General features: G+C 61.7%; 45 protein-coding genes and 1 tRNA gene. 35 read left to right on the forward strand and 11 right to left on the reverse strand.

The genetic code is table 11. From position 1 onward, the window contains the following. The coding region (locus RDU24_RS11565) for a DUF1786 domain-containing protein (RefSeq protein ID WP_308735919.1) at positions 1-887 on the reverse strand (887 nt) is incomplete at its 3' end. Positions 888-898: 11 nt separating this feature from the next. Then, positions 899-1,285, reverse strand: coding sequence for a tRNA-binding protein (locus tag RDU24_RS11570; protein WP_308735920.1), 387 nt, complete (start codon positions 1,283-1,285; stop codon positions 899-901). A gap of 281 nt (positions 1,286-1,566) precedes the next feature. On the opposite strand from RDU24_RS11570, the gene RDU24_RS16025 reads away from it, so the two are divergent. Then, positions 1,567-2,211, forward strand: coding sequence for an esterase/lipase family protein (locus RDU24_RS16025; RefSeq protein WP_374989770.1), 645 nt, complete (start codon positions 1,567-1,569; stop codon positions 2,209-2,211). Here the strand turns inward: RDU24_RS16025 and RDU24_RS11575 are convergent. The 3 genes from RDU24_RS11575 to RDU24_RS11585 form a co-directional block, all read right to left on the reverse strand. Beyond that, on the reverse strand, positions 2,189-3,775 hold the full coding sequence (locus RDU24_RS11575) for a response regulator (RefSeq protein ID WP_308735921.1): 1,587 nt from the start codon (positions 3,773-3,775) through the stop codon (positions 2,189-2,191). The genes RDU24_RS16025 and RDU24_RS11575 overlap by 23 nt on opposite strands. A 49-nt stretch (positions 3,776-3,824) precedes the next feature. Next, entirely contained in the window at positions 3,825-4,286 is a 462-nt protein-coding gene (locus RDU24_RS11580; protein ID WP_308735922.1) for a chemotaxis protein CheX, read from the reverse strand. Between the two features lie 208 nt (positions 4,287-4,494). Then, positions 4,495-5,181 carry a DUF554 domain-containing protein gene (locus RDU24_RS11585; RefSeq protein ID WP_308735923.1) on the reverse strand — a complete coding sequence of 229 codons (687 nt, stop codon included), beginning with the start codon at positions 5,179-5,181 and terminating at the stop codon, positions 4,495-4,497. Between the two features lie 114 nt (positions 5,182-5,295). Here RDU24_RS11585 and RDU24_RS11590 point away from each other — a divergent pair. Beyond that, positions 5,296-5,382 (forward strand) — tRNA-Leu (locus tag RDU24_RS11590). Between the two features lie 129 nt (positions 5,383-5,511). Then, complete coding sequence (locus tag RDU24_RS11595) at positions 5,512-6,849, forward strand: replicative DNA helicase (RefSeq protein ID WP_308735924.1); 1,338 nt, start codon at positions 5,512-5,514, stop codon at positions 6,847-6,849. 478 nt (positions 6,850-7,327) lie between these two features. On the opposite strand, the gene RDU24_RS11600 is transcribed toward RDU24_RS11595, so the two are convergent. Next, a complete protein-coding gene (locus RDU24_RS11600) occupies positions 7,328-7,702 on the reverse strand; it encodes a hypothetical protein (RefSeq protein WP_308735925.1) in 375 nt (124 codons plus the stop codon). Positions 7,703-7,891: 189 nt separating this feature from the next. Here RDU24_RS11600 and RDU24_RS11605 point away from each other — a divergent pair, with 189 nt between their 5' ends. The 31 genes from RDU24_RS11605 (at position 7,892) to RDU24_RS11755 (ending at position 40,516) form a co-directional block, all read left to right on the forward strand. After that, positions 7,892-8,287 (forward strand): hypothetical protein, encoded by a 396-nt coding sequence (locus tag RDU24_RS11605; protein ID WP_308735926.1) that lies wholly within the window; start codon positions 7,892-7,894, stop codon positions 8,285-8,287. Between the two features lie 120 nt (positions 8,288-8,407). Beyond that, on the forward strand, positions 8,408-9,058 hold the full coding sequence (locus RDU24_RS11610) for a hypothetical protein (protein WP_308735927.1): 651 nt from the start codon (positions 8,408-8,410) through the stop codon (positions 9,056-9,058). Positions 9,059-9,188: 130 nt separating this feature from the next. Next, positions 9,189-9,797, forward strand: coding sequence for a recombinase family protein (locus tag RDU24_RS11615; protein WP_308735928.1), 609 nt, complete (start codon positions 9,189-9,191; stop codon positions 9,795-9,797). A gap of 34 nt (positions 9,798-9,831) precedes the next feature. Beyond that, entirely contained in the window at positions 9,832-11,322 is a 1,491-nt protein-coding gene (gene terL, locus RDU24_RS11620) for a phage terminase large subunit (RefSeq protein WP_308735929.1), read from the forward strand. A 10-nt stretch (positions 11,323-11,332) separates the two neighbouring features. Next, positions 11,333-12,007 carry a hypothetical protein gene (locus RDU24_RS11625; protein WP_308735930.1) on the forward strand — a complete coding sequence of 225 codons (675 nt, stop codon included), beginning with the start codon at positions 11,333-11,335 and terminating at the stop codon, positions 12,005-12,007. 1 nt (position 12,008) lies between these two features. Next, positions 12,009-12,239, forward strand: a complete 231-nt coding sequence (locus RDU24_RS11630; protein ID WP_308735931.1) for a hypothetical protein — start codon at positions 12,009-12,011, stop codon at positions 12,237-12,239. 320 nt (positions 12,240-12,559) lie between these two features. Further along, positions 12,560-12,856 carry a hypothetical protein gene (locus RDU24_RS11635; protein ID WP_308735932.1) on the forward strand — a complete coding sequence of 99 codons (297 nt, stop codon included), beginning with the start codon at positions 12,560-12,562 and terminating at the stop codon, positions 12,854-12,856. Then, positions 12,853-13,194 carry a hypothetical protein gene (locus tag RDU24_RS11640; protein ID WP_308735933.1) on the forward strand — a complete coding sequence of 114 codons (342 nt, stop codon included), beginning with the start codon at positions 12,853-12,855 and terminating at the stop codon, positions 13,192-13,194. The genes RDU24_RS11635 and RDU24_RS11640 overlap by 4 nt, the downstream gene beginning before the upstream one ends. Then, positions 13,191-13,856: a transglycosylase SLT domain-containing protein gene (locus RDU24_RS11645; RefSeq protein WP_308735934.1), complete on the forward strand. Its 666-nt coding sequence runs from the start codon at positions 13,191-13,193 to the stop codon at positions 13,854-13,856. The genes RDU24_RS11640 and RDU24_RS11645 overlap by 4 nt, the downstream gene beginning before the upstream one ends. After that, positions 13,853-14,470: a hypothetical protein gene (locus tag RDU24_RS11650; RefSeq protein WP_308735935.1), complete on the forward strand. Its 618-nt coding sequence runs from the start codon at positions 13,853-13,855 to the stop codon at positions 14,468-14,470. The genes RDU24_RS11645 and RDU24_RS11650 overlap by 4 nt, the downstream gene beginning before the upstream one ends. Beyond that, positions 14,467-16,431 (forward strand): hypothetical protein, encoded by a 1,965-nt coding sequence (locus RDU24_RS11655; RefSeq protein WP_308735936.1) that lies wholly within the window; start codon positions 14,467-14,469, stop codon positions 16,429-16,431. The genes RDU24_RS11650 and RDU24_RS11655 overlap by 4 nt, the downstream gene beginning before the upstream one ends. A 14-nt stretch (positions 16,432-16,445) precedes the next feature. Beyond that, a complete protein-coding gene (gene gp10, locus RDU24_RS11660; RefSeq protein ID WP_308735937.1) occupies positions 16,446-16,844 on the forward strand; it encodes a capsid staple protein in 399 nt (132 codons plus the stop codon). Then, positions 16,837-17,079: a hypothetical protein gene (locus RDU24_RS11665; protein WP_308735938.1), complete on the forward strand. Its 243-nt coding sequence runs from the start codon at positions 16,837-16,839 to the stop codon at positions 17,077-17,079. The genes gp10 and RDU24_RS11665 overlap by 8 nt, the downstream gene beginning before the upstream one ends. 48 nt (positions 17,080-17,127) lie before the next feature. Beyond that, positions 17,128-18,156, forward strand: coding sequence for a hypothetical protein (locus RDU24_RS11670; RefSeq protein WP_308735939.1), 1,029 nt, complete (start codon positions 17,128-17,130; stop codon positions 18,154-18,156). Positions 18,157-18,165: 9 nt separating this feature from the next. Beyond that, a complete protein-coding gene (locus tag RDU24_RS11675) occupies positions 18,166-19,152 on the forward strand; it encodes a N4-gp56 family major capsid protein (protein WP_308735940.1) in 987 nt (328 codons plus the stop codon). 36 nt (positions 19,153-19,188) lie between these two features. Further along, positions 19,189-19,677, forward strand: coding sequence for a hypothetical protein (locus tag RDU24_RS11680; protein WP_308735941.1), 489 nt, complete (start codon positions 19,189-19,191; stop codon positions 19,675-19,677). A gap of 9 nt (positions 19,678-19,686) precedes the next feature. Next, positions 19,687-20,355 carry a phage adaptor protein gene (locus RDU24_RS11685; protein ID WP_308735942.1) on the forward strand — a complete coding sequence of 223 codons (669 nt, stop codon included), beginning with the start codon at positions 19,687-19,689 and terminating at the stop codon, positions 20,353-20,355. Beyond that, positions 20,352-20,987 carry a hypothetical protein gene (locus tag RDU24_RS11690; RefSeq protein ID WP_308735943.1) on the forward strand — a complete coding sequence of 212 codons (636 nt, stop codon included), beginning with the start codon at positions 20,352-20,354 and terminating at the stop codon, positions 20,985-20,987. The genes RDU24_RS11685 and RDU24_RS11690 overlap by 4 nt, the downstream gene beginning before the upstream one ends. Positions 20,988-21,007: 20 nt before the next feature. Continuing rightward, complete coding sequence (locus RDU24_RS11695; RefSeq protein ID WP_308735944.1) at positions 21,008-21,424, forward strand: phage tail fiber protein; 417 nt, start codon at positions 21,008-21,010, stop codon at positions 21,422-21,424. Between the two features lie 30 nt (positions 21,425-21,454). Continuing rightward, the gene (locus RDU24_RS11700; RefSeq protein WP_308735945.1) at positions 21,455-22,093 is read left to right on the forward strand and encodes a hypothetical protein; all 639 of its coding nucleotides are present in this window, start codon (positions 21,455-21,457) and stop codon (positions 22,091-22,093) included. An 11-nt stretch (positions 22,094-22,104) separates the two neighbouring features. Continuing rightward, positions 22,105-23,556 (forward strand): glycine-rich domain-containing protein, encoded by a 1,452-nt coding sequence (locus tag RDU24_RS11705; protein ID WP_308735946.1) that lies wholly within the window; start codon positions 22,105-22,107, stop codon positions 23,554-23,556. Positions 23,557-23,574: 18 nt separating this feature from the next. Beyond that, positions 23,575-23,934: a hypothetical protein gene (locus RDU24_RS11710; protein WP_308735947.1), complete on the forward strand. Its 360-nt coding sequence runs from the start codon at positions 23,575-23,577 to the stop codon at positions 23,932-23,934. Further along, positions 23,934-24,608, forward strand: a complete 675-nt coding sequence (locus RDU24_RS11715; protein ID WP_308735948.1) for a hypothetical protein — start codon at positions 23,934-23,936, stop codon at positions 24,606-24,608. Before RDU24_RS11710 ends, RDU24_RS11715 begins: the two co-directional genes overlap by 1 nt. Positions 24,609-24,802: 194 nt before the next feature. After that, the gene (locus RDU24_RS11720; RefSeq protein ID WP_308735949.1) at positions 24,803-26,581 is read left to right on the forward strand and encodes a hypothetical protein; all 1,779 of its coding nucleotides are present in this window, start codon (positions 24,803-24,805) and stop codon (positions 26,579-26,581) included. After that, positions 26,581-26,784 carry a hypothetical protein gene (locus RDU24_RS11725; RefSeq protein ID WP_308735950.1) on the forward strand — a complete coding sequence of 68 codons (204 nt, stop codon included), beginning with the start codon at positions 26,581-26,583 and terminating at the stop codon, positions 26,782-26,784. Before RDU24_RS11720 ends, RDU24_RS11725 begins: the two co-directional genes overlap by 1 nt. Continuing rightward, on the forward strand, positions 26,781-27,311 hold the full coding sequence (locus RDU24_RS11730; protein ID WP_308735951.1) for a GNAT family N-acetyltransferase: 531 nt from the start codon (positions 26,781-26,783) through the stop codon (positions 27,309-27,311). The genes RDU24_RS11725 and RDU24_RS11730 overlap by 4 nt, the downstream gene beginning before the upstream one ends. Beyond that, positions 27,311-27,886, forward strand: a complete 576-nt coding sequence (locus RDU24_RS11735) for a hypothetical protein (RefSeq protein ID WP_308735952.1) — start codon at positions 27,311-27,313, stop codon at positions 27,884-27,886. The genes RDU24_RS11730 and RDU24_RS11735 overlap by 1 nt, the downstream gene beginning before the upstream one ends. Before the next feature lie 13 nt (positions 27,887-27,899). Next, complete coding sequence (locus RDU24_RS11740; protein ID WP_308735953.1) at positions 27,900-28,340, forward strand: hypothetical protein; 441 nt, start codon at positions 27,900-27,902, stop codon at positions 28,338-28,340. A 9-nt stretch (positions 28,341-28,349) separates the two neighbouring features. Then, positions 28,350-29,744, forward strand: a complete 1,395-nt coding sequence (locus tag RDU24_RS11745; RefSeq protein WP_308735954.1) for a hypothetical protein — start codon at positions 28,350-28,352, stop codon at positions 29,742-29,744. 9 nt (positions 29,745-29,753) lie between these two features. After that, a complete protein-coding gene (locus RDU24_RS11750; protein ID WP_308735955.1) occupies positions 29,754-40,283 on the forward strand; it encodes a strawberry notch-like NTP hydrolase domain-containing protein in 10,530 nt (3,509 codons plus the stop codon). Between the two features lie 26 nt (positions 40,284-40,309). Beyond that, positions 40,310-40,516, forward strand: a complete 207-nt coding sequence (locus tag RDU24_RS11755; protein WP_308735956.1) for an XRE family transcriptional regulator — start codon at positions 40,310-40,312, stop codon at positions 40,514-40,516. A 37-nt stretch (positions 40,517-40,553) separates the two neighbouring features. On the opposite strand, the gene RDU24_RS11760 is transcribed toward RDU24_RS11755, so the two are convergent. From RDU24_RS11760 to RDU24_RS11775, 5 genes are all read right to left on the reverse strand, one after another. Beyond that, positions 40,554-40,817 carry a hypothetical protein gene (locus RDU24_RS11760; RefSeq protein WP_308735957.1) on the reverse strand — a complete coding sequence of 88 codons (264 nt, stop codon included), beginning with the start codon at positions 40,815-40,817 and terminating at the stop codon, positions 40,554-40,556. Then, complete coding sequence (locus RDU24_RS11765) at positions 40,805-44,764, reverse strand: Eco57I restriction-modification methylase domain-containing protein (RefSeq protein ID WP_308735958.1); 3,960 nt, start codon at positions 44,762-44,764, stop codon at positions 40,805-40,807. Before RDU24_RS11765 ends, RDU24_RS11760 begins: the two co-directional genes overlap by 13 nt. Positions 44,765-45,143: 379 nt before the next feature. After that, positions 45,144-46,883, reverse strand: a complete 1,740-nt coding sequence (locus RDU24_RS11770; RefSeq protein ID WP_308735959.1) for an ABC-three component system protein — start codon at positions 46,881-46,883, stop codon at positions 45,144-45,146. Then, positions 46,880-47,104 carry an ABC-three component system middle component 6 gene (locus RDU24_RS16030; RefSeq protein ID WP_374989769.1) on the reverse strand — a complete coding sequence of 75 codons (225 nt, stop codon included), beginning with the start codon at positions 47,102-47,104 and terminating at the stop codon, positions 46,880-46,882. The genes RDU24_RS11770 and RDU24_RS16030 overlap by 4 nt, the downstream gene beginning before the upstream one ends. Then, positions 47,101-47,532: an ABC-three component system protein gene (locus RDU24_RS11775; protein ID WP_308735960.1), complete on the reverse strand. Its 432-nt coding sequence runs from the start codon at positions 47,530-47,532 to the stop codon at positions 47,101-47,103. The genes RDU24_RS16030 and RDU24_RS11775 overlap by 4 nt, the downstream gene beginning before the upstream one ends. A 393-nt stretch (positions 47,533-47,925) precedes the next feature. Between RDU24_RS11775 and RDU24_RS11780 the strand changes: the two genes are divergently transcribed. Then, positions 47,926-49,094, forward strand: a protein-coding gene (locus RDU24_RS11780) for an IS3 family transposase (protein ID WP_308735961.1) whose coding sequence is annotated in 2 segments (ribosomal slippage) — positions 47,926-48,187 and positions 48,187-49,094 — 1,170 coding nt in all. Because the reading frame shifts where the segments join, the coding sequence is not laid out codon by codon here. Positions 49,095-49,806 lie beyond the last annotated feature (712 nt).

Genomic DNA, 49,806 nt, shown 5'->3' on the forward strand with positions numbered 1-49,806 from the left:
TGCCCCTGGTCATCAAATATATACACGAAATCAAGGTTGCCCTTGCGAAATTGCTCAAGTTGACTCCATAGTTTTTGGGCGTCTAGGAGACCTGTGTGGTGTTCGTAAACACCCCAAATCCGCCCCTGAAAGATCAGGAAGGCCACCGTGTGACTGTTGCCGATGTTTACGAGGGTAATGCCGCGGGCATCGGACCTGGCTCGTACTGACGGCTCAAACAATGCGCCAAGAACCGCCGCAGCGCCCGTATCTGCCACAGGGCCGCCACCTATGGATTTTTGCAGATCAGCCAGCCGTGTGAACTCTTGCGGGACCGCCTCAAAAAGCAGGCTCTCGGGCTGTCCATGCGCCTCCTTGAGCAAACGTTCCCAGAGCACAAATCTACCACGTCGGTTGCTTTGGCCAGGGTGAAAACCATGGTCTTGAACGCACGCCGTAATGAGGCTTGGCCAGGGCAGTCCCAGAGACAACATGGCTCCACGCCAAAAGTCCTGGTCGAAATCTGCGCAAAGCAGTGCCACGGCTTCATCAGGGCAATCAGGGGTGATGCTGTATCCTCGGGAGCGCAAGGCTTCAAGGTCGTCCGCGAGGGAGTAAGCGGCAGACTCGGTCATGGATACCTGCAGCCCTGCGGCGAGATGAGCCCGCACTGCACCTCCGAAGCCGCCCCCCATGTTGAATCCATATAAGTGCAAAGCACGGCCTTGTTTCGTCAATTCGCGGATGCGGGATGCCAACACGCGTGCCGGCGCAGGAAGAACCAGTTTAGGGCAGTTCTCAATCTCGCGATCTGCTGAGTAGAGTAGTACATCCTGGGTGCCTGAACCAATGTCGAGGCAGAGGATCGGCGTGTTGGCAGAGTTGAGGTCTGAGCGATTCTCGTTCATCTTTGTGCTCATTAATGGATGCGTTCGCCGTCAGGTGCGTAAGCGTCCGGGGCGAGCAGGGTGATTGTGCCATCCTGAGTTGCTGCGCCAAGCACAAGGACTTCGGAGCGAAAGCCTGCGATTTTGCGCGGCGGGAAGTTCACAACGGCGACGATTTGTCTGCCGACAAGTTCCTCTGGTTGATAGAGTTGTGTGATCTGCGCACTGGATTGCCGGACACCAAGATCCCCAAAGTCGATCCAGAGCTTATAGGCAGGTTTTTTGGCCTCTGGGAATGTCTCCGCGCGCAACACCGTGCCGACGCGGATGTTTATGCGAAAGAAATCTTCGACTGAGACACAGTCCGGTGCCTGCGGAAGTTCCATATTTTCCTCATAATGACAGGTCGTTTTGAGCATGCTACACGCTTCCATACACTGTACGCAAGCTTTGGACGGAGCGACCAATGTCGATAGTGCTGATACTCTTCGCTGTTGTTGTGGGCGTACCGCTACTCTCCTACGCGATATACCTTGTCGAGAACGCACGCGCTGGACTATTGCCTCGCGTCCGCGAACTTTGCGGTGGCCATCTCGCACGTGCAGTCTTTTGGGCAATATGGAATTCCATGTGGAGCATCGGCCTCGTCATATTGGCATACCCACTTGGCTGGTTGCCAAGGGCGAAACATTGTACGTCCATGCCAAGTAAACTTCCCCCTGTGATTCTGACCCACGGCTTGTACCATAATTCCTCAGCCTGGTTCCTTTACAAGCGTAGATTGCGCTACGCCGGGTTCTACCATGTGATGACCTACTCCTATGCAAGCTTCTTTCGCTCCTTTGAGGCCATAGTGGAGGGGCTTGTGCAGGAAGCTTTGAAGGCAGCTCAGCGGGCACCAGAGGGCAGGGTGCTGCTTGTAGGGCACAGCCTCGGCGGAATGGTCACCCGAGCCGCCTTGGCGGATGAACGTTTAAGGGGAAGGGTAGGCGGTGTCTTGACCATTTGCGCTCCGCATGGGGGGAGCGTTCTCGCAAGCCGTTTAGCCATCGGCCGGTTGGCGCGGGGGCTGGCTTTGGATGGTCACATTGTTCGCACTGTGAATGGGCCAGAGTATGCCGATTGCCTTGGCCCTTCAATTCTTCGGCAAAGCTTGTTCACACCGCTAGACAACATGGTGCTTCCGCTCTCCGGCTGCTGGTTAGGCCCTGAGCTGAAAGACAAAGACTGGGAGGAGCTCTGCGCTCCCCCCGTCAGCCACGTCGGAGTGCTTTATGATCGAAGGGTGTGGAACATGAGCGTAGAATACTTGCTGCGCGCTGCTAACCGCCCAGCATCTCGATGAGCTTGGCCTTGAGGTCAGCCGGTTTGAAAGGCTTTGTCAAGAACGCGGTAACACCGGTCTTGCTGGCCATCTCGCGTTGTGAACCCTCAGATTCGGTGGTGACCATGAGGATGGGCACGTCTTCGTATCCCAGGGAGCCGCGCAATTTCCCCACAAGCTCCATACCGTCCATCACGGGCATGTTCATGTCCGTGATGACAACGTCTGCAAATTCGCCTGCCTCCACATAAGCATAGGCTTCCTGGCCGTTGACGGCCATGAGGGGCTCGATGCCCATGTCGGTAAGGATGCTGCGGTAAAGCGCAAGCATCGACTTTGAGTCATCCGCTGCCAAGGCCTTGCGCGTGGCGGTCTTGGGTTTTGGCAGACTTGCTGCGTCAGCCTTGGAGCGATCCGTGCCGATTTCTTCCAGGCGTGTCGCGAAATCAGACAGAATCTCGGGATCCTGTGATTTTTTCAGCTCCACAAGCAGCGCCGTTCCGACGGTTTCGTCCTTGTAGAGCTCCTGGAACAGGCGCAGCGCACGCGAGGCAATGACAGCGTGAGCGATGCGCGAAGAGCGCTCTCCACCTTCCGCGATGCGGTCGGAAATGGTCTTGAGGATACCTGGCGCAGCGTGGCGCTCAAGCCCAGTGACTACTGCCATCAGGATGAGTTCGTCAGTCTCCATGAGGCCATCCACAAGGCAAACCAAGCCCTTCAAGGTGCCGATTCGTCCCAGTGCCTCAAAGGCGGCATAACGCACGTTGGGCTCAGTGAAGTAGCCTTTGTCAAACCCCTGCACGAGTCCGTCTGCGCCTTTGCGCGACCCGATAAAGCCGATGATGTTGCAGGCAAGAATGCGCTGATCGACATCACCCTGGCCGTAGTGCGACTCAAGGTGTGCAATAGCCGGTTCGCCAACCCGTACCAGGGCGTCCGTGATGATTCGTCTGGCAGTGGGGTTTTTGTGGTGAACGTTGGCGGCAAGAAAGGCGATCGCTTCCGGAGTCGCCATGGTGGCAAGGGCGTCGATGGCCTTCCATGTTGTGATGTCGCACTGATCGTAGGAGTGAGTGGCGTCAGTGGCTTCCACAGCGGCTTTCAGGAAGATAACAGCCTGGCTGTCTGCATAGGCTCCAGCCATTTCCATGGCCAAGGAGGCGATCATGGGATCATCATGTCCAAGAAAAGCTCTGAAAATGCTCGCACCGTTTGCCGGGTGAATCTTTGCCAGCGCAGCTAGGATCTCGGCCAGTCTATCTGTATCTGTTTCATCTTCAGCCATTTCCGCAAGCGGTTCGGCGGCATCAGGAAAAGTGTATTCTCCTGCGGTCCTTATGCAAAGGGTACGAAAAGCGAGATTTTGGCTGTGCAAGCCTTGAATGACCGCGTCTTCGTTCGCACCGAGCACGGCATTCAGTGTGTTCACCACCATGTAGTCTACGCCAGTGTCGCCTGTGGGGTTTTCAAAAAGGTCCATCAGGCCGTTCAGGGTGGACGAGTCCCTGGAGCTGGCGATTTCGTTTAGAATGGTGACCTGCTCAAGAAAATCCTTATCGTGGAATCCGTCAAGCTTGCTCATACCCCCCCCAAGGGACGTGGTTCATGCTTCTGTAGAAATGTTTCCTTGATTATTCGAAGCAGAACTCGATTGTGAATCCGCCCTCGTCTGTTTCAAAGGGTATGGCCATGATTGGGGATTTCGCCATGTGCGAAATGCTGTGGTTGTCGCCCATGATGACCGTGGGCGTTGAGCCCTGGAAAACAAGGCCTTTTTCGGAAAGGCCGGCGCGCGCTTGACCGGAGATCATGTTTGTGATCTCGCCGACGGCGTCCTTAACGTCAGAGACGATGTCCTGGATGTCATCACCCAGCATGTTCTTGACCATGGCCACCGCGCATTGCTTGCTGAAAGAGATTGAAACGCTTCCGCGCTTGCCATCGCCCGTGAGACCGACAAGCCCTGTCACATCTCCTGTCGCAATGGAATTTTTCTTAACGAAAGGCTTGCTCGGCCTTGGAGTGATGAAAGCCATGGTGCCAATGACATCCATTGCGGCCTTGACAAAAGGTTTTGCCAGTTCAACGTCCATGAGCGGGGTCTCCTTAGTCGGGATCGTGGTCAGATTGTGATACCTATCAAGAAATCTGAAGCACGTCGGGTTCAAATCTTTAGGATATTTAAGTCAGGCAATATGTAAAAAGTATGAATTATTTAGTACGTTCTTCCAGGTCTTCGGTCAAGAACTTTGAAAATAATGACCAGGCCATTGCGGTAATTCTCCACCATGTTTCAAGAAATTATCCGAAGATCAAGGTCAGCGCAACAGCCATGACAAGTGAGGGAAGAAGGTTGGAAAGGTTGATGCGTTTGATGTCCAACAGTGTCAGGCCGATGCCCATGATAAGCAGACCTCCTGTCGCCGTTAGCTGGCTGATGACAAGCGGTGAAAACTGTTCCTGGAACAAGCCTGCGAACATTGTCAGAGAGGCTTGGTAAACGAGTACAGGGATGAAGGAAAAGAGCACGCCAGATCCATATGTTGCTGCCAACGCAATAGAGGCGAAGCCATCCAGTATGCTCTTGGTGTAGAGTACCGTCGTGTCACCGCGGATGCCCTCGTCAAAGGAACCAACGATAGCCATGGCGCCGACGCAAAAGATGAGCGAGCTGGTTATCAAGCCTTCAGTGAAATCGGGATTCCTTGAGCGAAGCTTTGCCTTGGTGAGATTGCCAACATGCTCGAACATGTTGTCGAGCCGCATGGCCTCACCAAGCAGACCACCCAGAAGGATGCTGAAGATAAGGATGAGTGGGTTCTTGCCTGTCAGTGCCATCTGAAGGCCGATGAGCAGAACGCAAAGGCCAAGCCCTTGAAAGACGATACGCCTGAAGCGCTCGGCAAAGCGACTATGCAGAGCCATGCCTATCCCACTGCCGAGAATAATGGCGCCTGCGTTCACCAACGCCCCCATAGGCACGACCATTGCTGACCTCGTTGTTAAGTATATTTTGGAAGCGATCTGCTAGCATGATGGGACATGACTGACAAGGGGAGCATATTGACACAAGCCTCAGGTTCTCTTAAGAATGCACCTCTTGCCGGGATGGCGGAATTGGTAGACGCAGTGGACTCAAAATCCACCGACCGCAAGGTTGTGGGGGTTCAATTCCCCCTCCCGGTACCACAGTAATACCAAGGCTTCGCAGGCGTACAGAGGGTACGGTAGCGAAGCCTTTATCTTTGCACTTTTTCAATTCTGCCCCCCATCTGCCCCCTGTTTATTGCGAACCTTGGCATTATGCCGGGGGTCGGCATGAAAGCCCCCCACCCCAATCGCGTCATGCCCCACGACCTGGACGCCGAGCAGGCTGTGCTGGGTGGGTGTCTGATGCGCCCAGCCGCAGCCGTCGACATCCTTGAAGGCGTTTCGCCCGACATCTTTTATTCCCCTGCGCACCGAGCCATTGCTCAGGCCATGCTGGCGATGTTCTCTGACGGGACGCCGCTTGACTTGGTGACGCTGTCTGACAGGCTCGCGGCCCTGGGCAGTTTGGTGCGAGCCGGTGGGCCGGTGTATCTGGCCGAGTTGGCCAGCTCTCCCATAAGCGTGGCCAACGCCCGCCACCATGTGGGCATCGTGCGCGGAGCTGCCCAGCGTCGGGCCATGATCGAGCTAGGCATGGGGCTTTGCGATGCGGCCTTTGACCCAACCGCCAGTCCGACTGAGTTTGCGGCACATGCCCAGAAGACCATAGACGCAGTCCTGGAGGATCGCGTCAACGTGCCCAGCCAGCGCCCCAGCCAAGTGGCTTTTGACGCCCTGGCCTACGTGGAACGCCTTAAGGGCGGTCATGGCGATCTGATCAAGTCCTCCATCTACGACCTGAACGCCCTCATCGGTGGCTACGCTCCGGGAGAAACATGCGTACTGGCCGGACGGCCTGGGGCCGGGAAGACCGCCTTTGCTCTGTGTGAGGCGGCACACGCCTTGGACAAGGGCGTGCCTGGCGGCATCTTCTCCTTGGAGATGAGATCCGTGCAGTTGGCCCTACGTTTATTTGCCAGGCAGGGCGGGGTTGACGCGCAGCGTTTCCGTGATGGTGATTTCACGGACGCAGACATGACCAAGGTAATGGGCGGGGTTCACTGGCTTGGGCAATTGGACCCGCGCCTGCGTCTTTGGGACAGGCCAGGCCTCACCATTCAGGAGTTTCGCTCCCAGGTCCGCAAGTGGAAGCGCGAGATCGGCATCCGCTGGGTCATCATCGACTACCTTCAGCTCATGCGCGCGGACCAACGGTGCAGTTCGCGCGAGCAGGAGGTGGCCGAGGTCTCGCGCGCCATCAAGAACACCGCCCTGGAATACGACGTGGCTGTGATCTGCCTGGCCCAGCTCAACCGCGATGCCGACAAGACCAAGCGCCCCCTTCTCTCGCAGCTCCGCGAATCCGGCGCGGTCGAAGCTGATGCGGACATCATACTCTTTCTTGTTCCCTGGGACACGCGAGGCAAGGGCGTGGTCAGGGAGATCGAAATTGACGTGGCCAAGGGTCGTAGCAACCGCACGGGCACGGTCAAGGTCGACTTCCAGCGATCGTTCCTGCGGTTCGTGAACCAGGACTATCTGCGGAAAAACGAGAGAGGGCTCTGATGCCGATGGCATCAAGAACTTCAAGCCATGCACAAGCGGCATGCACCTGCCACCGGTGCGCGATGCACAGCACATCTGAAATGCTGGACGTGTGCCCTTGGCGCAAGGAGTGCCGGGAGTGGTGGCGGACATCCAGGAGGACAAGGGGGTGAGCATGGACACGCGCCTCAAGTGCCGGGCCGAGCTGTGTTCCCAGGCCGCCACGTGCCTGCTGTGGCTTGAGCCAATTGAGCCTGGCCAGGTGGAGATCAACCCGGACCCATGGCTGCGCGAAACAGACAGGTGCGCGAGGTACGCGCCTGTTGCATCGCCCACGGGAAGTTCTGTGGAGACAGAAGGTTTGGTGTTCCGCATTCATAGGTAATGGGTAGGCAATGGGTCCGCATTAGTTGCGCATTGGGTAAGTGGTGGCGTCGTTCAGGAGGGCATGCGCCGCCGCCGCGCTGACAAAAGTTTAGGGATGTGGCTCGCGATAAATTCAATTGTGGCCGTGGCAAGAGCTGGGGGCAATGTGGCTAAGAAGCTGGGAAATTATGTTCAGGACCTGCGCCTGCCGAAGGGGTTCCATCGTGAGCTTCGTTTCATGCGCATGGTAAGGCGGTTTGGCGGTGACGGAGCTTACGCCGTATTCCTGCTTTGGAGCTGGGCTGCCGAAAATTGCCCGACCACGGGCCGCTTGGAGAGAATGGGCGTCGAGGATCTGCATGAGGTGTGCTGCGTAAGAAAGGACGCCGATGGATTCATTGAACTTTTGATTGAAGAGGAGTTCCTGGCGAGGGGCGAGGATGGGATATTCTACCTGCCCAATTGGCGCGAAGAACAACCCCATGTTGCTCAGGCCGAGGAACGCCAAGAGGCTAGCCGCGCCGCCGCAAATAAACGATGGGGCACAAGGGATTCCGTGGAACGTCCAGGGAAGCAAAGAGTGCCTAATGCGGGTGGTAATGGGTCGGCATTGGGTAAGCAATGCCCCAATACCAATTCCAAAACTCTAAAATCCCCCCCACCCCCCCCAAGGGGGGGAGAGAGCGAGCATGTGCCCGTGAGTGAAATCGTCGCCAGGTACCGCGAAGTGTTGCCCGAGCTGCCTGAGCCCCGCGAAGATGCCGAGAAGTTGGGCAAGGACATCGCCGCGAGGTGGAAGTCCAAGCCGGAGAGGCAGAGCCTGGAGTGGTGGGGCTGGTTCTTCGCCCTGGTGCGGGAGCACCCGTACCTGATGGGCGAGGTGGAGCAGTGGCGCGCCGGTTTGGCTTGGCTGGTCTGCCGGGCGAACATGGACAAGGTTCTGGGCGGGCACTACCTGACGCGCGACCAAATGGGAGACCCGAAGCGGGCGCAAGGTGAGGTGGTCCGGGAGACGAAGAGCTGGAGCCTGGAAGAGTACGAGCAGATGCGGGCGGAACGGGCCAGAGAGCAGGCCCAGGACAAGTCCGGTTAAGGTCTTGACCGTCAAAGCCGGGGAAAAAGTTAAGGTTGGGTTAAGAACCTGGGGCAAGAGTAAAGACAGGGGTAAATGAGAGTTAAGCCGGACTGTTAAGCCGGTCAAGCGGGGGGCAAGATGAACGAGCGGGAGAGGTTAATCGCGGAATTGCTGCCGCCCGAGTTGGCGCTCCATCCTTCGCGGGGCTCTGGTTTCATCGACCGCGAGGTCATGGTGGAACTGGTGGTCAACCGTGGCTGGACAAAGGCCGCTGCGGCAGAATTTTTCGAAGTCAGCGGCGCGGCGGTGACGAGGGCCTTCCAGCGCATGGAGATCGCCGTTGCCAAGAATATTCCTGCGCAGCAGGCCGGGCAGGCGCTTATGACGGCCCAACTTTCGGACAGCGGCGCGCGCCTGGCGTCCTTGGCCGAGCAGGCCCAGTACATCCTGGACCTGGTCAGCGTGGTCATCAAGACCGACGAGAACGCCGAGGCTGGCCGCGAGGCGCGCTACAAGCTGCGGCGGCTGGCCGGTCCCAAGGGCAGCCTGGGCGACCTAGCCGTGAAGCTCCTGGGCGAGTCCAGGAAACAGCTTGAGTTCATTTTCGCCATGCAGCGGGAGGCCTTCAACATGAAGCGCGTGGAGGAGTTCCAGGGGGTGGTCATGGACGAGATCAAGGCCGCAGCGCCCGAGGTGCAGCAGCGGATCATGGCGCGCCTTGTCCAGGTGCAGGCCTTTCGGTCCAGCCTGGACATTCCCGGCGGCAATGTGAATTTCGCGCAGGATTAGGCAAACTTAAAACGACCGTAAAGAGGCAGCATAATAATGCTTAAAAACGTTTGCTTTCGCGCCGTGAATCAGGCACAAAAAAGCCGTGGGAACGGTTTTGACGCAGCGGACCTGAAAAACGGGGGCGAACATGGCGACCATAGCCTATTTGCGGGTGAGCACGGACAAGCAGGACATTTCGAACCAGCGACTGGAAATTCTCTCCTGGGCCAACCGGGAAGGCGTGCAGATCACGGACTGGATGGAGCGCGAGATGTCCTCGCGGCGCTCGGCCAAGGAACGCGGCCTGGAGGAGCTTGCCGGTCAGCTTGCGGCTGGGGACACGCTTGTGGTGGCAGAGCTGTCGCGCCTGGGGCGCAGCTTGGGCGAAGTGGTGCAGACCGTGGACAAGCTGGCCGCCGCCGGGGTGGGGTTGGTGACGCTCAAGGAGAACATCCGCGTCAACGGCGGCAAGCGGGATGTGCAGGGCAAGATTCTGGTGGGGCTCTTTGGGCTTCTGGCCGAGATAGAGCGCGACCTCATAAGCGAACGGACCAAGGCGGGCTTGGCGCGGGCGCGGGCCGAGGGCAAGACCCTAGGGCGGCCCAAGGGCAGCACCGGCAAGTCGGTCCTGGACGGTCGGGAGTCGGAGATCAAGGATTTTCGCGCCAAGCGTGTGAGCAAGGCCAGCCTGGCGCGCATCCTCGACGTTTCGGACACCACGCTGATCCGCTTCATGCGCTCGCGCAAGCTGGAGTAGCCAGGCCCCGCCAGGCCACGGCCTGGGGGTGCGCATGAAGCGGCGGACCCTCGGGCCTGGCGGCGGGGGCAGCCTGCTGCAAAACTTCGTCCTGAACCTGCAAACCAGCCTGCCTGCCGCCAACGCCGAGCAGCTCGTCTTCAAGCCGGAGATGAGCTACCACGACTTCATCCTCCAGTCTTGGCACATCATCGAGCCTGCCCGGCCCTTTGTCGATGGTTGGCACATCGGGGCCATCTGCGAGCACATGGAGGCCGTGGCCACGTTCGAGATTCGTGAGCTGCTGGTCAACATGCCCCCGCGCCACATGAAGAGCATCGGCATCAGCGTGTGCTTTGTGCCCTGGGTGTGGACCTGGGCTCCGGGCAGGCGCTCTTTCAACTCCTCCTACGAATTGACCCTGGCCCGGCGCGACAACCAGAAGGCCCGCACCATCATCGAAAGCCCGTGGTACCAGGAACGCTGGGGCTCTAAGGTCAGCATCAAGAGCGACCAGAACGAAAAGAGCAAGTTCGAGAACACCCACGGCGGCTCGCGCTTCGTCTCCTCCTCCGGCGGCAAGGCGACCGGCGAGGGCGGCGACTACGTGTTCTGCGACGATCCGCACAACGTCAAGGACGTGAGCCAGGACCGGGAGACAAAGCGCCTGTCTGTGCTCGATTGGTGGGACAACTCCATGTCCAACCGCCTCGATGACCCGGAGCGGGGCGCGTTCGTGGTCGTGGGGCAGCGCGTCCACGAGAACGACCTGTCTGGGCACCTGCTCGAACAGGGCGGCTGGGTGCACCTGTGCCTGCCTGCCGAGTACGAGGGCAGGCGCTACGTCAAGACTCCGCTCGGCTTTGAGGACCCTCGCACCAAGGAAGGCGAGCTGCTCTGGCCGGAGCGGTTCACCGGCGAGGCCCTGGAGAAGATCAAGCGCAAGATGCACGAGGCGGAGTACGCCGGGCAGTTCCAGCAGGAGCCCACCCCGCCGGGCGGCGGAATCTTCAAGTGGGAGTGGTTCCAGTCCTACACTGAGCTTCCCCGGTTCGAGCGCATTGTGGACTTTTGGGACACCGCGCAGTCGGTCAAGGATGGGGCGGCTTATTCGGTGCGCGAGCGCTGGGGCGAGGCCCAAAACGGCTACTATCTGCTGCACGTGCTGCGCGAGCGCATGGACTACCCGACCCTCAAACAGCGCATCGTCGATGACTACGACGCCGGGGGCGTGGATGAGGTTGTGGTGGAGGACAAGAGCAGCGGCACCAGCGTGATCCAGGACCTGCAAAAGGACACCAAGGTGCCGGTGATCCCCTACGTGCTGGGCAAGGACGGCAAGGAGACCCGTGCCCGCGCCCAGGCGTCCACGGTCAAGGGCGGCAACGTGTGGGTGCCGGAGAGCGCCCCGTGGCTTCCCGCGTTCAAGAACGAGGTGATCATGTTCCCCAACGGCAAATTCAAGGACCAGGTCGACGTGATGGCCGAGGCCCTGGACTATCTCAAGAACGGTTCCGGGCTCACGCAAGACCGGGACATGAGCTAGGAGACCAAACGTGGAGACGCAAAGCATCGCAGACATCGGCATCAAGCAGAACCCTTTCAGCCCCGGCCTGATGCAGTACCAGAACAAGGCAACCAAGGCCTTGTACCGCCGCGTGGTGGGCGCTCTGGCCTGGCCGCGCGACATCCGGCCCGGAGCGCTCGTTGTGCTGGTGGAACACCAGGAGCCCATGAGCGGCCTGGACATGCGCAAGGTCGAGATCGCCGCCGAGTACACCCATGATGACCCGGACCAGCTGCTGCGCCGCGCCAGCCTGTGGAGCGAGGTGCTTTCCTGCCGAGCCTGGATGACCCCTGTCTCCGCGCCGGAGATGCGCCTGGTCACGGACTACAACGACGGGCGTCGCCGTCTGCGCCTGCACCAGCTTGACCTGGCCCTGCCCCCCAGCGTGAACGGCAGCCGTGACTGGGCGGCCTATGACCGCTTGTTCGAGCGGCGCACCCGTGGCGTCAAGACGCTGTTCTTTGGCGAGGGCTCCATGGTGGCCAGGGAATACAAGAGCAGGCAGCGTGCGGAACTCTCCCGCAGCCTGGAATTGTACCCGCTCTTGGCTGCGTTCCTCTGGGCGCTGGCCTCTATCGACCTGGACAGCCCCGTGACGGCTATGGGGCAGGGCATAACTCGCCAGACCTCAAACGGTCCGGCAGACGACATCGGGGGGTACTAGCATGGCCAATGAGACACAGAACGGCATGCTGCGCGGGCACAGGGCCATCCGGGAGTTCCTGGGAGTGCGTATGGGGGTTGTCTCCGTTTTGGTTGACTACGATGCCGAGCGGGGTGGCCGGGTGTTCACCCAGCATGGTCAGGCCAAGCGCAAAACCGTGCGGGCGGACAAAGTTGGTGTGCTCGGCCTGTACCGCGAATGGTGCGCCGAGTGCCACGGGGCCGAACCCTAGGTGTGATGCCGCTCCCGCCCATGCACGGGAAAACATACGCGAAGATACAACGCGCGTTTCCCGTCCAAGAACAGGAAGAGGCCCCGCCCAGGCGGGGTTTTTCTTTGTTCAAAATGTTGTCAATGGTTTTTTTTGTTACCCGACGTTACCCCATGTTACCCGACGTTACCCCACGTTACCGCCCCCGTCTGACTCAAAATCCCATGATACGACTTTGGCTGCGAGCCCCTTGCCACGGTTGAGCGATGCCCCGCCCAACGTCGGCCCCTGGTGCATGCCGGGGGCCGACACAGCGGGGGAAAGACAGGAGAGGACGGCGGATGGAATTCAACGCACTCACAGCCTCGCTGCTCGCCGCCCTGGTCGGGCTTATCAGCATCGTGGTCACTGTCTTTGCCATGAAGGGCAACAGCGACACGCGCTACGTGACCAAGGATGAATGCGACACGCAGCGCAAACTGCAATGCCAGGAGCGCGCCGTCTTGCGGGATCAGTTGGACAGCGTGAAGCGGACCCTGCGGGTGAATCTCAACATGAGCCGCGCGCTTGTCGTGCACTCGGACATCCCGGACGAGACAAAGGCGGCCATCCTCAATAACGACGGAGGTGTCCAATGAGCCTGATCTCCAAACTCAAGCTGCCCCGGCCCGGCCAGTTGCTGGCCATGCTGCTCGGCGCGCTGATCATCGGTCTTGTCGAAGCCCTGTTCGCCCCGGCTCCCGCCATCTACCCCGGCGGCGTGGTGGTTATCGACCCATGGGCGCTGTTGCTGCACAAGGCCTTCGTCATGTGGCTCGGCGCGACTCTGGGCCTGATCGTGGACATGATCGTGTTCCACTATGCGCGGCCTGGCAAGTTCAAGGACTTGGCCGACCGAACCATGCACCTGAACAGCATGCACCGCCGGGCGCTCTTTATGGCCGTGTTCGCCTTCGGCTTCGGGCTTGCGCTGTGAGCGCGCGGCGGCTCCCGACTGCCGCCGTTTCGACGCTCCTGGCCATTCTGATGGTCGGGGCCGTGCTGGCTGCTTTTGCGTCCATGGCCCATGCCGCGTCCACCCCGCCCCAGGCCGAGCGCTACCGCAGAGACCTCATCCGTTCCGCTCGCTACGTGTTCGGCATGACTGCGCCTGTGGCCCTGCTGGCTGGCCAGGTACACCAAGAGAGCGCCTGGAACCCCATGGCCAAGAGCGCCTACGCCTCGGGCCTGGCGCAGTTCACGCCGGGGACCGCGCGGGACATGGCCCGCCTGCATCCACAGGATCTGGGCAGGTCATCCCCGAGTGGTGCGCCAACGGACCCGCGTTGGGCGCTCCTGGCGCTTTGCATCTACGACAAGTCGCTCTACGACGCTGCGGCCTTCGCGGCCACGGACGGGGATCGTTGGCGCTTTGCCCTCTGGGGCTACAACGGCGGTTGGGGCTGGGTGCAAAAGGACCGCGCCAAGGCCAAGGCCCTGGGCCTGAACCCGAACAGCGCTGCCGATGTGGCGCAGGTCAATAATGGCCGGGCCGCAGAGTTCTTCAGGGAAAACCGGAACTACGACAAGGCCATTGACCGGCACCAGTGGCTCTACCTGCCCTGGGGTCCGGGCGTGGCCATGAGAGGGGTGCCGTGATGTTGCCCGGACTGTCCTTTCTCGACCCCTCCTCCGGCTACCGCAAGCTGGCCCTGATCCTGGGCCTGCTTTTGCTCGTTGTTGTGGTCGGTCTCGGGGCCTGCTGGTGGGGCTACGGCCAAGGCTACGACAAGGCCGAGGCCATGGGCAAGGCCGAGATCAAGACGCTTGAGGCTGGCTACGCCAAGGCCGGAGCCAACGCCACCGCAGAAGCCATGCAGGAGACCGTGCGCCTGGCCAAGCGCGGCAACGAGCTGGCCGGAGAACTCATCGCCGCGCGTAGCGAGTTGGCAACGGCTCGCGCGGACATCACCCGGAGGATCAACGATGTTGCGGAGACTGTTTCTCCTGACTGCGTGTTTGGGCCTGCTTTCGTGCGCTGGTGGAACGACACAGCCGGTATTCGTGCCGACGCCGACGCCAACACGACTGATCCCGGCGGAGTTGCGGCTCGACCCGGTGAAGCCCAAACCCCTGGTGCAAGACTACGACAAGACGCACCCGTAAGCCGCCAGGCCCTGATGGCCCACTTCCGCGATCTGGAGATGTACTCCCGTGAGCTGGAGCGCGTAAGCGCCGACCGGCTCAAGCTGCTGGAGGCGTGGGCACAATGAGTGAAGTTGCGGTCCAGGCGCTTGGGACAAAGCTGCGCGGCGAGTTCACGAACAACGCCGCGTTGCGCCGTCCCTATGAGGAGCGCTGGGCCATGGACCTGCGCCAGTACCTGGGCATCTATGAGCCCAAGGTGCTCAAGCGGATCAAGAAGAACCGCAGCAAGATATACCTGCGCAAGACCAAGACCAAGGTTGATGCCCTCACCGCGCGCCTGATTGATTTGCAATTTCCAGCCAAGGGCGAGAAGAATTGGACCCTTGAGCCTTCAACCACGCCCGAGGTTCACCCCGACCTGCTGCGCGAGGTTGTGCTCATGGAGGAGTACCGGCGGGCGGCCAAGCTCGGCTTCGAGCTTGGCCGCCCGCTGCGGCCAGGCGAAGTGCCCCATTTGAGCGAGCGGGAGCTGCGCGATCTGACGCTGTCCCTGGCCAATGACGCTGCCGAGAAGATGAGCACGGAGATGGAGGGGCAACTGGCCGAGGGGCCGGGCCGGGCCTCCTACCGCTCCATCTGCGAGCGCATGGTCTTCCAAGGCGTCCTCTATGGCTGTGGCGTCTTGAAAGGCCCCCTGGTCGAGCGCCGCAAGCGCGAGAAGTTCATGTACTCCGGCGAAGCCGGGTGGATTCTGGGCCAGGAGGAAGGCGAATACTGGCCCTTCCGCGAGTTCGTCAGCATCTGGGACATCTTCCCCGACATGACGGCCATGGAGCCCTCGGGCCTGCGTTTCGTCTGGCAAAGCCACCTCAAGACCCTGAAGGACTTAAAGGAGCTGGGAGCCTGGCCGGGTTTCGACACTGCCGCCATCAGCGAGCACATCAAGGATCATCCCGACGGAGACGCGGAGCTGGAAGAGTACGAGTCCAATCTGCGCGGCATGTCCCTTGAGGACTACAAGGCTAGCGCGACGGGCGTTCCGGGGCGCTACAGGCTGCTGGAGCGCTGGGGCTATCTTTCCGGCAAGGAGCTGGCCGACGCCGGGGTCAAGGTGGCCGATGAGACCGGGGCCTACGCGGCCAATGTCTGGCTCCTGGGCGAGCGCGTGGTCAAGGCCGTGCTGGCGCCCATAGAGGGCATCGACATCCCCTACTGTTTCTTCATGTTCGGACGCGACGAAACCGGGTTCTTCCCGGAGGGCGTGGCCAGCGTCATGCGCCATCCGCAAAGCGCGTTCAACACCGCCGTGCGCATGATCCTGGACAATGCGGCCGCCTGCGCCGGGCCGCAGGTCGCGGTGAACATGAGCGCCCTGCACGAGGGTACGGACCCAGACGACCACTACCCGTTCAAAACGTGGAAGTTCAAGAACGTCGAGGACATGAAAACGGCGCTCAACTTCTTCACTGTGCCCTCGAACGTCCAGGACCTTTTGATGGTGGCCAAGCTCATGGCCGACTGGAGCGACGAGCTGACCACGCCCCGGTTCATGGGCGGGGACAATGCCGTCGGCGGCGCTGCGGAGACGGCAAGCGGCCTGTCCATGCTTATGGGCGCGGCCAACATCGTCATCAAGGGCCTGGTGGCCCAGTTCGATATCTCCGTCACCCGCCCGCACATCACCTGGTCCTACTACTGGAACATGCGCTTCAACCCGCGCGAGGACATCAAGGGTGATTTCGTTATCAAGGCCATCGGCAGTAGCGCGCTCATCGCCCGCGAACTCCAGGCCGAGCAGATGCTGAAGGCTATTCAGATGACCGACAGCCCGCGCTTCCACCGCTACGTGAAGGACCGCGAGCTGCTGGTGGAAGGCCTGAAGCTCATGGACCTGAACATCCCCGTGCGCACCGAGGAAGAGGCCCAGCAGTATGAGCAGGAGCAGCTGGCCAAGGAGGCCCAGGCCCAGGCCATGGCCAACGTGCAGGCCTTGCTTGGCGCAGCGGATAAGCAAGGCGTGGCCCTGCCGGACGCCATCATGGGCATGTTGAACGGTGAAATGCAGAAGCTGGGCCTGGCGGCCTAGAGAAGGGGGCGAAAGTGGCGAAGCTGGTGAACATGGCTCTCCCCAAGCCGAAGAAAGGGGACAAGAGCACGGCGGGCAGTTGCGTGCCGACATGCTGCGGCAAGGAAGATGACGGCCCCAAGTATCCCTACGGGCTTGAGATTAGCCTCGACAGCGATGCGATCAAGGCGCTCGGCCTGAACATCAAGGACTTCGATGCGGGCGCGGTGGTGCAGATCCAGGCCAAGGCCCAGACCACCCGCGTGAGCGACGAGGACACGCAGCACGGCGGCAAGCGCCTGGGCCTCGGGTTCCAGATCACGGACATCGCCATCACCCGCGAGGGCGAGGACGGATTCCAGAAGGGCTGGGACGACGCCACCAAGGGCAAGGCAGCGGACAAGGATGCGAGCAAGGACAAGGGCAATGGCTAGCCTTGAGGCGCGCAAAGCGCAGGCCCTGCGGGTCTGCCGCGACAGCTACGGCACGCATAGCATTTTGGGCGTGCGTGAGTTGTGCGACTGCCTCATCGAGGAGAAACGCGACGAGCTTGAGAAGGTCAAGCCGGAGCGCTTCCAGGCGCTGCAAGGCAAGATTTTAGGTCTGCGTGAGCTGTTGGAGGAAATGACCCCCCGGCAAAACGCGCAGGCCGAAAGCGACGAGAACTAACCAAACGACCGTCGGCTACCGCGCAAGCGGCCCGAGGGGGAGGACACAATGAGCGAGCTTAACAAAGACCAGGGCCAAGAGGCACAGGGACCCGTCGACGCCGAGGCGTTGGCTGAAGCCGAGTTTGCCGCCGCCTTTTCCGAGGCTGCGGGTGCTGCCGATTCCGATGCGGAGCCGGGCACCGGCGATGGGGAAGACAAGGCCGGCACGGGCGACGAGGGGCAGGGCGCAAAACCCGTTTCCACAGGCAATGAGGCCTCTGGCGAAAACGGCGCGGGCGCAGGCGCAGAGCCCTCGGCTGAAGATGACGCGGAAGCCATGCGCCGCAAGGCGCAGCTCTATGACGCCGAACAGGGGCGCTTGCGCCAGACCCAGGACCGCCTGCGCCAGGCCCAGGAAGAACTGAAGAACCTGCGCGCCTCTGGCGCTGGTCAGGCCGACGCCGTGGGCAAACCCCTGGCCGAGGTGCCCGAGGACATCCGCGAGGATGTGGAGGCCTTTGCCAAGGCCAAGCCCAAGTACGCGGCCTTCATGGCCGAGGACTCCGGTGACGGCGAACGCCTGCGCAAGGCCCTGGCCGAGTACGGCCCGGACCATGTGATTGTGGAGGAAATGGCCGACCGCATCGCCGACAAGCGCGGGCGGTTGAACGGAACGGTGGCCGCAGTTGAGCAGGCCGCAGCCGACCTGCATGAGGCCCACTTCGCGGTCATTCACACCGCGCACCCGGACTACGGCGCGCTTCAAAGCGCCGACATGTCTGTGCCTGAGAACAAGGCCAAGCTGGATGCGTACAAGGCCCGCGTGGATGCCTGGGCCGAGGCCAAGCCCGGCAAGGACTACGTGGAGATCCAGCGCATCCGCACCGAGGGCACCGCGCAGGAAGTCTGTGCGCTGCTCTCGCGCTTCAAGGAAGAAATCGGCCCCAAGGCGCGCCAGGAAAAGACGCGCCAGGCCGCAGAGGCCGCACTGGCCCCTCCCTCGCGACCCAGCCCCACGCCTGTCGTCGGCGGTGGTCCTGACAAGGACGACTTCGAGGCCGGGTGGAAGGCGGGGGTCAAAATAACCAAGAAATAGGAGTTCGTCATGGACCCGACCACCTACGGAAATATCAGCCCGAACACCGCTGGATACCTGTGCCCGGTGCTTTTGGAGCACGCCACCCCCTTCCTGGTCTCCGAGCAGTTTGTGGACGGCAAGCCCCTGGAAAAGAACAAGACCGACACCATCAACTTCGGTCGCTACAACCCGCTCGACTTCACCCCCAACTACGTGGTCGAGGGCGTGACCCCGGCGGGCAAGAAGCCCACCCGCGAAACCATCACCGCCCAGTTGCGCCAGGTGGGCGACTGGCTCGGCCTCACCGACGTGGTCAAGGATCTGCACACCGACAACGTGCTCCAGGAGATGATCACCCTTTGCGGCGAGCAGTCTGGGGCCATGCTGGAAACCATTCGCCTGGGGACCATGAAGGGCGGCACCAGCGCGTTCTTCGCCAACGGCGTTGAGCGCGCCGCCGTGAATACCGTCATCTCGCGCGACCACGTGACGCGCGTTGTGCGCTTCTTGAGCCGCCAGCACGCGCGCCGCATCACCAAGCGCGTCAAGTCCGGCGCTGAGTTCAACTCAGAGTCCGTGGAGCCCGCCTATGTTTGCCTGTGCCACACCGACTGCGTGGGCGACGTGCGCAAGCTGGACGGCTTCGTGTCCGTGAAGGACTACGGCGGCGGCTTCATCTACCCGACCGAGATCGGTGCCTGCGATGATGTGCGCTTCGTGGCCTCGCCGCTGCTCTCCCCCTGGCCCGATGCTGGCGGGGACGCTGGCCTGATGCTCAGTACCACCGGCGTCAAGGCCGATGTGTACCCCTACATCTTCCTGGGCCAGCACGCCTTTGGCTCCGTGGTGTTCAAGGGGCCGAACGCCGTTACCCCCAAGGTGCTGAACCCCGGCGTTCCGCGCGAGGGCGACCCCATGGGTCAGCGCGGCAGCGTGGCCTGGATCACCTACGTGGCCAACGTGTTCCTGAACCAGTCTTGGGCGGCGCGGCTTGAGGCTGGCGTCAAGGCCTAGCCTGTAACCGGAAAGGTAAAAGAGAGGATACTCGCCATGGCTGAGACCAAACAAAACGATCAAAACTCCCCCCCCGCTGCGCCTGCGCCGGACGATGCCAAGCGCATCAAGGACCTGGAGACCCAGTTGGCCAAGGCCAACGCCAAGGCCGATGAAGTGGCAGACCTGAAAACCCAGTTGGCCGAGGCCAGCGCCAAGGCGGAGCAGGCCGATGCTCTGGCCGCGAAGCTGGAAGAGGTCCAGGGACAGGTTGCGGCTGCTGCGAAAAAGACCTCGAAGGCCGAAGCCACGGCCTTTCACGAGGTGCGCAACGACGCCAAGGTCAAGATCAAGATCATGAACGGCGAGGGGACCAGCGGGCGCAAGCCCGTGTTTACCTGCGTCAACGGCCTGGAGTTCATGGTCCCCCGCGACATTGAAGTCGAGGTGCCCAGGTGCGTCTACAAGAACCTGCTGAACTCTGTGGCCCCTGATCCGGGTGACGGCCACGACGTTCAGAGCCTCAACATCCAGGTCATCATCTAGGGGGCGCTCATGCAGGCTGCGGAGCTGGTGATCAAGGTCGCACGGGACCTGAACGACTACGAGGAAGGCCACGAGCATACCCGCTGGAAGGCGGATGCGCTTCTGGGGTACTTAAGCGACGCCATGTGCGCCGTGGTGCTCCTGCGGCCCGATGCGTACTCAGTGACGGCCCCGGTGCTCCTGACCACCGGCTCCACCAAGCAGAACCTGCCCCCCGGCGGTGCCCGGTTCTTAAGCATCGTGCGCAATATGGGGAGTGACGGCCAGACCCCCGGCCTGCCCGTCACTCCCGTTTCGCGTGACGATCTGGACGCCGCGAACCAGGAATGGCACATTGAGGGCTTTTCCAGCGTCATTGACCACTTCGTCTACGACGATACCGTGCCCACGGTCTTCTACGTCTCGCCCCCGCCAGCCGCAGGCGTGTACGTGGACGTGTCCTACGCCCGCATCCCCCCCGCAATTTCCAGCATGGAGGCGGAGCTGCCCGTCAACGCCATCTGGGCCGAACCCCTGCGCGAGTACATGATGTACCGGGCATACTCCCGCAACGACGCCAGCGGCGAGGACATGGCCAAGGGCGAGCGCCACCTCTCGCGCTACTACCTGGTGCTGGGTGAAGAGGCCAAGGCCAAGCTCGTGTTCTCGCCCAACTTCCAGCAGGAGCAAGGCCGATGATCTTCACCTCCTGGCGCAATTTCGTGCCGCTGGTGCGGCAGTCCACGGCCAAATGCCCGGTCTCGGGCATGGCGGCCCAGGTGCGCGAGGCCGCGCGTGAGTTCTGCGCCCGCGCCCGCATCTGGACAGACAAGTCCCTGGTTTCCGATGTGCTGGCCGGAGAAGGGGCCTACGGCCTGCGTCCGCCCGACCAGGCCGACATTCGCTGCGTTTTGTCCGTGCGCTTCCAGGGGGCACGCCTCACGCCGCTCACGCCTGATCAGTGGCGCAGCCTGCCGGAGCAAACGGCGTGCGCACTCACGCATTTCATCTTCACCGAGCCGAACGTGGTGCGCCTGTACCCGACCCCGCAGGAAGACGTGCCCGGCGCGCTCCTGGTCGAGGTGGTCCTCATCCCCGCAGTAAATAGCGCCCAAGGCCCGGAGTTCCTGCTTTCCAAGCACGGCACAACCATCGCCCACGGGGCCATATCCAAGCTCATGCTCATGCCCGACCGGCCCTGGAGTGATCCGGGCGGCGGAGCCTTTTACGAGAAGAAGTTTGAGGATGGCGTGGCCGGAGCCACCATCAATGTTGAGCAGGGCGGCGCGGGCGCGCCCGCAAGCTCGCAGTACAGACCATTTTTTGACTGACCTTTTGAGGAGGAACACTCATGGCCAAGAGCAAGTATCTCGCCAGGAAGCTGCTGGACCACTCCCTGGGCGTGGCCGCGTTCGCCAAGCCTACGGTTTATCTGGCGCTGTTCACCAGTGTCACAGGCCTGGAAAACGGCACGCTGACAAATGAGGTTTCCGGCGGCGGATACGCGCGGGAAGCCTTCACCATGCCTGCCGCCGTGGCCTTCGGCTCTGGCGGGAAATCGACCAGTGATGCTTCCGTGGACTTTGACGTTGCTACGGAAGACTGGGGCCAGATGCAGGCCTGGGCCGTCATGGACGCGGCCACGGGCGGCAATGTGCTGCATTACGGCGCGTTGCCTCAGTACGGCGACCCTGCTGAATACAAGAGGGTTTGGGCGGGCGACAGCTTCCGCGTCCGCGCCGGGGACATGAATTTGACTGAGGAGTAAGCACCTGTGCCGACCCTTGGAACATACCGCGTGGGCACCGTGCCCTTTGCCGGGGAGCATCTGGTGGAGGGTGAGATTGCCTCTACCGGGCAGACACAGGTCTCGGTTCTTCCATTGGTGCTGCGAACAGTTCCCTGCGTTGCTTCTGGCCAGGCGGAAGCCGCATTCGATCCCGCCCTGCTGGTGGGCGCGGGCGTCTTCGGCGTTGGGGCCGGGGGGAGCCAGGTCATTGGGGCAGTGCCGGTTTCGTTCTCGATTTCCGGTGTTGGCTGTGCCGAGTCTGAACTGTCGTCCGGAGTTGTTCTCGCAGCCCAAATGCAGGGTCAGGGTGATTCCTTGGGGCGGGTGTTGCCAGTTCTTGTGGCTTCCAGCCCCGTGGAAGGCGAAGGGCGGTCCCCGGATGCTGTCCTGCCTGGCGTTTCGCATGTGGCCGTGACGGAGACGGAGGGCCGAGCCAGTGGGGTTGTTTTGCCATCCGTCGAGTCGTGGACGGAGGTTTTCGCCAACGGCGCTGCGGACGTTGATGTGGCCGGGGCGATGCAGGTGGCGGGCGAGGTCTTTTCTGATGGGAAATCCACGGCCATGGCCAGAGGCTACCCACTGTTCAAGGGCGTTGGCGTACGGGTGGACTTTATCGCTGGGGGCGAGCTTCCCCAGATTCTATTCTAGGAGAGGTGCGCATGATCAGGTTGACAAACAACGCCGGTTCTTCGCTTGTGGTGGCAATTGCCGCCGCCGACACCGAGGTGCAGATCCAGACCGCCGATACGTCGAAGTTTCCGGTGCTGGAATACCCCGGAGACGTGTTTCCGGTGCGCATCAGGGATAATGCGGGCAACTACGAGTACGTCCTGGCCACGGCCAGGGAAGGCAATCGCATCACCATCCTGCGCGGGCGGGAGGGCACCACGGCCAAGGACTTCCCGGCTGGCGCGGGCTTTGAGCTGGTTGTCACCGGCGAGGCCTGGGCGCGCTTGGCAGAAGGGCGCTGGGTGCGCCCGATGGACGACTCCAGGAACCTGCTTTTGCCTACCCGTGTGGACGCCAGCACTTTCACCATCGCAGGCGACGTGACGGATATTTTCCGTCCGAACCGTGCGCTGCACCTCATCCAGACCACGGACGCCTTCGGCTATGTGGCGACCTCGTCCTATGCCGGGGGCGCAACCACGATAACCGTGCAGAGCTGCACCGTGGACGCGGGGCTGGCCTTGGTGGAACTGGGCCTGGAGGTGGAGTCCGCGCCAAAGTATGGCAACGCAGCCAACTCCGATACCCTGGGTGGAAAAACCAAGGCTGAGGTTATCGCCGAGGCGCAGGGCATTGTATCAACCTTCGGCAGGACCCTTATGGACGATGCCGATGCAGCGACGGCGAGGGCGACGTTGGGCCTGGGAAGTGCTGCACAACTCAACACTGGCACGGATGCCGAGAAGGTGCCCACAAACGCGAACCTTGGCTCAGCCGCATACGCCAACACCGGAACGGGGAGCGGAAATATCCCCGTGCTCGACTCCAACAGCAAAATCCCCCCCGCGCTGCTCCCGGCCATGGCGACCGATCGCACATGGGGCGTTTACAAGGCTGGCACTTACACCTTCACGGTTCCCGCTGGCGTCACGTCCATTGAGGTGTGGCTGGCTGGTGGAGGCGGTGGCGGTGGAAGAACCTGGACGTGCAACCAAGGAGGTGTGCGTGGCGGCGGTGGCGGCGGCTGTATTAAGACCCTCACGGTCACGCCGGGGGCCAAGTACACAATTGTCCTTGGTCTTGGTGGCTTGCAGAACACGGGACTTCAGAACGGCGGCACATCTGGCTACGCAGGATACCCCTCGACTTTCGCCGTTGAGGGGCAGGCCGCGATGATGACCGCCAATGGAGGTTCCGCTGGAACGGGCGGCACGGCCACCGGAGGAGACTACAACATGTCCGGGGGTGCTCCGTACGCCAGCACCGAGAGCGCTGCCGTTCAGTATGGAGGTAAGTCTGGGCTTGGTGATGAACAGCGCCATCCGCCGAATCCTAACTACCAGCCGAAGGACATTCGCGGCGTAGGCGGCGGCGGTGCCTCTGGAAACCACTACGTCCAGGCTGCTCATGGCGCTGACGGCTACTGCGAAATCTACTGGTGATTCAAGGAGGATGCCTCAATGAAATATGCCTACGTCATCCAAGGGGTAGTGCAGGGGACCATTGACCTCCCGGCACTGGAAGCCCTGCATGAAGGCTCGTGGACACTCTACGTTCCCTGCGGGGATGAAGTAACGCCCGGCTGGACATACGCCAACGGGGTTTTTAGCCCACCCCCCACCACGCCCCTCACCCCGTCGCTCCGCGACATCCTGAGCCAACTTGAGGTACTGGACGCCGCCCTTCCGCGCCACGTTGAGGACGTGATGGATGTTCTCAACACGAAGGGGCTTGTCGCTATGAGCGCGTGGCCTGAAATCATGTTGACCCGCAAAGCCATGAAGGATGGCCTGCGGCTCAAGCTCAAGGAGGTGCTGTAGTGTTCGTCTACCAACACAACCACCGAACTGCGGGAGGATCGTTCAACTCGGCCCTGCTCAAACAGTTCCCTGGCCAAGAGGTGTTCTTTGACCCGAACGAGCGTGCTGAGGACTTCATGCCCACCGACATCCCTGTTGGTACCAAGGCAGCCACGACCTTCCGCAGCATCGCCAAGCTGACCAAGGAGCCGGGTGATGTATGGATTACCTCCCTGCGTGACCCAGTGGTGCGGGTGGTGGATATGTTCAACTTCTTCTTGCTGCCCGACCCGGTGCGTGGTGGCGGGCATTCCACCCTGGAGTACGCTACGCCGTCGGAGGTTTACAGCAAGGCCCATTCCGTGGACATGCGGGAATACGACAATGGCATCGTCCGGCGTCTGGCTGGGGTCTATGTTCCCTTCGGCATGGTCACAGCCGAGCACCTGGAGCTTGCCAAGGCGAACCTTGCCAAGTTCGACGAGGTGTTGTTCCAGGAGTCCTTCGACATTGACTACGCCCGTGTTGCGTCCAAGTACGGCTGGAGTGTGGCCCCGGACCTCTGGAACGCCCCGTCAGCCGACATCCGCCCCGTGAGCTTCTACGCCAAGCACATCCCGCTTCTCGCGGAGGCGAACAAGTGGGATATTGCGCTGGTTGAACACGCACAAGCCCTATGGGGGCGGGGGGCGTAGCCGTGGCGGGTGAACCCCATACGCTGGAGCTTTCGCTCTGCACGCAGGCTCTGGACGCGGCCAAAGTTCGCCAGGAATCTGCTCCGCTATACGTCTGTAGGATCAAGGTCTGCCCGGTGTGCGAGAGACCCATTGTCGCAGTGGCGCTACGTGCTGGAGATCCCGACGCCTGCCAGTGTGAGCGGGGGTAGGCCATGCGCTTTGACATCCCCGTATTCTCCGGCATGCGGCCCTTGATTGACCCGCGTTTGCTTGAGCCCCACCAGGCGCAAGTCGCGGCAGACTGTGTCTTGTCTTCGGGCGCGCTCAAGGCCCTGCGCCGCATGCGCGTGGAGGCGCGGCTGGCCGTGCGCGGCGTTCAGGACATCCTGCGTTATGGTGGACAGTGGATGACCTTTTTCGAGCCGGTGAGCGTGTGCCAGTCCCTGGTGGCCTCGGACGAGCTGGACCGGGTATACTACACCGGGCTGGGCTCCGGGGCCATGATGTTCCGCCGGGCCGAGGGCGGCTGGGCGGGCGCACCCGTGCGCCTGGGCATCCCGGCCCCAACGGCCACGCCCACTTGTGTGGTCCAGGGCGAGGGCGATCCGAACGCCATCTACAGCACGTACTACCTCTTCACCCTCGTGAGTGATCTGGGCGAAGAAAGCGCTCCCAGTCCGGCCAGCGCGCTGATGGATGTGCAGACCGGTCAGCCTGTGCAGGTTTCGGGGCTTGTCTTGCCGGATATGACCAGGCGCAACACTGTGGCGCACAAGCGCCTGTACCGTGGCGTGAGCGGCACTCAGGCCACCCTGGAACAGCTCGTGGCCGAGATCGACGCGGACGAGGATTCGTATCTTGACAGCATCCCATCCTCGCATCTTGGCGAGGCACTGCCAACCGAGGGCTGGTTGCCCCCGCCTGATGGGCTCCAGGGTCTCACCGCCGTGCATGGCGGGTCGCTCGCCGGGTTTGTGGGGCACCGCCTTTATTTCTGTCAGCCCTTTGCCCCCTATGCCTGGCCGCGCGCCTTCTCGCACAGCCTGGAACACCCCATCGTGGCCTTGGCGGCCACGGGCGGCAATCTCGTGATCTTGACCGAGGCCTCAGCCTACGTGGTGAGCTGCGACGACGTGACAGCCACGGTGCCGAGAAAGCTGGAGGGCATTACGCCCTGTGTTGGGCCTCGCGGCGTGGTGTCCATGCGCCAGGGCGTGCTCTTTCCCGGCGTGGACGGCCTGTACCTGGTTGGCGGCGGCTCCAGTAGCCCGGAGAACCTGACGGCAGGCGTCATCTCCGAAGAGTTCTGGCAGGCCATGCGACCGGACACTTTCCGCGCCTGGGGCTTGGGCGAGCGCTACATCTGCTTCCACGAGGACGAGAGCGGCATGCGTCGCGGGTTCATCTTTGACCTGGCCGCACCTGGCATGCTTCTGGGCCTGTGGGCTTACTCCACATGCGGCTACTTGGAGCCTGAGGGCCGCAGGCTGCATCTGGGGTTTGAATCCGGCGGGCGCACCAGCGTGGCCCTTTGGGAGGGCGATGAGATCAAATGCAGCGCGCAGTGGATGAGCAAGGTCTTTCGCTTCCCGGCCCCGGTGAACATGGCCGCTGCGCGTGTGGAGGCCGAATTTCCGCCCATGCTGACAAAGGCGGAGTTTGAGGCGCGCCGGGCAGCGCTGGCCGAGAGCTACGCGGACGAGATCGCCGCAGGGGACCTGGGCGGCAGGCTGGGCACGGCCCTGTGCGGCAGCGTGATCTTCGGCGGAGACATCCTGGACAGCGTGAGCGCGGCCTACAGCGAGGAGCCGGTGCTGGCCTTCCAGCTCTATGTTGATGGTCGCGAGGTATACCGGCGCAACGTGACGAGCCCCGCCCCCTTCCCCTTGCCTGCCGCCTCTGGGCGTGAGGCCTGGGTGTGTATTTCTGGTGCCGTGGATGTGCGGCGCGTGAGCGTGGCCGGGAGCATGGCCGAGCTGAGGGCAAGCTGATGCGCACGCCGCTCTTGCCCGATGTGCGCGACGGCGTGCCCTCCTGGGTGCAAGCCTTTCTCCGGGCCGTACGTCAGGCGCTCATGGCCCTGGTGCATGGCGTGCCCGACCGCATGGGCCGGGCCGTGACGTTCAAGGATCTGGTGGAGATGGGGCTTGCTACCCAGGAAGCTGCGGAGCGTCAGGCGCAGGAGGGACGATGAACGAATTTCGCATGAGCCCTTATGTCGAGGTGGACGGTGTGCCCAGCTACAAGGACTCGGAGATACTGGAGCTGTATCGGCGCGTGGTGGCTGAGGGCTGCGCGCATGTGTTCCGAGACCGGAGCATTACAGGCGAGGGCGCATTCCTGCGCATGGCCAAGGCCCCGCACACGGCCTTTTACGTGGCCTACGTGCGCGGAGAAACGGCTGGCTGCGTTTGGCTGAACCGTTTCCAGGCGCGCTTTGCCCAGGCCAATTTCTTCACTTTTCGCCAGTTTTGGGGCCAGGACGCCCTTGATCTTGGCAGGCACTGCTTGCGCGAGCTGATCACAATGCGCGGAGACGACGGGGCATTTATCCTCGACATGCTGGTGGGCATCACTCCCGCAGACAACCCTTTGGCTGTGGCCTTCGCCCTGAAATGCGGCTGGAAGCGGCGCGGGCTGCTTCCCTTTGGCGCTTATGACGCTGAGGCGGGCGCGAGCTTGCCCGCTGTGTTGACCACTGTGACGCGGGAGGACGTGTGATGCGGGTCTACACCAGGATTGTCATCGACATGGCGAGCGGGGCCGTGCTGGAGGCCGAGGGCTTTGATTACGACGGCCCCGTGGCCTTGTGCAAGGGCGGCGGGGGTGGCAGCCAGACCACGAACACCCAGGACACCGAATACAACGCGCGCATGGCCACAATTGCCGAGTCCCAGCAGGGCATGGCCCAGGAGTATTTCGACTTCTGGAAGAGCGACTACAAGCCGCTTGAGCAGGAGCAGATCGCGGCCAACCGGGAAATGGTGGCTGCGGCCAAGCCCGTGCGCGACAAGTTTATTGAGGAGAGCTTAAGCGGCGTGAACGCCGAGGCTATTGCGGGCACGGCGCGGTCCGACGCCGAGCAGGCCATGACCACCGTGGACCAGGGCGTGACCCGGAACCTCTCACGCCTGGGCCTGAACCCCGACTCCGAGGCCTTTGCCGACACCCTGGGCCGCTCCCAGGCCCTGACCCGCGCCCGCACGGTGACGCAGTCTGCCAACACTGCCCGCGCCCTGGCCAGGAGCGAAAACTACGACCGGCTCCTGAAGGCCTCCAACCTCGGCATGGGCTAGGAGGATACCCGCCATGTTCGGACTCTATAAGGTGGACAACCCGGCGAACCGCGCCAGCCAGATGATGGACGGGGCCAAAAGCTCCTTTGCGGCCATGGGGCAGAACAGAAGCTCCACGACGGAAAGGACGCTGCCCGGCCCCACGGCGGGCGGCGCGGTGAGCGCAGGCATGGGCGGCGCACTGGCCGGTGCGGAGCTGACCAAGACCATCGGGGCCATGACCGCCAAGGGGGCCGTTGCTGGCGGCGGTGCCGTGGCTGGCGGTGTTGTCGCGCCAACTGTTGCCGCTGAGACCACTGCTGCTGTGGAGGGTGCCTCTGTCGCTGCGGCCACGCAGGCAGCCACTGCAACGGGAGCCGATGTCGCTGCGACCACGGCGGCGGGTTCGTCCATGGGGCCGTGGGGCGCGGGAATCGGTGCCCTGGTTGGCATCGGCGCATACCTGTTTTCATAAGGGGGCAGCATGCCGGACGAATACGGAAGACCGACGGGCGATGACTTTGTGAAGGTGGCCAGGGGCCTGCGTGATTACCGGGAGACTGCTAAGAAGGAAGACGAGGAGCGTGGCCTGGGCCTGGGCCTGGACGCTCTGGAGTCTAACCCGAACGCGGCCAGGCCCGAGGGCGTCTCTGGTGCTGTTTGGGCCAAGGCCCAGGAACAGCAGGGCAAGGCCAAGTCTGGCAGGCTGTTGGCCGACCAGGCCGGGCAGGCCTTGGAAGAGTCCAAACTGGCCAATGAGTATATGGAGCTGGCGAACAATGCCAAGACGCCGGAAGAGCGTTTGAGCGCCCTCGGTCAGGTCAACCCGAAGAGCCTGGCGGGCGCAAAGGCTCTGGCCAGCGTGCAGAAGCAGGTCCTGGGCACCCAGGAGAACCAGGTTGCCCTGCTCGGGTCGGTGCTCAAGAAGGGCACTGTCGAGTACGACAACGTGGTGCGCCCCGCGCTGGTGGCTGCAAATGACATGGCCGCCAAGGGCGACGAGGAAGGGGCTGGTCATACTCTGGCGCAGTTGAGCAAGACGCTGCCCCTGCGTGGCGAGTTCCGCTGGAACCCCGAAACAAGGACGCTCGACCACTACCATAACGAGCGCAACGCTGGGCTACAGCCGCAGGCCGAAGGCGATGCCACGCCCGGCGACGGCTACACGCCCACGGGCCGCTCCATGAGCGTGCGGGAGGCCCTTGATCTGGTGGGCAGCACGTCCAAGGAAGACTACGCCATGCAGATGGCGTCTCACCGGGTGACGAACATGGAGTTCAACGCCAAGGCCCTGGAGACTGGCGGGCATGTGGCCACCGGACCCAAAGGCGAGAAGCTGCGCGTCGTGCCGCTCATCAATCTGGACAACTCCACCCGGCAGTTCGCGGTGTTCGATGAGGCCGGAACGCACACGGCCACCCTCGGCAACGATGACTATCTCAAGTCCGGCATCATGGTTGTGAACAAGGAGCAGCGTGCCCTTGAGCATGAGCAGGCGAAGCTGGGCATGGAAGGGCGCAGACTTGCGCTCCAGGAGCAAGCCCTGGGCCTGCGCCAGGGCGCGGGCGAGGGTAAGACCAAGTCGCTTCTCGAAATGGCCCTGGCTGACCGCGAGAAGGCAGCGGCCCAGGCACAGAAGAACGACCCCTTCATTGATCCTGAAGAGGCCGAGCGGCAGGCCGATGCCACGGTGTTCCACAAGTACACCATCATGACGGGGAAAGAGGTTAAATCTTACGACGATCTGCGCGGGGTGATGCCGAAATCTGTGCGCCAGCCTGGCGTTGCGACTAGCCCCGATGATGGCGTGGCCCCGCCTCCCCGGTCCAGCGCGGCCAGCGCCCTGTACGACAAGATGCGTCCGCAGACCAAGAAATAGGAGCCCGCGATGCCCCAGACGCAGTTGGACAGCGACGTATTCGGGCTCTACGCCGACCCGAACTTTGCAAGCGAAAGCCCGGAGTTCAAGAGTGATTTCTTGAGCCAGTACTTTGACCAGCAGGTTGCGCCACGGCTTGAGCAGGTCGGCGGGGTGAACCTGGCGGATTCGCGTCAGCGCTTCGTCAAGGCCCATACCCTGGGGCCGGACTATGACCCCGAGGTGGCCTCGCTCTATGCAGAGAGGCCGGACTTTGCGACACAGAAGCCGGAGTTCCGGGAAAAGTTCCTGGGCAAGCTGTTCGACCAGAAGATGCGGGCAAGCGGCCAGTACGTGGAGCCGGGCACGCTCAGGGACGCGCGCGAGGCCTATGTCGCGCGCAACCTGACGGATGCCGACCGGGGCGACCTCTACGGCGTGCTCTCCTTTGCCAAGGACACGCTCAAGGCCCTGCCGCGCCAGGTGGGCACCACATTGCTCCAGGCTGGGCGCCAGGGCTGGGGCTTCCTTGATGCCCACTTGCACGAGGGGGCGCTGTCCCAGACCTTCGAGCCTTACAACAAGATCAGCGCGGACGGCAGCGACTACACCGATAAGTCGCGCGCCATCAAGGAAGGCGCGGACAACCTGCGCGATCTGCGCTACGCCGGGCACCCGATCCTTGGCAAGGGCTCGTATTTCAGCCCCACGGACGCGGCAAGCTCCGCCGGGTATGGCCTGGCCTCAAGCGTTCCCGCGCAGGTCGGCGGCCTTGTCGCTGGCCCCCCGGGCGCTGCGATTGGTGCCGCTGCGGGTGCCCCCGTTGCTTTCCTCTCGCAGCGCGACGAGTTTTTGTCGAACGTGCTGGAGAAGGCCAACGCGGAGCTGCAAAAGACTGAACAGCGCAGGCTCACCCAGGAGGAAGCCGACGCCCTTGTCGGCAAGTTCAGCGACGCGGCCAGCCGTTACGGTGCCTGGGAAGCCATTCCCGAAATGGCCTCTAATATGATCTTCGGTTCCGTGCTGGGCAAGGTTGTGCATGGATTTGCGGGAAAGACCATGCTCACCAGGGCCGCCAAGACCATAGGTGCCGAGGCCCTTGACTTTGCTGGAGAGCACGCGAGCGAGACGGCCTCACAGTGGGGTCAGGGCAAGGAAGAAGCTGCGGCTGGATTGCGTGAGAAGGCTCCGACGCTGCTTGAGGCCTACAAGGAACAGGCCCCCGTCACCAACGCCCTGTTCGTCGGAACCCGTGGGACGGGCCTGGCGCTTGGCAAGGCCGCAAACAAGCTCGGCATCCTTAAAACCGAGCCCGCCCTGGCCCCCGGCGAGCACAAGGACCTGCTCAACGACGCGCCCGCAGCCGAGCCGAAGCCTGCGGCCCCGGCCCAGGACTACTATGCCGAAGACGCATTGCGCAGCCGCTACCAGGAGGCGCACAGTGCCGCCTTCCCCACGGCCAGCGAACTTTTCCGGCCGGAAGACAGCGCGCGCAGCCCCTTGGCCTCCGCCGACACCCAGGCCGGCCTCGGGTTGGGGCTGGTTGAAAAGCCCGCGCAGCCCTCCGTAACCAGGGATCTGCTGACGCAGCCGCTCGCGCCGACTGCTGGCGGTATTGGCCTCGGCCTTGACCTGGCCCCGGAGGTTGTGCAGGCACTGTCCCGGCCCTTCTCCGCGCAGGAGTTGGCGGCCACGGCCCTGGAGCGCCCCGAGCTGGCCCAACCCGCGCCGCTGGCCCAGCCTGTTGCAGTGCAACAGCCCCCGGCCCAGATGCAACAGGATTCAGTTGCACCCCTGCAACAGGCCCCGGCAGCCGGGCCGCAGGGCACTCCCGTTGCCCAGCCTGGACCCGTGCAACAGGCCCCGGCCCAGCAGCAGGGCAGCCCAGCCTCCCAGGCCATGCGTGCAGAGCAAGACGCCATCAAGGCCAGCTTTGCGGCCCTGCCAGTACCTGAAACCATCCTGCGCGCCGACGGCAAGCCCTTCCCGACCAAATCGGCGGCAGAGTCCCAGGCTGGTGTGCTGCGCCGCAATGGCCGTTTTGCCACGGTAATGGCCAATCGGGCTGGGGGCTTTGTCATCGAGGCCCGCGAGGGACTGTTTGAGGACTCGGACACAGGCTACGCAGTTAAGCAGGCCGTGGAAAACAGGGATGCAAAGACCCTCTGGGACTACCTGCGCCTGGATACCAACAAGAACTCGCGCGAGTTGTTCTATCGCCTGACCGGCACCCAGCCGACCAAGACGCAGCGCGATCTGCGCGCGGCTATAGACGCCTGGTCCAGCGCAGGCGATCAGGCAGGGCAGGGTGAAGCGGCGGGGGAAAGCACCGCGCCTGTCGCTCCTGGCTCGCCCGTGCCCGCCGCTCCGGTCGCGCAGCACACCGGCCTGGACGCCGAAACCCAGCAGGCGAACCTGGCCGCCAACGAGGATCTGCGCGCCAGGGGAGAGAAGGTTGCGCATGTGGTCCGGCGCGAGAACCCTGGCGGACGCCCCGTGCTGGAGGCCTTCGACGATTCCGGGCAGCTTGTGGCCCACAAGGCAGGCCCCGGCGGGCGCGGCATCGACGCGATCTTGGTGGAGAAGGGCTACTACCCCGGCAACAGGCGCAGGCAGTTCGCCGTGCCCAAGGACTGGAGCCCTAGCCGCGAATATTTCGAGGGTGGCCAGCCGCAGGGCGCAGCCTCTGCCGAAGCCTCTGCGGCCGCACAGCCGCAAGGCGTGGACAACAACCCCGAAGCCGCCCAGGCCGCGCTGCCTCCCGGCCCCAAGACGGTGGCCAGCAACGTGGCCGAGGCCCTGGCCAAGGGCGAAAAGTTCACCTGGCGCGAGTTGCAGGCCTGGGCCAACGAGGGCTTTGGCGGCACACAGGCGGAAGGGCGGTGGAACATCAAGGAAGCCTACGACGCCATGGAAATGGGCGTGAACCAGTACCTGGCCACGCGCGGCCTGAATCCCGGCGAGGCGGACGCCAAGGCCATGAAGGCCATGGTCAAGGAGATTGAGGACCACGTGCTGGCCCTTCTGCCCACGCAGACCAAGCGCACCGAGGAGCAACTCGAGTTCCAGCAGTTCTCCACGCCGCCGCACCTGGCCGCCGTGGCCGCCTGGGTGGCCAGGCCCAGCGCAAAGGATGTGGTGTTGGAGCCAAGCGCGGGCATCGGCGGCCTGGCCATGTTCGCCAAGAACGCCGGGGCCGACGTACACGTGAACGAGCTGGACCCGCGCCGCCGGGCGCTCTTGTCCGCCCTGGGCTTTTCCTATGTCACCGGCGAGAACGCCGAGCAGCTCCACAACATCCTGCCCGAGGATGTAAAACCCACGCTCGTCATTATGAATCCGCCGTTTTCGTCCACCGCCGGGCGCATGAAGGGTCAGCGCAAGACCAAGAACGTGACGGCGCACCTGGACCAGGCATTGGAAAGGCTGGAGCCCGGCGGGCGCTTGGTGGCTATCCTCTCCCCTGGCATGGGCGCGGACAAGGCGCACATGGCTGAGTGGTGGCGAAAGACCAGGGAAGAGAATACCCTGCGCGCCAATGTCTACCTCGATGGCGAGATATACAAGAAGTACGGCACCAGCTTCGACAACCTCATGGTGGTCATTGACAAGGTGCCACCTCATGGTAATGACTATGTAAACATCGAATGCAAGAACCTGAACGAGGCCATAGACGCCTTGACCGAGGTGCGCGATGCCCGAGCAAATTCCGCAGAACGAGTCTCCCCTGAACCGGGCGGCCAAGAAGGCCTTGAAGCAGGCCGGACAGCAGAGCTGGCCGGAGAGCCTGTACGCACTCCAACTGGCGCACTGGGCGCTGGAGACGGGGGCAGTGAAGGCCAAGGACCCGGCGTTGGAGGAGTACGTGGAGACGCTGCTCTACCGGCGCACGCCGGAGCACGGGCAGAGGGCGATTCTCGTCCAGGTGGAGGACGCGAGCCCCGAGGTGCCCGTGGACCACAGTCCCGGAATGAGCCCGGAGCGGCTGGCGGCAGCGATCTTGGACAATCTCTCCATGAGCCTGGCGGAGCAGAACCCGGCCTACATGAGCGCGGAGCGAGTGAACATGACGCGCGCCCGGTAGAGGTCGAGGCCGTCTCGCACAAGGTCGAGTCCCAAGGCGAGATCACCGAAGCGCTTTTCGAGTCCTACCGCCCCCAGCGCGTCCGCGTGAAGGGCGCGAAGCCCCACCCCACCCCCCTGGTGCAAAGCGCGGCCATGGCCGCCGTGGAGCCGCCTGCGGCCACGTACGCTCCGCATCTGCCCCGTGCCGCTGTGGAGTCTGGCGCGCTGTCCGATGCGCAGCTCGAACAGGTGGTCTACGCTGGCCAGGCCCACGCCGACCTGCTGCCCGACGGCTCGCGCCGGGGATACTTCATCGGCGACGGCACGGGCGTGGGCAAAGGCCGCGAAATCTCCGGCATCATCCTGGACAACTGGAACCAGGGCCGAAAAAAGGCCGTGTGGGTCACGTTCAACGGCAGCCTGTTCGAGGATGCCGGGCGTGACATGCGCGGCATTGGCGATGATTCGGGCAAGCTGTTCCAGTTGGCCGACACCAAGCTTGGCGAGGACGTCAAGCGCGGTGATGGCGTGCTCTTTACCACCTACGCCACGCTGCCTCAGCTGCCCAAGGGCGCAGGCAAGGCCGGGAAGGAAGCCTTTTCGGGCGGTCGCCTGGACCAGATAGAGAAGTGGCTGGGCAAGGACTTTGATGGAGTTCTGGTCTTTGACGAGTCGCACAAGATGGGCAACGCCATCGAGGTCGAGGGCGCGCGCGGCAAGAAGCCGCCTGCCCAGCAGGCCCTGGCTGGCGTGGAGCTGCAAAAGCGCCTGCCAAATGCCCGCGTGGTCTACGTTTCGGCCACGGGCGCAACCGAACCCAGCAACTTAAGCTACCTGGAACGCATGGGCCTGTGGGGCGAGGGCGCGCCGTTTGCAAACAAGCGCGACCTTGTCAACGCCATCGAGGCGGGCGGCGTGGCTGCCATGGAGCTGGTCTCCCGCGACCTCAAGGCCATGGGCGGCTACATGGCGCGCACGCTTTCTTATGATGGTGTCACCTACAGCCGCCTGGACCACGAGCTAACGGAGTACCAGCGCAAGGCCTACGACACCTATGCCCGTTCGTGGCAGATCGTGTTGGAGAACATCAACGACGCCTTGGAGGAGACCGGCCAGGACAAGAACGGCCAGGCCAAGAGCGCGGCTATGAGCCTGTTCTGGGGCAACCACCAGCGCTTTTTCGGCCAGGTGCTCACCAGCATGACCATGCCGAGCGTCTTGGCCGACATCAAGGCCGAGCTGGCTGCCGGGCATTCCTGCGTGGTGCAGCTCACCAACACCAACGAGGCCGCCCAGGAGCGCGCGCTGACGCAAGCCAGCATCAGCGGCGAGGACCTGGCCAGCCTGGACATCACCCCCCGACAGATGCTCATGGACTATGTGCGCCGGGCCTTCCCCATTCATCAGTTCGAGCAGTACCTGGATGAGGACGGAAACGAGCGCTCGCGCATTGTGAAGGATGCGGGCGGCAGCCCGGTGGAGAACCGCCAGGCCGTGAAGCGGCGCGACGGGCTCCTTGAAAAGCTCGGCGCGCTCAAGGTGCCCGGCAACCCGCTGGACATGATCGTGGAAGAGATCGGCCCGGACATGGTGGCCGAGGTCACGGGCCGCTCGCGCCGGGTGATTTTGGGCAAGGAGGAGCGCCGGGGTACCGCCGCCGGGGCCAAAGAGGCCCAGGACTTCATGGACGGCCGCAGGCGCGTGCTGGTGTTCAGCCAGGCGGGCGGCACGGGCCGGAGCTACCACGCCGACAGAGGGGCCAAGAACCAGGAAAAGCGCATCCACTACATCCTCCAGCCCGGCTGGCGCGCCGACGCGGCCACGCAAGGTTTGGGCCGCACCCACCGCTCAAACGAGGCCCAGCCCCCGCACTACAAGCTCGTCACCACGGACCTGAAGGGGCACAAGCGCTTCACCAGCTCCATTGCCCGCAGGCTGGACCAGCTCGGCGCGCTCACCCAGGGCCAGCGCCAGACCGGCAGCCAGGGCCTGTTCAGCGCCGCCGACAACCTGGAGAACACCCTGGCGAACGACGCCTGGGTGTGGCTGGCCGAGAGCATCTACTCCGGCAAGGTTCCGGGCGTGGACTACAAGGAGTTCGTCAGCCAAACCGGCTTAAAGTTGGAAAAGGAGGATGATACTGGACTTCGGTTCGACCCTCCGCCCATTAAGCAATTCTTAAACCGCCTGCTGTCCATGACCGTTGATTTTCAGAACCAGGTCTTTGACGCCTTTGAGTCGCGCCTGCGCGACGTGTACGCCAATGCCGAAGCCCACGGCAACCTGGACACAGGCATGGAGACGCTCAAGGCCGAGCGCATTGACGTGGTGCGCGAGGAAGTGCTGCACACTGATACGCGCAGCGGGGCGGAGACAAAGGCCCTCGCGCTCAAGGTGCATGTGCTGCGCGACCTCATGGACCATGCCCGGCTTTTGCGCGAGCACGGTGAGCCCTCGGAAGGCTGGTGGCGCAACAAGAACAGCGACAGGGTCTATGCCGCTTACTCTGGCGGAGTGAAACAGAACCTGGACGGTGAGATGGAGGAGAAGGTCCTGCTGCGCGGGGTGAACGCTAAGAGCCCCAACCGTGTCGGCATGGACATGCTCCACGAGAACTACGCGGCCATGGACCCCAAGGAAGCCGCCACGGCCTGGGACAAGGCCTTTGCCGAAACCGAAAAGACCAAGGAACAGGAACGCTGGCTTTTGACTGGCATGCTCCTGCCCGTGTGGAAGCAGATCAGCGGCAAGGCCAACGTCTACCGACTCCAGGACAGCCAGGGGCAAAGGCACCTGGGCCGCCTGCTCTCGCGTGATGAATACAACCAGACCCGCAAGAACATGGGCCTGGGCGTGGACCTGCCGAACTACAGCCCCAAAGAGGCGCTGGCCGCGATTCTTAAGGGCCGCAAGCTGTCGCTGCGCGGGGGGTACGAACTTGAGGCCCGGCGCGTTTCCGGCGAGATGCGCATCGAAGTTACCGGCGAGGCCGTGGCCTGGCAGATGGATCAGTTGAAGAAGTTCGGGGCCTTCTCCGAGATCATCCAGTACCGCACACGGCTCTTTGTGCCCACGGGTGAGAAGGGCGTGGCCTTCATGGAGCGCATGCTGCCCACGCATCCGCTGGTGGGCGATGAGCAGTCATACTCCCGCGCTTCGGCAGACGTGCATTTCTCTGTTCGCCCCGAGGACGGCGCGCCTGGCCAGGGCATGAGCGCGAACAAGGTTCGCGGGGCCTTGCAGGACATCCAGGCCAAGGCCAAGAACGCCAGGCCTCTCACTGTTGTGCAGACTTTCGAGGACCTTCCCCAGCGCATCAAGCGCGAGGCGCGCGCCCAAAAGGTTTCCGTGGTGGAGGGTTCGTACGACGCCCATGACGGCACCGTGTACATGGTGGCCGACGCCCTCACGAGCCGCAAACGGGCCGTAGAGGTGTGGATGCACGAGCAGTGCGCCCACCGTGGCCTGCGCGGCCTGTTTGGCGACGACCGGCGCTTTGGCCAGTTCCTGCGCGGCGTGTTTGAATCCGCCGGGGGCAAGGCCGCCTTCCGCGAGATTTCCGATACCTACGGCTTCACCCTCACCAACCAGGCGGATCAGCTCCGCGCGGCTGAGGAATACCTGGCCCGGCTCACGGAAAAGGTGCGATTGGAGGAGGCTCTCACCGCTCCAGAGGCGCGCGTGTGGCGGAAGCTGGTGCGTTTCGTGAAAGAAATGCTCAGGACGCTGGGCGTGCGGGTGAACTTCTCGGATGCGGAGATCGAGGGTGTGGTGCGCGAGGCCGTGCTGTGGACCTTCGAGGGTGGCCAGGCAGCAACGGCAGAAGGGGTGCGCTTTTCCATCCCCTCGCGGGGGCAGAGCAAGGCCCTGGATTCGGCCCTGGATAAGATCGGCGCGCCGCGCACCGGCATGCGCGAGCGAGTGGCGGCCTTGCGCGACCGTTTGCGCGCGGAGTCCGAGCAGGGCGTGTTCGACCGCTTCGCCAGCTTGCGCACAGTGGATGAGGCCGCAGGCGTTCAGAGAGCGGAGGACTCGGCCTACATCGCGGCACGCATGACCACGAGCTTGGGCGACGTAATGACCGCCATTGTGCAGCACGGCGCGCCCATCTGGCGTGATGGTGCTGTGGACGTGGACGGCATGCACAAGGGCTTTGCCAGCGTGTTCAAGCCCGTTGAGGGCGAGATTGACCGCTGGTGCGCCTGGATGGTGGCCAAACGAGCGGAGAAGCTGGCCGCCGAGGGCCGCGAGAATCTGTTCACGCCGGAGGAGATCAAGGCGCTTAAGGGCCTGAACGCCGGGCGCGAGCGCGACTATGACCAGGCCTGGCGCGACTACGTGCGCTTCAAGACGAAGGTTCTGGATTTCGCCGAGGCTGCTGGCGTCATCGATCCTGCTGGCCGAGTGCTGTGGGAGCACGACGAGTACATTCCCTTCTACCGTGTGACGGAACAAGGCGAGATCACCGGCCCCAAGGACAAGAAGGGCCTGGCCAACCAGACCTCCGGCATCAAGACCCTCAAGGGCGGAACCAGCAACATCGGTGATCCCTTTGAAAACATTGTCCGAAACTTCACACACCTGGTGGACGCGGCCATAAAGAACCATGCCATGGACCTGGCCATGCAGAACGCCGTGGCGGCGGGCGCGGCCTTTGAAACGGGGCTCAAGTGGGAGGCTGTGCGCCTACCTGCCGGGGCCATGCAGGCCGCCCTGCGCAAGGTCTTTGGCGACAAGGAATCTGTCTGGTCCATGAACGATGCCCAGCGCGCCAGTCTCCAGAACGTGTTCCACCTGGCAAGGCCCACGGGGAGTGACATCGTGCACGTGCTGCGCGGGGGCAGGCCGGTATACTACCAGGTGGGCGACCCGCTTCTGCTGCGTGCGCTGACGGCCATGAATCAGGCAGCCTGGAACAACTGGGGCATGCGTGGCATGCGCTTCTTCAAACGTCTGCTGACGCGCGGCGTGACGGCCACGCCGGACTTCATGCTGCGCAACCTGACGCGCGACACGTTGAGCGCCTGGGCGGTGGATGGCTCGGGCTCCTTCAAGCCCGTGCTGGGCTCTCTGCGGGGGCTGGTGAAGACGCTCAGGCAGGACGAGGACACCGTACACATGCTGGCCGCCGGAGCCTCATTCCAGGGTGGCCACGCCCTGGGGCACGATCCTGCGGCGGCCAAGATCATGGTGGACCGGCTCATGAAGAGGCATGGCATAGCCAAGGACTCGGTGCTCGACACCCCGAAGAAGCTGGCCAGCTTCATGGGCAAGGCCTGGGCCTGGTGGGAGGAGAAGGGCGGGGCCGTGGAGAACTCCACGCGCGCGGACATCTACGCCCAGATGCGCAGGAAGGGTGCCACGCACCTGGAGGCGGCCTATGAGGCCAAGAACATCATGGACTACTCCATGCGCGGCGACTGGCCCGCTATCCGCTTCCTGTGCGAGGTCGTGCCGTTCTTCGGCGCGCGCCTGACCGGTCTGCACCGCCTGGGCCGGGGCTACATGGAGAACCCGCGCGCGTTCCTGATGAAGGGCGGTCTGGTGGCCCTGGCATCAACGCTGCTCTACCTGGCCAACCGCGATGATGAGGAGTTCCAGGCCCTGGAGGACTTCGATCGGGACAACTACTACCACTTCTTTGTGGACGGCGGGCACTATCGCCTGCCCAAGCCCTTTGAGGTGGGCGCGATCTTCGGCACCTTGCCCGAGCGCATCGTGGAGCAGTTTGTGGATGACAAGGCCACGGGCGCGCTGTTTGCGGAGCGCATGGCCTACATGCTCACCCAGACCTTCAATGTGGGTCTGCCCCAGGTTGCTGCCCCGTTCATGGAAGAATGGGCGAACAAGGTCGCCTTCACTGGTCGGCCCATCGTGAGCCAACGCCTGGCGCGGCTGCGCCCCAGCGCGCAGCGCGATCCCTGGACCAGCGCCACGGCCAGCGAACTGGCCAAGGGCTTGGATGACTCCGGCCTGCCCCTGCCCGAGGCCCTGCGCAGCCCCAAGCGCCTGGAGCACCTGGTGAACGCCTTCTTTGGGACGCTCGGCTCGTATGTGCTTTCCGCCGCCGACATGGTGACGGAATCCTTGTATGACTATCCCGACCGCCCGACTGCGCGTGCCTCGGACATGCCCCTGGTGCGCAGCTTTTACCGCGAAAGCCCGGCCCGGCACAGCAAGCAGGACACGGAAATCTACGAGATGATCCGCGAGGTGCAGACCCTGTACGCCACGGTGAAGGATCTACGCCGAACAGGGGATAAGGAGCGGGCGCAGGAGATCATTGAGGGCAACCGGGAGAAGCTGGGGTTGCGCCGGGCGGCAAGCCAGGTGGAGCTGCGCCTGGCCGAGTTCAACAAGCAGGCGCGGCTGATCCACGCCGACCGGGGCATGAGCCCGGAGCAGAAGCGCGAGCGCCTGGACACGCTGACGCAGAAGCGCAATGAGTTTGTGAACCGGGCGTACGACAAGATGCGGGAGCGTATGGACAGATAGGGGGAGTGGGCGTGCAGTGTGCGCTGGTGTTCGATGATTCCAAGCTGCCGCGCCGTGCGCGGGTCAAACTCTGGCTGCGCCGGGCAGGTTACGCCAGCCTGGCCGCCCTGGCCCGTGACATGGGTGTACACCACACCTATCCAGGCAAGATGCTGGTGTCCGGGAAGGAGACGGTGACGCCGGAGTGGCGGGAGTGGCTGCTGGAGCGGGGGTGTCCGGAGGGGCTGCTGTGAAGGGTATGCCGTCAAGCGGACGTAGCTATAGTCGAACCTACTTCCCTTTCTCCAGCTTCTCGATGAGCGCCTGCACATTGCGCATGTTTTCTTCAACCAACTCGCGATAATATGGCGCTTCCGACGTGCTGTATACATCGAATGCGGACGTGTAATGCTTCAGGGCCTCGCGCGCCTTGGCCGCGTCTTGAGCTTTCTCGGCGAGCGCTTTCAGCGCAGCGCCCAGATTGTTCTGGGTCGCGGCCCAGTTCAGGGGGCCAATAGAACCGCCCCCATGCGCCGCCAATTCTAGGCGGCGCATGGGGGCGGGACAGGATGAAGGGGTTCAGGAGGGGCAGGAAGGGCTAGTCCCCCCACGGCACAATAGCTCACGTACTTTTCCTTGAGCGACTGTCCGTATTCCGGCCGTTTGGAGTGCATGACCTTGAAGCTCTTGAGCAGATAGGCCAGTTCCTCAGGCGTGACGTGGTAGAGCCCGGCCACAAGGCAGTCGTTGCGGATGCGGAGCATATCCACCTTTTTCGGGGTATCTGGGATGTCCTTCTCCTCGATGCCGAACCGGGCACCAAGCTCGGCGAAGCCGTCCCGGTTATAGTGCAGGGTCAGGCGCAGGGAGTTGCGGACAAGCTCCTTGTAGACCGCCGTGTCCGTCAACTCGGAATCGGTGGGCTGGGGGAGCGGCAGGCGCATCAGGTAAGTCTTGTTGACATGGATGCTCACGGAGAAACGCAGAATCCAGTCCACCACGAGGCTATTGAACACGGCTTGAGCAAAAAGCAGGCGTTCAACTGACACTTCTGAGACGGAGACCTTCTGCTTCCCCTCAAAGCGGTAATATTTGGGGATGGAAACCCATAGGGTATTCTGCGCGCCAACGGCTTGCGGCACCAGCGCCGTGATGAGCGTCCGCTCGTCGGTGTCGCGGGCGATGTCGCGGAAGCCAAGGCGGAAATAGCCCCGGTCCGGCTTCACGAACTGGCCGAGGTCTTCCCGGTCTGCCACCCCAACGGCATCCAGGATAGCCAGCTTTTGGTTGGCCAATTTGGGCAGGGGCAAGGCCGGGTAGATGTCGGCAATGAGGCGGCTTATCTCCTTGCCGCGCAGGTAGTCGTCAAAGACCTCGGGGTTCAGCCAATACTCGGGCTCGGCATAGAGGCTGTCATACTGCCAGACGGAAGCCCCTTTGTAGAGGGGCAGGTCCTCGGGCCGCCTGCGCTCCCGGAATATTTTCTTGTCGTTGGTGGCATGAAGCTCGGTGCGGAAGTCCAGCCAATCCGGCGAGAGGGGCTTGAACAGGCCATAGAAACGCCGGAGCAGGTCCAGGTCCGCCCTGCCGCCGCCAACCTCCATAAAGGCCATGTGCCCCGGCGAGGTGGCGCGCACATCCTGCACGGAATAGTCGAAGCGGCCTTCCTCCGTGTCCAGCACGCGTGGGTCCGTCAGCATGAAGCGCATTTTGCTTGCGTGGTCCGCGTCGGGGTGGGTGCGCTCGATTTGGAGCAGGCCGAACTTGTAGCGGACGTCAACATCCGGGAAGAGCAGCTCCCGGTTTTCGAATCCGTCGAAGCTATTGATGCGGTAGCGCTCCAGGATGTGCTTGCGCAGGGTGTCGGAGCCTTCATCCGTAAGCAGGCCCGTGGGCAGAATGTAGTTGAGCGTGCCGCCGGGCAGGAGCAGGCCGAGGTTGCGCTCCACAAAGAAGCGGAACAGATTGCCGTCGCCGGAACCGGCGTTCAGTACGTAGGCCGCCTTGTAGTACTCATTCACGGCCTGCACCCAGTCCTTGTCCTCATCATACTGCTTGCGGATGTGCGGCTTGTCCAACAGGTCGGCCTGCACCTGCGCCTTCTGGCTGTTGGTCATGCTCCGGTAGTTGGAGCGGTACTGGCTGAAGAAGTCCGGGTCGAGGAACTTGGTTTTGTCCCACGGCGGATTGCCAACGATGACGTGGAAGCCCTGGCCTTCGCCCGAGGCGAAGACCTCGGGGAACTCCAGCTCCCAGTTGAAGAAGTGGTACGTGTCCTTGTAGGTCTGAATCCTGAGGGCGAGGGCGGTGTCCTTCTGGTCGAAGAGCTTGCGGGCCAGCTCGCCGGTCTTGGACAGGAGCTCGGCCTCCCTGGTCTTGCCTTCGTGATGGAGCATCTTGCGCAGGTTCACCAGGTTCAGGGCGTCATCGAGCCGCTGGAGCATGGGGACGATTTCGTTCTTGTAGAGGGCCTTGGAGCGGTTCACCTCTTCCGGGGTGGTATCCCGGATGGCGCTCAGCTTGGCGAAGACATCGCGGAGCTTGGTGAACTCCTCCTTGAGGGCGTACTTGAAGAGCTGGTCCTTGTAGCCGCTGATGTAAAAATCGAAATCCGCGATGGTTGCGCCGATGAGCGCGTTGCCCACCTTTACGTGGTGCTCAATGAAGGACAAGGGCGTGCCGAATACGAAGGTGTCTATCCACAGGGAGAGGTGGGCAAGCTCGATGGCGAAGGGTTGCATGTCCACGCCGTAGATGACCTGCTTGAGCAAGAGCCGCTTCAGGACAGCGAACTCGTCGATTTCCACGGTGATGCGAAGCGCCGCGAGAGCGGTCTCAATTTTCGCCTTCTCGGTCGCGAGCTGGGCCGCCAGGGCCTCGTCCTCGCCCATGTGGTCGAGCGCCTTGCGGGTGATGTAGCTCAAGGCCTCAATAAGCAGGTGCCCGGAGCCGCAGGCGTTGTCCAGGATGCGCAACTTGAGGATGGAGTCCAGCTTGCCCAACTGGTGGTCGATGGCTTGCCGGACGAGGGGGAAGGAAAGTTCCGAGGGCGTGTAGTAGCTGCCAGCGGCCTTGCGGGAGTTCTGCGAACTCACAAGATAGAGCTCTCCCTGGGGCAGTCTGCGTTCGTCGTGGATTTCGCAGAACTTATCCGCGCGCAGGTTCGCCGCGTCGTAAGTGTCGAAGAAGCCCTCCTGGGACTTCCAAACCCCCTTCTCCTTGATGCGGTAGATGATGTAGCTCAGCTCCTCCTCGGCAACGCGGAACTCGAACTCCAGAAGCCCTTCGTAGATTGCCCCGAGATGTGTCACAGACAGCGTGCGGAAGTCGCGACGGAGCAGGCCCCCCTGCCAGCAGAACAGGTCTCGCAGGATGGCTTTGAGCAGAGCGTCATCCATGACCTGCGGCTTGGTCAGCAAGGTTGCCCTGCGATTGTCGAACAGGCCGCCATTCAAGAGTGGGATGCCCAAGTCTGCGTTGCCATCGTTCAAGGTCGCAAATAGCGTTTTCAGGTTGTTCCAGCCCCTATGAGGGGCGGCAGGATTCGTCCCAAGACCGTTGTAGAGCTTGCGCAAAGAGAGGTCGGGATATGACGGGTGGGAGTCCAGTTGCTTGGCGAACTTATCCTCGAAAAAAGCGATGAAGAGCAGACGGAACACGAGGTAGAGGCTGTTCTCGAAGACGAGCCTCAGATTGCTCGGACTGGCGGTCTTGCCCGTGGCCGCGAACAATGCACGTCCTATGCGTTCGAACAGGGAGTCTTCGCCGTCAAGGCCATAGATGACCTTGCGCAGGTCTTCTTCAACGGCGCGGCGAGCCTGGGCTTCCTGCCAAGCCATGACCTTGATGGGGGCGGGCTTCTCGGCTTCGTCCGCCACAAAGTTCGCACGCCGGAAGAAGTGCAGAAAGTACCGGAAGGCTTCAACGTCATCCGCCTTGATGATGGCCGCGAGGTCGATGCGCAGGTACCGCTTTTCGCTGGTTACTTTGGTGTTGTCGACAAGCCACCACTCCACCGCGTTGCTCAGCATGCCGTACTCAAGGCGCGTGTAGCTCAGGTATTCCAGGAGCTGGAGGTAAGGGTTGTTGTCCTTGTCGGCCTTCTTGGTGTCCAGCGCCTTCTTCGCATCCTTCGACTCGCAAAAAGCGATGATGTCGCCGAGGGCGGTTTTCCGCTCTTCTTTGCCAAGCTCAATGTAGGCTCCAAGGGCCGATGAACTGGGGAACAGGGTCCAGTCCGGCTTCATCTGCTTCCCATGAACCACCTTGATTTCCTGGTACAGCGGGAACCAGCCGAGGAGCTGAAGGGTCGGCTTGATGACGAAGTCTTCAAGCTGGGATTCGTTGAGTGCCATGATGTTCTGCGCCGCATAGATCGCCTTCACTTGCGCGAAAACTGGCGAGGAGTCCTCAAGCGCCGGGAGCAGCTTGGGGACATCATTCTCGAAGTAGTTCTGCTCGAAAATCTGGTTGGTCACAAACGCATCAAGGGGGTGCGACATGGCTACAGTCCTCCGCGCAAGGCCCCGTACCAGGGTTTGCGCAAGGTACTGTACAGAAAGATGTAATGAACTGCTAGGGGCTGGACTGTGCCGTTTCGCTTTCTCCCAGCGCCCCCCTTCACCCCAGCAGCTTCAGCTGCACCGCTCCGCCTACGTTGACCGTGTGGTCATGGGCGTGCGCTTGAGGATGTCGAACACGCGGCGGTCGGACAGGCGGTGGGTGCGGGCCAGCCGCTGCACAGCCTCATTGCCGCTCATGGCCTGAATTAGCCGCTCGTTCGCGCGGCAGAAGACCACATCCCACTCCCGGTTCAGGGAATATGTGTCGGCGGCAAACGGGGGCGGGACAGGACGAAGGGGTTCAGGAGAGCGCTAAGAATCAACGCTCGAAGCGAATCCCAAGCAAACTGCCCGCGTCTGTGTCGTCAGTCAAACGCAAAACGACGTGATCTTCAACGCTAAAGTCTTCAGAAAAGTCGCACGTGGGAATGTTGTCAGAATTATAAGTGCAGATGTACTGAAATCCTAGCCTGTTTGATTCTTGCTTTGCTAATTCTAACGCTTTTGCTCTTTGCCGCTCGTCAACATCAGCAAAGATAATACTGTCGTGGGCAATGAACCCAGGGGACTTATCCCTAGAAGACCAAAGCTGGGCTACGGCAATGTCAAAGCAGAAGATTTGCATGTTGCCAACGCCGTGGCTGTCTCTTGCAGGGATGTGAACATCGAAATAGAGGCCATTCGGCTTTGCTTCAATCTTCAACATCCCCGACCTGTTATACAGGAACCTTGAATTCGCATCAAAAAATGCAATGGCAGCATCTTTTTGCTCAGAACGATCTTGTAAATCTTGTACTGTGCGCGTGAACAAAAGCTCTTTCTCTACCCTGACGGCACTACTTTTCTGACCCAGCGCGCGTAGGCTTTCAATCCGCTGTTCAATCGATTTAAGAGACTCAACTTGCTTTAAGTGTGCCTCTTGCAGCTTTGTATATTCATCGAGGGCCCCACTAGTCCGAAGAATTTCCATCAACTTTGCGCGTGTTTCGATAAGGGCAGCTAGTTTATTGGTGCGGTCTTTGATTACGGCGCGTAAGTTTTGGGCCTCAGCCTGGAGGAACTCGCGACGATTTTTGACAACTGTGCGATGGAACTCTCGAACATCCCGAAGGCGAGCAGTGACAATGCCGGGCAGTTCAATGCGAGCTGAGCGATACAAAGAAATTAGCTTGTCTTCGCCAAGGTAGTTTTCGCTTGTGATGCTTTGTTCATACCCCTTGAGTGTGTTTGCATCGAGCGCATTATCATTGTGCGCCTTTTGGATTTCCCTAGTTAGGTCGTTTGCCTGTTGTTCCAGGTCACGATAGTTTGGTGTAACCCTGAAAGATTTTAAGCCTTGAGAGTTGACGCGAACGCTTGTGGCAAGCTGAACACGTTTTGCATCCAGCGTCCCCAGTGAGCAGTCTGCACTGTCACCCCCGATCTCTTTTATCGCCTTCTCCAAAACGCTGACTTCAGCTTTTGCCTTTGCGAGGTTCCCCCATTCAGCGGCAAGCTGCCAAGACAGGTTGAGAAGAAATGATGTATGAATCCATTTTGAAATTGTACTTTGCTTTTTAAAGAACTGAAATGGCTCGTCATATGAATCTTTGTTAACTCGGAGGAAGTATCCAATTAGTGAACGGAACGACACTCCTGACGTACGCCCACCTAATCCAAACATATATAAGCCGAGCACGATGCACCAAGATTCGACAGGAAATGTAACTTGTTCACAGTCAGAGTTTGGAGGAACAGGCCATGACGGCAGATCACTCCCATATACTCGCACTAGATGATTTTCATCTACGGAACGAGTCACTTGAATAGTCTTTCCATCAAGGTCGAAAGTTAATGTGAACTCCCAACCAGAAAGGGCCGGGACACATGGAGTGCTTTTATTCGTAATTGACGAACCGAGGCAAAAATCTATGATTGCAAGCAAGGTCGTCTTTCCAAGAGAGTTGCGAGAGTCCCGAACCGATGCGGTCGTAGATCGATCCGCGAGAATGATATTCAGTCCGGGTCGAAAATGAACTTCCCGAAACGAAGGCATATTTGCAGTGACAGCGTGAATCACGAGCGTCTCCTGAGAAGGCCGTGAGATATGTCAACAGCTCCAATTGCGTACAAAAAATCTAGTGCCAGAAGCAATCGCTCAAATGAACGGACGGCGGAATTGCGCCTCGCCACTTCCCAAAGGGTTGTGATCGTCATTGGTTGCTTAAGGGTCTGAAGAATGACCCCTCCCAAGCCCAGCAATGAGTCTTGTGGGAGGATATGCTTATTGGGGAGAATCATTTTTCAAATATGTCGCAAAGTTCGAAGAAATAACTGACGATTGCAATATTTGCAGCTTTCATCTGAAGCGTTGGTCTGTCTAGCAAGCTAATCATTGCCTCAAATAGTCTGTCTCCACGGTACCCCGCATTATAGCAATCAGCGTAGCGAACTCGGAGACCGGTAACAAGTTTGCTTGAAAAGTCAGGAACTGTTTGCTCCATGGCCGCAAGGAAATCGCGCACATTTTGCCCAACCGCCATCCCCATGGTGATGTACATATGGCTTTCAGCCCCAAGCTTATTCCGCTCAAGCTTTGCCTGAGGAGGGACGATGGTCAGTTCCCTGTAATTGCCAGCGTATGTTGCAATCCCCTCACAGGCCTGATTGAGTTCCTCGAAGCTAAGATCCGGCATGCTCTGTGCCGTCACCATGGCGACCCAGTCCAAGTGGTCTTGTTTCCAACGGAGGAGAGTGTCAGGAGGATATGCGAGAGGCTGTCCGTCAACAGTATCGTGACAATTCGGGCACAGCAGCAAGAGGTTAGGCAAAGCATCAACTAGTTCTTCTGGATATAAGGGGTCAGCCCTAGGTCCCGATTTGCCATGCGCCCGAATATGCGCAATCTTTCCAATGGGCTTGGCTGGGTCAGTTGTAGTGGCTGGAAGTACCACGTCCCTACGGCATTTCGGATTGCAGCAGCGCGCAGCTGTCTGACCCCAAAGAAGTTTTATTGTCTGAACGGAGTATTGTCTCGCCATACCCGCCACGCACCAACTGACCTGCCCCCCTAAACCCGGTCCAGGAATTATGTTAGAGTTCCTGACCAAGGAGGAGGGGATATGGCCAGGAAAGGACGAGCGCCGGAGCAGATTATTGCCATGTTGAGAGAGGCCGAGGTGTCCTTGGCTCAGGGCAAGACGGTGGGTGAATTTTGTCGTGGGCGGGAGATTTCAGAGCAGACCTATTACCGATGGCGCAATGAGTATGGTGGGCTCAAGGTCGACCAGGCCCGGAAGCTCAAGGCGCTGGAGAAAGAGAATGGTCGGCTGAAGAAGGCTGTGGCAGAGTTGACCCTGGACAAGCTTATCCTGCAGGAGGCGGTAAGGGGAAACTTCTAAGCCCTTCCAGGCGCCGGAAGTGTGTGGCCCATGTCAGCGTAGCTCTCAAGGTATCTGAGCGTCGAGCCTGCCAAGCTTTGGAACAGCCTCGCTCCACGCATAGATACGAGAAAATCACCATGAGTGATGAAGAGCCTCTGACCTCAGCCATCATCCACTTCGCAAGTGAATTCGGTCGATTTGGCTACCGCCGTGTGCACGCTATGCTGCAGCACGCAGGATGGACCGTAAATCACAAGAGAGTGGAGCGCATCTGGCGACAGGAAGGGCTGAAGGTCCCTCAGAAGCAGCCGAAACGGGGCAGACTCTGGCTCAATGATGGCTCATGCATCCGGTTGAGACCATGCTGGCGGAATCATGTCTGGTCCTATGACTTCGTCATGGCCAGAACGCATGATGGCCGGGCGTTTCGAATCCTTGTGATCATTGATGAATTTACACGTGAATGCTTGGCCCTTGTTGTCGCCCGGCAACTGCGCTCAGACGATGTGATGTATTGCTTAGCAGAGCTTTTCGTTGACCGTGGACCACCGGACCATATTCGTTCAGACAACGGCTCCGAGTTCGCCGCGCATGCTGTCCGGGACTGGTTGGGTAAGGTCGGCGTAAAAACGCTGTTCATTGAGCCTGGCTCACCTTGGGAGAACGGCTACTGCGAGAGCTTCAACGGAAAGATGCGGGACGAGAAGCTGAACGGAGAGATATTCTACACGCTGCGGGAAGCCCAGGTCGTTCTGGAAATGTGGCGTCAGGAGTACAATACAATCAGGCCGCACAGTTCGCTAGGACAACGTCCACCAGCGCCGGTCGCCACCCTGCCCCTCGGGCCAGGGTGCTCCCCCTGGGGGCCACCTCTTGCGCCAAGAGGGGAACATGGACTAACACAATAAGTGGTACAACTTTTGGGGGCAGGTCAGTTACGAAGCTGTCGTCCACCGCGCTACTGGTCGGCCAGTCGTCATCGCTGGGGAGGACAGGGCTTTCGTGCATCATGAGGCTGCTGCCGCAGATGGCAGCAAAGGTGGTGGTATCGTCAGGATCCTGGTGAACCGGCGCGTAAGCCAGCGTGTCCGAATCCTGACCATCTCGGCTCAGGAGCACGATGGCGATGAGCAGCGCTGTGCAGATGAGGATGCCGTCCATAAGATCTCCTTGGTTTTGTGCGTTCGGGAAGATGACATATAGCACAAAACGACAGGCGAGCCCAGGAAAAAGTGATCATCTTCGGTGTGTTGCGCAAGATTTCCTACTAGCGGGGTAGCCGCCCGAACCACGTCGCAAGCGCCAAGGTTCTCTGCGGGTTTCCGGTGCCAAGGCCCCACGTATGCGTGGCGCGGGTCAGCGAAGCAGGCCGACACGCTGCCCATCATCTTTGACTTGAGCCCTCGCCGGCGGCGTAACATCTTCGACCGTCGCCCCGCGAACAATGCGCTGCACGAGCAAGCGGTGGGAGGCAAGGCGCGGCGTAGCCGCCCCCGAAGGGGTTGCCTTGCCGCACGCCGTGCTCGTGCTACCGTGCGCGTAGCGATGGTCTAGCTGAAGGAAACGAAGGAAACGAAGGAAACGAAGGAAACGAAGGAAACGAAGGAAACGAAGGAAACG

The organism is Humidesulfovibrio sp., assembly GCF_031082295.1.
Classification (GTDB): domain Bacteria; phylum Desulfobacterota; class Desulfovibrionia; order Desulfovibrionales; family Desulfovibrionaceae; genus Humidesulfovibrio.

Excerpts from the sequence above, each read along its gene's own strand:
- RDU24_RS11570 (WP_308735920.1), bottom strand. The coding sequence starts at position 1,285 with ATGCTCAAAACGACCTGTCATTATGAGGAAAATATGGAACTTCCGCAG.
- RDU24_RS16025 (WP_374989770.1), top strand. The coding sequence starts at position 1,567 with ATGCCAAGTAAACTTCCCCCTGTGATTCTGACCCACGGCTTGTACCAT.
- RDU24_RS11575 (WP_308735921.1), bottom strand. The coding sequence starts at position 3,775 with ATGAGCAAGCTTGACGGATTCCACGATAAGGATTTTCTTGAGCAGGTC.
- RDU24_RS11580 (WP_308735922.1), bottom strand. The coding sequence starts at position 4,286 with ATGGACGTTGAACTGGCAAAACCTTTTGTCAAGGCCGCAATGGATGTC.
- RDU24_RS11585 (WP_308735923.1), bottom strand. The coding sequence starts at position 5,181 with ATGGTCGTGCCTATGGGGGCGTTGGTGAACGCAGGCGCCATTATTCTC.
- RDU24_RS11595 (WP_308735924.1), top strand. The coding sequence starts at position 5,512 with ATGAAAGCCCCCCACCCCAATCGCGTCATGCCCCACGACCTGGACGCC.
- RDU24_RS11610 (WP_308735927.1), top strand. The coding sequence starts at position 8,408 with ATGAACGAGCGGGAGAGGTTAATCGCGGAATTGCTGCCGCCCGAGTTG.
- RDU24_RS11615 (WP_308735928.1), top strand. The coding sequence starts at position 9,189 with ATGGCGACCATAGCCTATTTGCGGGTGAGCACGGACAAGCAGGACATT.
- terL (WP_308735929.1), top strand. The coding sequence starts at position 9,832 with ATGAAGCGGCGGACCCTCGGGCCTGGCGGCGGGGGCAGCCTGCTGCAA.
- RDU24_RS11630 (WP_308735931.1), top strand. The coding sequence starts at position 12,009 with ATGGCCAATGAGACACAGAACGGCATGCTGCGCGGGCACAGGGCCATC.
- RDU24_RS11635 (WP_308735932.1), top strand. The coding sequence starts at position 12,560 with ATGGAATTCAACGCACTCACAGCCTCGCTGCTCGCCGCCCTGGTCGGG.
- RDU24_RS11640 (WP_308735933.1), top strand. The coding sequence starts at position 12,853 with ATGAGCCTGATCTCCAAACTCAAGCTGCCCCGGCCCGGCCAGTTGCTG.
- RDU24_RS11655 (WP_308735936.1), top strand. The coding sequence starts at position 14,467 with ATGAGTGAAGTTGCGGTCCAGGCGCTTGGGACAAAGCTGCGCGGCGAG.
- RDU24_RS11665 (WP_308735938.1), top strand. The coding sequence starts at position 16,837 with ATGGCTAGCCTTGAGGCGCGCAAAGCGCAGGCCCTGCGGGTCTGCCGC.
- RDU24_RS11670 (WP_308735939.1), top strand. The coding sequence starts at position 17,128 with ATGAGCGAGCTTAACAAAGACCAGGGCCAAGAGGCACAGGGACCCGTC.
- RDU24_RS11675 (WP_308735940.1), top strand. The coding sequence starts at position 18,166 with ATGGACCCGACCACCTACGGAAATATCAGCCCGAACACCGCTGGATAC.
- RDU24_RS11680 (WP_308735941.1), top strand. The coding sequence starts at position 19,189 with ATGGCTGAGACCAAACAAAACGATCAAAACTCCCCCCCCGCTGCGCCT.
- RDU24_RS11685 (WP_308735942.1), top strand. The coding sequence starts at position 19,687 with ATGCAGGCTGCGGAGCTGGTGATCAAGGTCGCACGGGACCTGAACGAC.
- RDU24_RS11690 (WP_308735943.1), top strand. The coding sequence starts at position 20,352 with ATGATCTTCACCTCCTGGCGCAATTTCGTGCCGCTGGTGCGGCAGTCC.
- RDU24_RS11695 (WP_308735944.1), top strand. The coding sequence starts at position 21,008 with ATGGCCAAGAGCAAGTATCTCGCCAGGAAGCTGCTGGACCACTCCCTG.
- RDU24_RS11705 (WP_308735946.1), top strand. The coding sequence starts at position 22,105 with ATGATCAGGTTGACAAACAACGCCGGTTCTTCGCTTGTGGTGGCAATT.
- RDU24_RS11710 (WP_308735947.1), top strand. The coding sequence starts at position 23,575 with ATGAAATATGCCTACGTCATCCAAGGGGTAGTGCAGGGGACCATTGAC.
- RDU24_RS11720 (WP_308735949.1), top strand. The coding sequence starts at position 24,803 with ATGCGCTTTGACATCCCCGTATTCTCCGGCATGCGGCCCTTGATTGAC.
- RDU24_RS11725 (WP_308735950.1), top strand. The coding sequence starts at position 26,581 with ATGCGCACGCCGCTCTTGCCCGATGTGCGCGACGGCGTGCCCTCCTGG.
- RDU24_RS11730 (WP_308735951.1), top strand. The coding sequence starts at position 26,781 with ATGAACGAATTTCGCATGAGCCCTTATGTCGAGGTGGACGGTGTGCCC.
- RDU24_RS11735 (WP_308735952.1), top strand. The coding sequence starts at position 27,311 with ATGCGGGTCTACACCAGGATTGTCATCGACATGGCGAGCGGGGCCGTG.
- RDU24_RS11740 (WP_308735953.1), top strand. The coding sequence starts at position 27,900 with ATGTTCGGACTCTATAAGGTGGACAACCCGGCGAACCGCGCCAGCCAG.
- RDU24_RS11745 (WP_308735954.1), top strand. The coding sequence starts at position 28,350 with ATGCCGGACGAATACGGAAGACCGACGGGCGATGACTTTGTGAAGGTG.
- RDU24_RS11750 (WP_308735955.1), top strand. The coding sequence starts at position 29,754 with ATGCCCCAGACGCAGTTGGACAGCGACGTATTCGGGCTCTACGCCGAC.
- RDU24_RS11760 (WP_308735957.1), bottom strand. The coding sequence starts at position 40,817 with ATGCGCCGCCTAGAATTGGCGGCGCATGGGGGCGGTTCTATTGGCCCC.
- RDU24_RS11765 (WP_308735958.1), bottom strand. The coding sequence starts at position 44,764 with ATGTCGCACCCCCTTGATGCGTTTGTGACCAACCAGATTTTCGAGCAG.
- RDU24_RS16030 (WP_374989769.1), bottom strand. The coding sequence starts at position 47,104 with ATGATTCTCCCCAATAAGCATATCCTCCCACAAGACTCATTGCTGGGC.